We start from the raw sequence: 57,671 nt of genomic DNA, 5'->3' as shown, positions 1-57,671 counted from the left end.
CCGTTCATCGGCGATCGCATCTTTGGTCCCCTTGGCCATCTGTTCGACATCTTCGGGGTACTGGGCTGCGTGTTTGGCGTCGCCACGTCCCTCGGGCTCGGGGTCAGCCAGATGGGCGTCGGGCTGGAAAAGCTGTTTGGCATCAGTGATGGCCTGCCCACTCAGCTGGCCCTGATTGCGATCATCTCGACCCTGTCGATTATCTCGGTCGTCAGCGGTGTCCAGCGCGGTATCCGTATCATTTCGGTGCTCAACATCTGGGTGTCGGCGGTGGTGATCGGCATCTTCCTGTTCGGCGGGCCCACCCTATGGCTGTTCCAGACCTTCGGTGAGACGCTGGCCGACTACGCCACCGAAGTGATTCCGATGGGGCTCTGGTATGCCGACAAGGCGGGTACCAGCGAATGGCAGCAGGCCTGGACCATTTTCTACTGGGGCTGGTGGCTCGCCTGGGCTCCGTTTGTCGGTCTGTTTATTGCCCGCATCTCGAAAGGCCGCACCCTGCGGGAGTTCGTGCTCGGTGTGCTGCTGGTGCCGACCCTGCTGGCGTTTATCTGGCTGGTCATCTTCGGCGGCAATGCGATCCATCAGGAGTTGAACGCTGCCGGTGGCGCCGGCTCCGCCGGCATCATGGACATGGTGCGTGCCTGGGACCTGCCTTCGGCGCTGTTTGCCACCGCAGACGGTATCGTCGGCTCCGGCGTGTTCGGCTGGGTGCTGTCGGCGATGATGGTGTTCCTGCTGATGAGCTGGTTCATCACCTCGTCAGACTCGGGCACCCTGGTGCTGACCACCATTCTGTCCCTGGGCGATGACGATCCGCCCAAGCTGTTCCGCGTCTTCTGGGGCGTCATCATCGGCCTGGTAGCGGCGGTGCTGCTGGTTGTCGGCGGGCTTTCTGCGCTGCAGACAGCACTGATCGCTGCGGCGCTGCCGGTCAGCGTCGTCATTCTGGTGATGACCCTTGCGGTGCTGCTGTCGCTGTTCCGCGAGCCGGGTGATCCCTATCGACCACGTTCTCGTCTGTCCCGTCGCTGATGTGACAAGCCCGAATCCCTGCGGATTCGGGCTTTTCAGTTCTGGCTGCCCGACATGCGGCTATGCAAGCCCTGACGCTGCAGGCAGGCTGCGCTGGATGCTCACCGAGTGGATACCCCCCGGGTCGGACGCGTACAATGCGCGATCCACTTTGGTCGAAGCCTCCTGTCGTGCCGGCCCAAGTCTCACATTCATGCTGCTTCCGCGAGATTCCCTGCCGTGCTCTCTACCGCCAACATCACCATGCAGTTTGGCCCCAAGCCGCTGTTTGAAAACGTCTCTGTCAAGTTTGGACAGGGGCACCGCTACGGCCTGATCGGGGCCAATGGCTGTGGCAAGTCCACCCTGATGAAGATCCTTGGCGGTGACCTGGAGCCGACCAGCGGTCAAGTCATGAAGGACGCCACCACCCGGCTGGGCAAACTGCGCCAGGACCAGTTTGCCTTCGAGGACGAACGCGTCATCGATACCGTGATCATGGGTAATGAAGAACTGTGGAAGGTGGCCGCGGAGCGCGAGCGCATCTATGCCCAGGCGGAGATGAGCGAAGAAGATGGCATGGCGGTGGCCGACCTGGAGGTCCGCTATGCCGAGCTCGATGGCTACACCGCCGAGGCGCGTGCCGGAGAGCTGCTGCTGGGCCTGGGCATTCCGCTCGAACAGCATGATCAACCGATGAGCGTGGTAGCACCGGGCTGGAAGCTTCGCGTGCTGCTGGCTCAGGCACTGTTCAGCGACCCCGACGTGCTGCTGTTGGATGAGCCGACCAACCACCTGGACATCAATACCATTCGCTGGCTGGAAGATGTGCTCAGGGCGCGTTCATCGACGATGATCATCATTTCCCACGACCGCCATTTCCTGAACAGCGTCTGCACCCATATGGCGGATCTGGACTACGGCGAACTGCAGCTGTTTCCCGGCAACTATGACGAGTACATGACGGCCGCCACCCAGGCCCGTGAGCGTCTGCAGGCAGAGAATGCCAAGAAGAAGGCGGAGATCGCCGAGCTCAAGCAGTTTGTCAGCCGGTTCTCGGCCAATGCTTCCAAGGCCAAGCAGGCCACCTCACGCCAGCGCAAGATCGACAAGATCAAGCTGGATGAGATCAAGCCCTCATCTCGGGTGAGCCCGTTCATTCGCTTCGAGCAGAACAAGAAGATCCATCGCCATGCCCTGGCGGTCGAGGAGCTGACCAAGGCCTGGGATGACAACGTGCTGTTCGAGCGCTTTGGTCTGCGCATCGAAGCCGGTGAACGCGTTGCCATCATCGGCCCCAACGGGATCGGCAAGACCACGCTGCTGAACTGCCTGGTCGGCTCGATGGAGCCCGATGCGGGCGAGGTCAAATGGACCGACGCTGCCGAGGTGGGCTACTTCGCCCAGGACCACGCAGCCGACTTCGAGGGTGGCGAGACGCTGTTTGAGTGGATGCAACAATGGACCACGTCTGGCGAGCAGATCGTACGAGGGGCGCTGGGCAGAATGCTGTTCTCCAACGACGATATCGGCAAGTCGGTCAAGGTGATCTCCGGTGGAGAACAGGGCCGCATGCTGTTCGGCAAGCTGTCACTGCAAAATCCCAACGTGCTGGTCATGGACGAGCCCACCAACCACCTGGACATGGAGTCCATTGAGGCCTTGAACCTGGCCCTGGAGCACTACGCTGGCACCCTGATCTTTGTCAGCCATGACAGAGAATTCGTCGGCTCGCTGGCCACTCGCGTCATCGAAATGAAGGACGGTGGCATCGTCGACTTCAGCGGTAGCTACGACGACTATCTGCGCAGCCAGGGTATCCTCGGCGGATAGCGCACGGCATATCCACGGGCAGCGCTAGCTGCCCGTGGCTGCTCGGTGGCCTCGCTCGCTTAGCGGCTCTCCCCAGTCATCTCGCCCTTCTTTCCTCTTTCCCGCTCTTTCTCCCTCTCTCTCGCACTGTCTCGCTCTCCCTCTCTCTCGCACTATCTCGCTCTCCCTCTCTCGCACTATCTCGCTCTCCCCTCTCTCTCGCACTATCTCGCTCTCCACTCTCTCCCCGATCCTGCTGATCTGCTGTCTCTTTTTATCGGCTTCCTCCTTTCGCTTTACGGTCAGCCGATCATGTCGCAGCGCTCACGGGTCTCCTGCCGTCAGTTCTTGGCTGCTCCTTGGCGCCAACGTGCAACATCATTAGCGAGAAAGTGTTTTGCACTCATACCGATTGTCCGAGCGTGCACGAGCCCCCACTGTACCCCGTGACCATTTTTAGACGAATCGGACAGTCCATGAACATTCTGATGCTTAACGGCGGCAAGGCATTCGCTCACTCCGGCGGCCGCTACAACGACACTCTGCATGACGCGGGCCGAGGCGTCCTCGCTGAGCTGGGTCACCAGATTCAGGAGACCCGCATCGACGAGGGTTACGACCTTCAGGCCGAAATCGACAAGTGGCTGTGGGCGGACACCATCATCGTGCAGATGCCTGGTTGGTGGATGGGACCGCCGTGGATCGTGAAACGCTACCTGGACGAAGTACTGACCGAAGGCCATGGCAGCCTCTACGCCAGCGACGGCCGCTCGCGCAAGGATCCGTCTCTCCAGTACGGCAGTGGCGGGCTCCTGCAGGGGCGCCGCTATATGCTGTCATTGACCTGGAATGCACCCAGAGAAGCCTTCGATGAGGAAGGCAACTTCTTCGAGGGCAAGGGCGTCGACGGCGTCTACTTCCCGGTCCACAAGGCGATGGAATTCCTCGGCATGCAAGGCTTGCCCACCTACCTCGCCAACGACGTGATCAAGGCGCCCGCGATCGATACCCATGTCGCCGAATATCGCGAACATTTGCTCGCGCTGTTCTCGACCACCGAGGCCTGAGCACACGCTGCCGGCATTAGCCGTGCGGAACGACGCGTCAGGCGCCCGAAGCCCAGCATCCGAAGCCTCTGTGCGATCAGGTAGGGCCTTCGAGCAGCGGACGACGCAGCGACTCATCCGTGCAGGCATTGATGCCATATTTCCTTGAGCGCTTTACGGCCCCCGACAATCCGGCCCGGGCCCGTCCAACAGATCAAGACCAGAGGAGTATCACCATGCTGTGGGTCATTGCGACGATCTCCACAACCCCGGGCAACGCCCAGAACGTGCTGGATGCATTGCGTGAGGTAGCCCCAACGGTTCAACAGGAAGAGGGCTGCCTGCGCTATCAGCCGGCCATCGACGCCCCAAGAGGCCTGACCCATGACGACACCGCGCGCAGCGATACGGTCACCGTCATCGAAACCTGGTCCTCCCGTGCGGCACTGGAAGCCCACATGGATACCCCGCACATGGCACGCTTTCGCGACGCCACGGCAGACTGGGTCACCCATGCCGACATTCGCTTGATCGACCCAGTCGACGCCTGATAGAGGCGCAACGATCAAGAACATACCCGCCCCCGCCCCTTCACCAAGGGGGCGGGGACGGGTGAAATGGCGACTCCATCACGCCGCCGCCTCGACAACACGAGAGCGGTTCACCTTGCCCTGAAGCCACAGGATGCCCAGCGCCAGCACCGCCAGACCGCTTCCGGCCAGTGGCGTGAGTGCCAGCGCCTCCTGTGCGACCAGCGCACTCCCCACGGCGGAGCCGGCCGAGATACCGATATTGAACGACGAGATATTGAGCGCCGAGGCAAACGCCACCGCCCGCGGCCGATGCTGTTCGGCAGACGCCAGCATGCCTGACTGAAACGCGGGCGACAGACCAAAAGCCAAGGCACCCCACACCGCCAGCCATATCGGCATCAACGCGCTTATCTGTCCCCAGGCATGGATGGTTGCCAGGATCGCCGCCAGCCCCAGCAATAGCCAGGCGGCGGTGCGCCGCCATCCCATGGCGCCGACCATTCGACCGCCCATCAGGTTGCCAACCAGGGTCGCGCCACCGAAGACGATCAGCAGTCCACTGGCGATATGCGTGGAGAAACCCGACTGCTCGGTCAGCCAGAGACTGATGTAGGTGAACAGCGGAAAGGTCGCCCCGAAGCCCACCGCCGTCAGCGCCATGGTCAATACGATGACCGGATGGCCGAGCGCCGACAGCTGCTCTCGCCAACTGCCTGTCGGCTGAGCGTCCAGATGCGCCGGCACCCAGCGCCACAGGGCGACTAGCGCCATGCTCGCCAGTACCACAATCACCACGAAGGGAACCCGCCACCCCACGCCGTTACCCAGCAGGCTTCCGACAGGTACACCAATCACCATGGCCAGCGTCAGCCCCGAGAACATCAGCGCAATGGCACTACCTGCCTGCCCTTGTGGCGCCAGCCGACTGGCCACCGTCGCCCCTAGCGCAAACAGGGCGCCATGCGCCACGGCCGTGATCACTCGGCCGAGCATCAGGCTGGTAAAGTCCTGGGCGATGACCGCCAACAGATTGCCGACCAGGAAGAGCGCCATCAGCCCCGTCAGCACCCGACGCGGCGGGAAGCGGGACAAGGTCAGCATGAGCATCGGCGTACCGACCGCCAAGGCCAGCGCATAGCCACTCACCAGAGCACCGGCGCGATCCTGGGTGACGCCCAGATCACTGGCGATGGTGGGCAGCACCCCGACCACGATGAACTCCGCCATGCCGATGGCAAAGGCAGCCACCGCCAGTGCCAGCACGGCAGGATGCTGGCCGCGCATCATGCCGCCTCCCGTGCCATCAGACGCGGCCCCAGCTGGGCAAGGGTCTCGTCCAGTTCGACGGTTGCGCCGGCCACACCGACGGCCCCAACCACCTGCTGTTGTGCATCGCGCAGTACCACGCCGCCGCCAAAACTGATCAGGCCACCATTGGTGTTTTCCAGGGTATAGACGGCCTCGCCGGGAGCGGCGATCTGACCGAGCTGTGCACTGTCGGTTTGAAACAGCGAGGCCGTGCGCGCCTTCTTGATCGCGACATCGATACTGCCGGGAACCGCGCCATCCATGCGTTCGAAGGCGACCTGGAGCCCGCTGGCGTCCACGATGGCCAGCGAGACGGCAAACCCTTCAGCGGCAGCAGCCTCGCGAATCCCTGCAATCACGTGATGGGCATCATCAAGGTGCATGTCATTCTCCTCATGAATACAGACAAGATCAGCGTCGTCGTCGACGCGGTGAGGAGCATGCCTGCGTCCCGCTCGCTGGCACAGAGGAGGGGCACGGATGCCAAGCAAGATTCGACAATGTCGAACGTTGGGAAGGATATGTGGGTTAGCGCGCTTGAAGCCGCTGAGCCAACCGGATCAGCTGCGCCTGCGTCCAGCGCGATGAGGGACCCGCCATGCCCAATGCGGCCACGCAATCGCCGCGCTGGCGCAGCGGAATCGCCAGGCAACAAAGACCTGCCTCCACGGCTTCAAGGTCCAGTGCAAAGCCCTGGAGGCTGACCTCACGCAGTTGAGCCTCCAAGGCATCATTCAGGGGCCCAGTACGCCTGACCTGACGTAGCAGGTCATCATCGTTGGCCAGGAAGACATGCCCGATCGCCGAATGCCGCAGCGACTCCCGGCGTCCTCGCGGACTCTGGACACGCCGCGGCTGTCGTCCCTCCACGGCCTCGAGATACAGGTACTGCTGGCTGCCGCAGGGCGCGGCCAGATAGACCGTCTCATCACTCAGCGCCGCGGCTTCTTCCAGTAGTCCGCGGTAATGATGACGCAGTTGCTCACGCTCCTGCGCCAATGGCTCAGCCAGCTCGTCAAGACGCAACCCAAGCCAGTAGCCCTCGGCCAGGCGCCGGACGTAGCCCAATGCCACCAGGGTATTCAGCAACCCGTGAACGGTGGTCTTGCCCAAGCCCACCTCAGCGCTGAGATGGGCCAATGTCTGCGGCTTGTCGGCGCGTCGCAACGCCTCGAGCAGCAGAAAGCTGCGCGACACCGACTGGATCATTCTGGTCACTGACGTGCCTCGCCCTGAGTCCCGGAGCGTGCGGTGGGAACGCCCGACACCCCGCGAGAGCGACCCGGAGACACCCTCATCATTGGTCCACGACCCCTTCCGGCAATGACTCGCTCCATTCGCGCAGTTCATCGAGCACCTTGATGGCCGTCTCGCCAAGTGGCGTGATCGCGTATTCGACCACGACCGGCGACGTCTCGCGCACGTGCCGGGAGATCAGCCCCTTTGTCTCGAGAAAACGCAGGCGCTCGGTGATCATCTTCTTGCTGGCGCCCCCCACCATGCGAGCAAGGTCATTGAACCTCACCGGCCCTTCGTTGATGTGCCACAGCAAGGATCCTGTCCACTTGCCGCCAAGCACACGCATGCCCTTCTCGATGGCACAGGGTTCCACGCAGGGCGTGGCGACCCTGCGCCGCCCTTTTTCATCTACCGTCACAGACGCTTCCACTTTCCTATCTCCTGTGTACCTACCCAGCCCCCGCTCGAATCGTGGCGTTGACGGCGCCTTGTCCGCTCTCCTCTACCAGGGCGTCCTCTACCAGGGCGCCTTCCACCAGCGCGTCGCCTCCAAGACGTCTCTTACAAGGCGTCTCTTACAAGGCGTCTCTTACAAGGCGTCAACACGTCCGCCGGGATGTCACGCTGCTGTCCAGCGACCAGGTTACCAAAAGTATACTAGTTGCTTTTATATACCGCTCGCTTCATCTTAACTCCTGAAGAGCCTGCAGATCCATGATTCATTGCCACTCAAGACGGAGATTTTTATGCGTAACGTACTGATCATAAACGGTCACCATCCCTATCCATTTGCCAAGGGCACACTCAACGACAGCCTGGCTGAGCGCGCGCGCTCCCGGCTGGCCGACCAAGGACACGAGGTGCGCGTCAGCCGCATCGCCGAAGGGTATGACGTCGAGGAGGCGATCGCCGATCACCAGTGGGCCGACGTCGTGATCATGCAGTTCCCGATCAACTGGATGATGGTGCCCTGGTCCTTCAAGAAGTATATGGATGAGGTCTACACCGCCGGCATGGACGGCCGTTTCTGCAACGGCGACGGTCGCACCGCCGAGAAGCCGAAAGAAAACTACGGTCTTGGCGGTACTCTCACCGGCACACAGTACATGCTCAGCGTCACGCTTAACGCCCCGGCCAAAGCCTTTGATGACCCCGAGGAACATTTCTTCGCCGGCAAGTCGCTGGATGACCTGGTCGCCCCCGTGCATCTGAACGCACGCTTCTTCGACATGAGCCCACTGCCGACCTTCGGCGCCTTCGACGTGATGAAGAACCCCGACATCGACAGCGACCTCGCGCGCTTCGATGCTCACCTCGAGCGCGTCTTCGGCTGATGCCTCCGTCACCTTCAGGAGAACACCCCATGACAACACCTCAATGGCCTGACGCTGGGCACCCGGTTCCGCTGGCCGACCAGGCCTCTCCGGAGTTCTACCGCGAGCTCATCAACACCGGTGAGACACGCCTGGTACACATGACCATGGCCCCCGGCGCCGCTGATGCGCCACACCGCCACCCCGAAGAGATCGTCTACTTCCTTTCTGCCGGCCGCCTGCGCATCGCGCTGGAAAGTGGCGATGTCGTAGAGCGTGACGTGGTAGCAGGGGACGTCATGCATAACGAGGCCTGGGCCCACCAGGTGACCAACGTTGGCGCGACTTCCGTCGAGGCCATCATTTTCGAACGCCTGGATCGCGACGACCTGGCGTAACCCCACTTATCGTCACTCCACTGAGGAAGCCTCCATGCCACAGCCGGATATTCACCTGTACACCGCTGCCACCATGAACGGCTACAAGCCGGTCATCTTTCTCGAAGAGGCCGAGGTGCCCTACGAATTGACCTTCATCGACTTTGGCAAAAAGGAGCAAAAGGCGCCCGACTATCTCAAGCTCAACCCCAACGGGCGCATTCCCACCATTGTCGACCGAGGCAATGACAACTTCGCCGTGTTCGAGAGTGGCGCCATCCTGTGGTACCTGGCCGAGAAGTACGACCAGTTCCTGCCCAGAGAGGCCAAGGCCCGCAGCGAAACGCTACAGTGGCTGATGTTCCAGATGGGGGGCATCGGTCCGATGATGGGCCAGGCCATGTACTTCCAGCGCATCGCCGCCCCCAACGGCCAGCAGGAACCCTTCTCCATCAAGCGTTACGTGGATGAGTCCCGTCGCCTGCTGGAGGTCCTGAACACCCGTCTGGAAGGCCGCGAGTGGCTGGCAGGGGATCAGTACACCATCGCCGACATGGCGACCTACCCCTGGGCCCGCGCCTACGTCTGGGCCAAGGTGTCGATCGACGGTCTCGACCACCTGAAGGCCTGGTTCGAGCGGCTCGATGCGCGCCCCCAGATTCAGAAGGCCTTGACCATCCCGGAGGCACAGCCCGCCTTCTGGGGTGACGCCGACGAAAGCGAGTTCCTCAGAGAAAATGCGGCACGCTTTTCCTCCGATGTGCGCACTTGAACTCGACCCGACGTGGCTCATCGCTGAAGGTATGTAGCGACGCCATAGTGACAGCCCTTGGCCAGTGTGTATCGTAGGCGCTGTTCAGAATTATCCTCACAATGAGATCACCGCCATGACCACCGCCGACGATATTAACCGCATGCTGGCAACACACTGGCCAAGCTGTCCGTTTACCTGTCTCGAACTTGCCGAGCGCCACGCCATTGCCACGGTCGAGGTCCGAGAAGAGGACCTGCGGCCCGGTGGCTATGTGTGTGGCCCTGCCCTGTTTGCCGCTGCAGACGCGGCACTGTGGTTTCTGGCCTCTGCTGGCCGTGAAACGCCACAGGCCATGGCGTTGACCTCTGACCTGGCGATTCGCTATCTGTCGCCGGCTGTCGGCCAGCGGATCATCGCCCGGGCCGACCTCAACAAGAGCGGAGGCAGAACCATGATCGGCAGCGTATCGGTGTGGATGGATGACAGCGAAAGCGAGCCCTGCGCCATCGCACAGGGCGCTTATATTCTTCCCGCCTGATCGTTGTTGCCGGCTCCCGCCCGTCTATCACCTGGGAGCATTCAACTCTTTGAGCGGCCGGGCGCCGATGGCCTCAGGCCTGCTCGGCGTTGGCTTACCGCGGTGCAGCGTCGTGCTGCTTGCTGACATCCTTCAACGAGTTCTGACCCGGTTTTACAACGCACTAGAGCTTATCGATCCACCTCAGAGCAAGGAGGAGGTGAAATCGCGCTGGCGCGCCATTTAGCGACAGTGACCTTGCCTTTCAAGGTGTCAGTAACCACAGCTTTTTGAGTATCCCTGTTCGTCGTTCACAGTTCAGCGTTCGACGGGAGGTTCGTTGCTCATTTCACCCTCCCGATGGCTGCGCTACTGCCTGTGCAGCTTGGGAGGGGGGCACTTCAGGAACTCAGAAAGGTCAAATCTGAATGCTTTTCACCAATTCTGCAGGATTGTAATCTTTATACATAAAGACCAAAGCTCGACTCAAACAAGCCCGAGCATTCACTTAATCACCGTCAAAAACTCCTTATCAACCTAATACAGCTTTACGGTATTCTGAAAGCTCGGCAAAAAACTCTACCATATCACCAGACCCAACTTCCTCATAAGAAATATCTTCGGTCCTAACCATAATTTTTTCCAAAGAAACAGGGAAAACTTCTATTTGACTAGACAAGTACCTTTTGCCAAGTTCAACTTGATATGGAGTACTCAGAAAGAACAAAAAATCTTCTACACTAGGCTTACTTGATGACCACTGCGTGTAGACTTCAACATCACCAGCCGGATAATTAACATCCACACTCCTTCCGTTGAAGAACCTAATAATGGCTGGCATATCTATAACATAAGTATTACCAAGCGGTTCATCGAGAGCAAAAGGCATGCCATTTACAACACAAGGAATAATCTCTTGCTCATAGCTCCCACTACCAAAATGCTTCTCAAGAATATCAGGGTATTTTTTCAAAGCACCACACAGTCTAGCAACCTGCTCTTGATGCTCAACAAAGTCATCTCGCATATTTCTAGATAAAATCGGGTCATTTGCTACAGACCTGTTCTTGCACTCAAAAACAAATACCTTATCACCCCACTTCACAACTACATCATACTCATAAGTCTCTCCTTTCCTCCTCTCTTTGATTTTTTTAGGACCAAGACCCATTTTATAAAAAATAGAAAACAATTTTTCCTCAAGGGCATCTCCTTTCCGTGAAAGCCTCTCCTTGTTCCTTGTTACATTTGATAAAACCAATTCATGCAAAATCGCGTCTTTCAGAGAGGGAACGTAAACCAAATAATTATCTCCAAACTTTATGACAGGAGTGTCATAGAGATCGATTGCCCCCTTCCCAAAAAGCACGTTATTTAAAAATGTTTCAGCAACCCCTTTCAACATCCCTTTTTTTGAAAAAACGTCTAAAAGCTCGCTTTTTTTCAACATAGGGAAAAGTGACTTAGAATCCCCGTCCACAAAAGAATCTTTGGCAAAATCCTGCAATGCAGCATAGCCATCTAGCCACTGCCGAAGTGTCAAGCCTAGACATTTATTCCTTTCATCATCTACCGTTAGAGACAAAACCCTCTCAATGACCAACTTGGTAGAGAGCACGCCTATCTCATACTCACTGAGGCTTACATTATTATTGCGGAAAAACTCAAACGCGCCATAATATATTTCTTTTGTTAGTTGCCTAAGCCTATTTCTAGCTATTACCTCATATTTCCTCCAGTTGTACGGCGCGCATACATCTAAATGCTCATCAATCTTATCCTTATGTTCATCAGGAACATTTCTGTTATCCGGACTATAAACCCATTCCCGCTCACAGTGTCTGATGTCTTTTTGTATATCATCAAAACGCTTCCAAGCCATTGCATTTAAATTCAACGCACCTATCTTAAAAAGAGCATCTTCCCCAGGGTAAACAAAATCACCAAAATCAAAGCACTCTCCGACCAATTTTTTTTCTAGATGGCCGGTACTTTTTAAAACCAGAAAAACTGATTCAAGCACGGTCCATATAGCCGCATCCGGATCAACTCTATTCCCAACAGAATCCTCAATCAAATACGACCGCTGAGTATCTAAAAAACCATCCTCTGTTCTTCCTTTGAGAACCTCCTCTCTTGCTCTACGAGTGATTTCGAGATAATCCTCACCACCTCTAACTAAAGAAGAAGATACAATCTCTTCGACGCTCATCTCCTTCGCAGCCTCAGTCTGGTACCTCCATTCCTTTAATTTAAGAAAGTACCTGTTCGCCAACCTCAACATTTCAGCTCGGCTTATGAAAACTCCCGAGCAGAACTCCCCAGCCTCTTCACAAAGAAAACCATCTAACTCATTAAGGAAGTTTTCAACCCAAGACAACTTATCGGAGTCACCATCCTTTACAACCAGTGACTCATTGCGCAAAACTCCGTCCAGTAAGGCGTCGAAACCTTTCGCACGATAATGTTTTTTGGCCGCATCCAAAGAAGCATTAAAACTACAAGAGGGAGATATTTTCTCAAATTTTAAAGACTTTGACTTTCCCACAAAAAACTCCAAAACTTAGCAAGAAAAAAATCAATCCGGCATCTCGCCAGGCTCCAGCAACCAGAGAAAGTCTGACTCATCGAGCACTGCCACACCCAGGCCCTGCGCCTTACTTAATTTTGTCGGCCCCGCATTGGGGCCAGCGCAGGTAAAGCTGAGAGCTTAAGTCACGGTTTTACGCAGCTGCATGCCTGCATTAGCCGCAGTAGCCTCCAGATCGGCGCGACGAACCTTGGGAAAACTCGTAAAGAGAATCTCGAGGGTATCGTGCGGCGACTTGGCTGCAGGAAGTGCTGTACTGGCCGTGACATTGGCCGGCATCTCGAAGGGTTTCAGCAGAAAGGCGCCTTCATCCACAGCCAGAAAGCGGTCGCGCCGAAAGTTTCGAGGCCCTCGGTCCTGACTGTACACGCCCTTGAGCAACCAGCCGTCGTCGGTCCACTGGGTGACCTCGCGAGTCGTGGAGTTGCCTCGAGCGTCTTGATAGTCGAAACGAATAATCGCCATGCCCCCTCCTCCCTGAAAGGCTGACTTGTTGTGTTGTTGCAATAACTCCCGCTACGAGATCCGCCCGATCCGAATCTCGCACCGCCCCAGGATCTCCACATCCTTCATGTCCTGCAGCTTGATCAATTCCTTCTCATAGCGCGGGTTGTCGCTGATCAGCAGCCAGGCGCCGCCGGTGACGCGCTGCACGCGCTTGATGCGCACCTCGCCATTGACGAGCAGCAGCCCCCTTCCGGGTGCGGATCGCGGCCACTGCGGACCACCAGCACCCAGTCGCCGTCGGCCAGAGTGCCGTCCATCGAGTCGCTGCGGACCTTGACGCCGACCACCCGGGCCGGATCGAGGCCCTGGGCGGCGAGCTGTTTGGTGGGGACTACAGCGTGGACTTGACCTCTTCCCGCTTGAGCTAACGGCCACCACCGACAGCGACCTCAATGTCGTACATGGCTACAGCTAATAGCTTTGAACTTTTCGGGCGCGAACTCATCTTGAGATAGTATCAAACGCAGCCTCTCTTCCTTGAGACGCTCATGGATCGTCACACGGACTCCTCCAGTCCCTCTGACACATGTATATAAATGCATTGGCGTTCAATCCGAAGCAAGCGCATGTTCATCAAAGAAGGAAGCCGCTGTCGAATTCATGGCTTAGCTACCCGCGCCTCGCGCGCTATCGCTGTCGATATCTCTGACACTAACCCCAGCCCGGACAGTATTGCCAGCGATGCAGTGGACAGTATCAACGCCCAGTTGGAAGCTGGCAGTCCAACGCCCTAAGGTCGGCCAACCCCATTGCTCGACAAGCCAACTGCTGTCGAAGCCACTACCCACAGAGGGTCTTCATCCACACCACCCCTCATGGCACTTCGCTACATTAGCGAAGCCTACCTTAATAGTCATCCTGAAGCCATCACTAGCCCATCAGGCACCTGGTAAGAAGGGCTGCTCATGTCGGTCAAGGAGTGTGTTTTCCGCCATTAGGCGGCCGACAGGACATAATTCGACGTACGGCCAGGGACCAGCCTTTCAAAAACCCGTGTTTGCGTAGTGCAAGGATGGCGTAAGTCGAGCAAGTCGGTTCATACAAGCAAGCATCACGCAGGCGGCGAGGCGCTATACGCTGATATAGTTTCACTAGCCCAACAGAAACCTTTACGAGAAACACAGAGTGTCACTCGGCAGGCTTACGGAAGGTAATTACGTAATATGTTGTTTCATCAGCCTTCTGTCCAAACAGCGACGCCAGGCATCCCGGACGCACATGTACACCGATGGGATCAACACGATGAAACTCCCAACCATTGCGAGCCTGCTCGTTGACTACAGCCTCTAGATAAGCCGCTGCTTCGTTGCCTTTCTGCCCTTTCGACTCAATCGAAATGTTCGGCGGAACTTGCTGCATCTTATATGTGTACATCGACTCCACTCCTTAGCTTAAAGAATTTTAGAATGACGCCCGACTCCCATCGTCCGACGTGAGAGCATCAAGTCGAAACCTGCAACCTATTCCCATGTTTCACAGCAGTTCTCTGCATATTTTCGAGGCCTGCCAACCTAGGCCAGCTCGGACAGACTGAAACGGGACGCGTCCGTATGCCTGATCCGGAAAACTAATGGCGAGCGCCACATTACGCGATTGCCAGTATCATCCTCAGGGGTCACTCTCACCATAAGCCTTTTTAACTAATTAGGCCAACCCTGACTGAGTAAATATCTGGTTTAATCAGCCTCTTCCCGAAGCACGGCTGACTGCTCGGTTCGTTTGCAGTGAGCTGAAGCGAACGACCAGGAAAGATACGTAAAATGACAATCGGCTGCGTAGAAACACTCTTGCCGCCACCCGAAGTTTGGCTTGCCATAGATGTGTTCAATGATTGCGTGCCACGCAGCATGCCGGGTGGGCTCTGCAAGGGCTCCCACGGAAGCACTGGGCCCGTACTCTCGCATTCCAGCATCTATGAAAAGGGCCCCGGCTACCCTGGAGTGAGGAAAGCTGCCTAGCGTCTAACACACTGCGACGGATCAAACTACAAGTACGGCTCAGCGCCTAGACATTGAAAACATGGTCGCGGCCCTCTAAAAAATGGGGCGAGCACAGGAGCCCCCTCCCGGAACCCCAGCGCCGATCTAGAGCGCTAGCGAGCCTGTCTTGATGAAGGCAACAGACGAAGCAGCAGGCCAATGGCCACAAGGCTTATCCAAGAAAGGTACGCGGGAAACCAGCGCGCCCACCACTCACTGGAGTGCCACGGCAAGCCATTGAGAGACTGCACGTTCAACGCCATGTACAAGTTAAGCGACAGCACCACCGCCAGTCCGGCCATGCCAATTCCCAAAAGTAATCCCGACAGCCGACGCCTATGCATTCGTGCGTTCTCCATGCGAGTGGTACCGCCAGTGTCGTCCAGACAGCCCTCCACGTCTACTCGAGCTGCACGCAACACTGTCCGAAATCGCTGGAATAAGCCGCAGTGATCACCTATTGGGTCGACGTCAATAAGACGACTCGGTTCACGCGCTTATCTTGTCCAAATTCGATCAGAGCAAACCATTCCCGGTAAGCATCCTCAGAATGGGTATCGGGAATGTCGGAGCAGGCCGGGATAACGAAATTTTGCGATCTGGCAGTATATCCTGAGGGCACGCGTCCAAGAATGCGGATCACTTCCCCACGGGTCAAACCAACCCTGATCCCTGAGGGCGTCTGCCAGTTCGGCGAGATGGTGGACATATTGACAACGACGTCCCGGAAAAAATCGATATTCGCGCCATTCAGGGCTAGCCGGTCAATTGGCTCATCACTGAACGAGGTTGCGTCGGTGGCTTTCGGTGTTCCGAACTTGCTGAGTGCGCCCACTGGCGCGCCCATCTTTATCCCATTGAGGCGAAGCTCCGATGGGGGAAGGCAATCAAATTCGTCGCTGTATCGATGGTTTTTTAGCAGGAGCGGTATGGAGGCCGATGAAACAGCATCCGATATCCAGGTCTGGGAGTCCCAATCCCACGTCTGGCCGGCGGCCACTTTGACATCATGGAGCCCGCCGCCAAAGCCATAGCTTACTGTCTCAGGGATGCACTCAAGGCGGGCGATCCGCTCGCCGCTCTCGGTCACTTCAACCCACCCAAAGCGCCTTATCGGACGCTGCATCTCCTCCTCGGAAAACGGACGGTCAAAGCCGCCCACAACGTTGTAACCGTAATCTTGATTGAAGAAGGTGACTGACTCGCTGATCGCCTTGCCAAGCCCCGACCATGGCTCAAAATCAACGCGTTCAATGGGTTCTGACAGAGTGAGGTCCGCTGGCCCGCCAATTGGGCCGTAGCTGTAGGTGGCAGTCTGGCTATCGAAACACACGAAGACTTCGGTACCGAGGCCTTCCATCTGGCAGGAGGTGAAGGCTTCCTGCCCTTGTGGGCAGCCTGCCTCCGCTCCCGTCGCCAGCAGACCCATCACGAGCAACAGGCCGCCCATTAGTCCGTATTTCAGTCGCCCAAGCCTTTTGAGATGCATGTCTCTATCCCGGCACTGATGAGGAGGTTTCACACCAAACACTATAGCGCTGCAGGTGCCACGCTTGAGAAAAATTCCTAACGCGCGGTCGAACAGGAACACATGCTCGATCTGACCAGAGCTTGGTGCCTGGTGCGAAACTTGGGGATCCCTTCGCTCTCGTGGGGCGCTGACGATACGCTCCAGGCAGCATCAGCTAAATAGCCGCCGTTCACTGCTCGTGTTCAGGATCTCTGGGGCGGGACGATGCAGGCTTAGCCCTTGGCACAAGTCCCCGGGACCACCTCGCGTGACAGGTCAACAGATGACGGTTTCCAAGAGCAAGTAAACAAGGCCAGGTAAACAAGGTCTGGCAAACACCACCCATATAGAAAAGCCCGCTGATTTCTCAGCGGGCTTTTCAACAATTCGTGGCGGAGGGGGAGGGATTCGAACCCTCGAAGCCTTTCGACTTACACACTTTCCAGGCGTGCTCCTTCGACCACTCGGACACCCCTCCGCATTGTCATCTTGAAGAACATGATGCCCGCGTTGCGCGGTGCTTATCCCTCAAGACGGCGCATACTTTATCGCCTTAAGTTCTCGATTGCAAGCCGTTTTTTGCTACTTTGCCCATACTGGAGATCGGTTTGGTGCCTAGACGGCAATTGGCGGCTCGCTGGACAGCACGGCGTAGTCACCACGCGCCTCAAGGCACAGCGTTTCACCACACCACAGCTCCTGGACCAGGGCGATTCGCCCCTTCCCTCGCTCGGCCAGGCGACGCTCCAGCGCATCTTCGGGCGATGTCTCCCCGGCGATAGCACTGTCGAGCATTGCTCGGTCGTCGCCCGGCTCTTCCGGCCGGCAGATCAAGCGATAGTCCCCGGTCACCGGCGCCACAAAGCGCTGGCTAGCCTGCGCTACCACCACATCCTGGTTGATCCCGCGACGCCTAAGCCACAGCGTCGTCCAGCACCAGCCCAGCAGGGTGGTCTGAGCGGTCAACGAACCGCCAAAACCGGTGCCCTTGTCATTGAGGTTGGGACGCAGATCGAGCTCCCACACGAGAGCGTTACCCTCTTCCCGCATGCGCTGGATGCCAAGCGATCCCACCAGGGGGATGGCCTCCCCCAGCCAGTCAAGAAAACCGTTCAGGTCTTCAGGCACACCTGTGGGCGGCAGCGCTGGCCGCGGATGCGCGTGGCCAACCTGTCTTGTCATGTCATCCATGAACGTGCGTCCCGTATCGCTGACCCAAGCGCAACGGCGCTTAGTCCCATACCTCGACGTAATCCTCTACCCGGTGCTCGGCGATGGGCTTGTGACGACCACCCAGCTGGCCCAGGTAGATGAAGGCGACCAGCTCATCGTGCTCTCCCAGCCTGAGCCCCTTGCGCACGGTGTCGTCGAAGGCGTACTTGCCACTGCGCCACATGGCGCCCAGACCCTGGGCGTGAGCGGCCAGCAAGATACCGTGGGCGGCGCACCCTGCGGAAATCACCTGCTCGATCTTCGGTACCTTGGGCACGTCCGGGTCCACCTTGGCGACGACGCCGATGATCATCGGTGCGCGCTTGGGTTTCATCCGTGCGCTGTTGAGGCACTCGTCGGTCGCCTTGGGGTCTTCGCGAAACTCGGCCTCGGCGAACAGCTCGCCTAGTCGATCGAGGCCTTCACCGGAGAACTCGATAAAGCGCCAAGGCCTGAGTTCCTTGTGATCCGGCGCGCGCAGCGCGGCTCGGTACATGGCATCGAGCTGCTCACGGGACGGAGCAGGCCCCGTCAGCTTGCCCATGGAGCTGCGTTCATGCAGCAATGTCATGGCATCCATCGTGTCACTCCAGAGGGCGAATGCCCTGTCACAATTCAATGGTTGAGACGCTTTCGCATTACCCTACCAGACCACTCAGGTATTGTCCCTGCGGCACCATCTATCGCCGCGATCTATCCCCGCGATCTAGGGCGCCGCATCCACTGCGTGCGGCTGGTCACTGCCGCGCCAGGCGCAGCGGCGTGGGAGGCGTTTCGCCGGGGGTGCCGCGCCAGGGGCTGATATCCAGACCACCGCGCCGCAGGTAGCGCGCCAACACCAGCAGGCGTTCAGGGCGGGCCCTCTCCATCAGGTCCACGAACATGTGCTCGACACAGTGTTCGTGAAAGTCCTGATGCTGGCGGTAACCGACGATGTAGCGCAGCAGGCCATCTCTATCGAGCCTGGGCCCACGGTAGCGAATCATGACGCTGCCCCAATCGGGCTGTCCGGTGACCGGGCAGTTGGACTTGAGCAGGTGGGAGGTCAGCGTCTCCTCGACAATCTCATCGCTCACCGTCAGGTGATCGGGAGTGGGGGTATAACGAGCAATTTCGATATCCCGGTCGTCGATGCACTCACCCGGCAGGCGGCGCGGTGACAGCTGCTCATCCTCGACGTCGAGAATCTCAACGCTCACCGCTGCCCCTGCCGCCTCGCCAAGGTCCCGCTCCAGGGTCGCGATGAGCTCACTGCGCGAACTCAAGCGCGTCTGGTTCAGGCTGTTGAGGTACAGCTTCCACGACTTGGACTCGATCAGGCGTGGTGAGCTCGCTGGCAGACGAAAGCGCGCCACGGCAACGCATGGCTTGCCCTTGGGCGTCAGCCAGGACAGCTCGAAGGCGTGCCATTCGTCTTCTCCCACGAATGGCAGTGCATCCTCCGCGATGCCCAGGGGCGCTCGGTTGGCCGCCCGCTCGATGGGGAAGAGAAGCCCCGGATCGTACTGGTCGGGGTAGGCCGACTCTCGTCCCAGCGGGGCGTCGGCCAAGGTCGCGGGGCGATGGTGAGGATGATCGGACGAGTGACTCATGCACGCTACCTGAACACAAAAGAACCAAGAAAAAGGGTCACGGCAAACGCCGCTATGACGCGGCGCTAGCTACGAATGCCCTTGCCATTTTCCAGCATCCACAGGGCAATGGCGAATAGACCAATGATAAAGCCAAAGATCGCGGTCAGGGCCCAGCCCACCGGGATATCCGACACCCCAAGAAAGCCGTAGCGGAAGACGTTGACCATGTACAGGATCGGGTTGAGCATCGACGCCCCCTGCCAAAAGTCCGGCAGCAGGGAAATCGAGTAGAACACCCCGCCGAGGTAGGTCAGTGGCGTCAGCACAAAGGTCGGCACGATGGAGATGTCATCGAACTTCTTGCCCAGCAGCGCATTGATGAAACCGCCCGTGGCGAACAGTGCCGCGGTCAGAATGACCACGCCGATGGTCAACAGAGGATGCGCGACCTCGATCCGGGTAAAGAACAGCGACACCCCGGTGACGATGATGCCAACCCCGAGCCCACGTGCCATGCCGCCCAGAATGAAGCCCGCCAACATCACCCAGTTGGGCATCGGCGACACCATCATTTCCTCGACACTGCGCTGAAACTTGTTGGAGAAAAACGACGACGCCACGTTGGAATAGCTGTTGGTGATCACAGACATCATGATCAGCCCTGGCACGATGAAGTCCATGTAGCTGTAGCCGTCCATCTCACCAATGCGCGAGCCAATCAGGTTGCCGAAGATGATGAAGTACATCGTCATCGTGATCGACGGCGGCAACAGCGTCTGAGGCCAAATGCGAGTAAAGCGACGAATTTCCTTGATCACCAGCGTCCATAGGGCGATCGCTATCTGGCTCGGATTCATCCACGCATCTCCTTGTCTGCGTTACCGCTTTCCACCATGGAGACAAACATCTCCTCCAGCCGGTTGGCACGATTGCGCATCGACAGCACCTTGATGCCGTCCTGCTTCAGCGCGTCGAACACGTCATTGAGGCACTGCCCACGATGGACCACGACCGACAGCTGGGCATCGTCGACCTTGCCCACCTCGAAGCCCTCGATGACCGGTGCCTCGGACACCGGCTCTGCCAGGTCGAGCAGGAAGGTTTCGGTGTCCAGCTCCGCCAACAGCTCTCTCACGCTGGTGTTACGCACGATTTCCCCGTGATTGATGATGCCCACGTTGCGACAGAGGCTCTCGGCCTCTTCCAGGTAGTGGGTGGTGAGGATGATGGTGGTGCCCTCCTCCCGGTTGATGCGACGCATGTACTCCCACATGCTGCGGCGCAGCTCGATATCCACGCCGGCGGTCGGCTCGTCGAGAATCAACAGCTTGGGTCGATGCATCAGCGCCCGCGCAATCATCAGCCGCCGCTTCATCCCGCCAGACAGCATGCGCGCACTGCCGTTGCGCTTGTCCCACAGGCTCAAATCCTTGAGCAGGCTCTCTGCCCGGGGCAGCGCTTCGCGCCGGGACATCCCGTAGTAGCCCGCCTGCGCCAGCACGATATCGATGACTCGCTCGAACTGGTTGAAGTTGAATTCCTGGGGCACCACCCCGAGGTGATACTTGGCACGGGCAAAGTCCTTGTCGATATCGATGCCGAAGATCGATACCTGGCCCGCGGTCTTTTGCACCAGCGAACAGACCACGCCCAGTGTGGTGGACTTGCCGGCGCCGTTGGGACCCAGCAGCGCGTAGAAGTCGCCCTCCTGAACATCGAGGTCGATGCCCTTGAGAGCCTTGAAACCATTGCCGTAGACCTTGGTCAGGCCTCGAATGGACAGAGCCGGTTCGGCCATGAGGGATCCTTGGTGTGGGTGTCAGGAGAAATAGATAGAAGGCTCACCATATGGGGTCACTCAGCCACATCTTCAACCGGCAGCCCACGGGGCATGACGGCCAACCGTCTCGAGACAAGGTTACGCCCCGGACTGGATAACAAGTGGCACAAGCGGAGCACAAGCAAAGGAGCCGCTGACTCGAGTCGCCGCGGAGGAAAGCACAAACGCAAAAAAATCGCCGATCAACGCGAAGTCTCGCGTCGCTCAGGCGACCTATAGTAACGCTAGCGTTGTGACAACAAAGACCGATCGATACTGGAGCGGGAAACGAGATTCGAACTCGCGACCCCAACCTTGGCAAGGTTGTGCTCTACCACTGAGCTATTCCCGCTCTATCGATGCAGAGACCGCGACAGCTGTCGACGTCCCTCTGCTGCGTTGCGAAGTGGCGTCCCATAGGGGGTTCGAACCCCTGTTCCCGCCGTGAAAGGGCGGTGTCCTAGACCACTAGACGAATGGGACGCATGGAGCGGGAAACGAGATTCGAACTCGCGACCCCAACCTTGGCAAGGTTGTGCTCTACCACTGAGCTATTCCCGCAAACGCATCGCAAATTGTACCGGAAAGTGGCGTCCCATAGGGGGTTCGAACCCCTGTTCCCGCCGTGAAAGGGCGGTGTCCTAGACCACTAGACGAATGGGACGCATTGGAGCGGGAAACGAGATTCGAACTCGCGACCCCAACCTTGGCAAGGTTGTGCTCTACCACTGAGCTATTCCCGCATTCCGGCCCTTCAAGAGGCGAAGTGGCGTCCCATAGGGGGTTCGAACCCCTGTTCCCGCCGTGAAAGGGCGGTGTCCTAGACCACTAGACGAATGGGACGCATCGGCCTCGTCTCTCTCGAGGTGGCGCGTATGTTACTGAGCACCCTGAAAAGTGTCAACCCCGAGTCACGATTTTCCTGTTCGATTCAACGCCCTTCTCTATTACCCGTCCTATTACCCGTCCTGCTTGCCCCATTCACAGGCACACGTACATGGGCACATGTACATAGGCACACGTACATAGACACACGGGCCTCGTATGACGCCGACACCCAGCGCGGTATTCACGAGCACGTCCCACGTACACCATGGAACGGTGAGCGTGAAACCGTCGGGTTGGTCAAACGGCCATAAACGTCTTAGCTTGAAGTGAGCGCCTGCGTCGAACCTCACGGGAGAACATCCATGCGCAAGAAGATCGAGAAAACCGATGCCGAATGGCGGACACAGCTTTCCCCGGAGCAATATCACGTCACTCGCGAAAAAGGCACGGAGCGCCCCTTCAGCGGCGACTACCACGTCACCGATACCCACGGCATCTATCACTGCGCCTGCTGCAACGCGCCCCTGTTCGAGAACGAGCACAAGTTTGATGCCGGCTGTGGCTGGCCAAGCTTCGACCGGCCGCTGTCCGAGAACTGCATCCAGCTCGGTGACGACCATCGACACGGCATGCACCGTACCGAAGTCAGCTGCCAGCGCTGCGACGCCCACCTCGGCCACGTCTTTGCCGACGGCCCTACACACACCGGCCAGCGCTACTGCATCAACTCACTGGCACTGAACTTTCACGAAGGTGAATAGCGCCTGGCGCACCTAGCACGCCCTTCCCGCCCCTTGGCGACCACGGCCACGCCGGCGGCTCGTGGTCGCCCACTCACTGCATCGACTCGCGCTTCAGCAGCCTGCCCGCATCTCTGCTGACGACATTTGACTCGGGTTTCCCTAAGATGGAGCGTCATTTGCGCTTATAGAGTAGGCAGGAGAAAGAGATGCTGGGCTGGTTTCCGGGACACATGAACAAGGCGCGCCGTCAGATACTGGAGGCGCTGCCGGAAATCGACGTGGTGATCGAGGTGCTCGACGCCCGCCTGCCCTACTCCAGCGCGAACCCGATGCTGGCCAGTCTGACCCGCCACAAGCCGGTGCTGAAGATTCTGTCCCGCGCCGATCTCGCTGACCCGGAGGGCACCCGCGCCTGGACCGCCTTCTTCGACGCACAGCCAGACACCCGCGCGCTGGCGGTGACCACGACCAACACCCGCGAGCTGAAGCGCATCCCCAAGCTATGTCACGAACTGGCCGGTCAGGTTCGCGCAGACCGGGATGTGCGGGTCATGGTCATGGGCATCCCCAACGTCGGCAAGTCGACGCTGATCAACGGACTGGCTGGCCGCACCATTGCCAAGACCGGTAACGAGCCCGCCGTCACCAAACGTCAGCAAAAGGTGCGCATTCAGGGTCGCGTTGCCCTGACCGACACTCCCGGCGTGCTGTGGCCCAAGATCGAGGACCAGGCCAGTGCCTACCGCCTGGCCGCCAGCGGCGCCATCCGAGACACCGCTATCGACTATGTCGATGTGGCCTTGATTACCGCTGCCGAACTGGCGAAGCGCTATCCAGAAGCCCTCAGGTCACGCTATAAATTGACGTCACTGCCTGCCTACGACGCTCATCCTGACGCAGACAAGGTCGACGCGGATGGTGACGAGCGTCCTGACCTCATGGCCCAGGCTGGCTTCGACGGCCACGCTATCCTGGCGGATATCGCCGCCAAGCGTGGGGGACTGCGTGCCGGCGGGGAAATTGACCTGCATCGTGGCGCCGAAGTGCTGCTGCACGAGCTGCGTGATGGCAAGCTCGGCCGACTGACGCTGGAAACCCCGGATGACATCCCGGTGGATGCCCCTGCCGACGACGACATCAGCGCCGAGGCCTCCCCGGCTGAAGCAGACGACAGCTCGGCATCGGGTGGTGCGACCTCGGAAGACTGACTACCCGGCAGACGGCCATCACGACCTGCCACACACGGCTACACGACCGGCCCGCCCTCAGCGGGCACGTTACAACGGATTCTGCGAGACCCGCGCCATGGACACGCCTACCCTTTCAAAGTCACACAAGCTGGATAACGTCTGCTACGACATTCGCGGCCCGGTGCTGGAGCACGCCAGGCGCCTCGAGGACGAAGGCCAGCGCATTCTGAAGCTGAATATCGGCAATCCAGCCCCGTTCGGCTTTGAAGCGCCGGAAGAGATTCTTCAGGACGTGATGCGCAACCTGCCCACGGCCCAGGGCTATTGCGACTCCAAGGGACTGTACTCGGCACGCAAGGCCATCATGCAGGAATGCCAGCGCAAGGAGATCCCCGGCGTTGGCATCGAGGATATCTACATCGGCAACGGCGTGTCAGAGCTGATCGTCATGGCCATGCAGGCCTTGCTGAACGACGGTGACGAAGTGCTGATTCCGGCCCCGGATTACCCCTTGTGGACCGCCGCCGTCAATCTGTCCGGTGGCCGTGGCGTCCACTACCTGTGTGACGAGCAGGCGGACTGGGCGCCCGCCATGGATGATATCCGGGCCAAGGTCACCAGCCACACCCGTGCCATTGTCATCATCAATCCCAACAACCCGACCGGCGCCGTCTATCCCCCCGAGGTACTGCGCGAGCTGCTCGACATCGCCCGCGAGCACAACCTGGTGGTGTTCTCCGACGAGATCTACGACAAGATTCTCTACGATGACACCGTGCACGTGGCCACCGGGGCGCTGGCCAGTGAAGATCAGCTGGTCGTGACCATGAATGGACTGTCCAAGAGCTATCGCTGCGCCGGCTTTCGCAGCGGCTGGATGACGCTATCCGGCACGCTCGCCCGGCAGCGAGCCAATGACTTCATTCAGGGGCTGACCATGCTGGCATCGATGCGCCTGTGCGCGAATGTGCCTGCGCAACATGCCATTCAGACAGCACTTGGCGGCTATCAGTCGATCAATGATCTGGTCCTGCCCGGTGGGCGGCTGCTGGCACAGCGGGACATTACCGTAGAAAAGCTGAATGCCATCCCGGGGGTCAGCTGCACCACGCCGAAGGGCGCCTTGTATGCCTTCCCGCGCCTGGACCCCAAGGTCTACAACATTCAGGATGACCAGCAGCTGGTACTCGACCTGCTGCTGCAGGAAAAGATCCTGCTGGTACAGGGCACCGCCTTCAATTGGCCGGATCCGGACCATGTCCGCATCGTTACCCTGCCCTGGGCGGACCAGTTGGGTGATGCGCTGGATCGTTTTGCCCGTTTTCTGTCGCGCTATCGCCAGTAAATCGGCAAGCACAGGCACGCACTGGCAGGCGCAATCCGACAGGTACTTGCGCTTCGCTCGACAAGCGATGGAGCGATCAACGCCCGGGCGCTTGAAACTTGGCGCCCCAGGGCTTATCTAAGCATCTGATTCCCCCGTCGAGCCACTGGGCTCTTCAGGTTTCCTTCCTTACGGAGAATGTCGGCAATGATGAGAATCCTGCTCTTTCTGGGCACCAACCTGGCGGTGATCCTGGTCGCCAGTATCACCCTGCGATTGCTGGGCGTGGAGCCGTACCTCAACGCCCAGGGCATCAATTTCAACAGCCTGCTCATCTTCTGCTTTGTGTTCGGCATGGCAGGGTCCATGGTATCGCTGTTCATCTCCAAGTGGATGGCCAAGCGTTCCACCGGCACCGTGATCATCGAGAACCCGTCCAACGCCACCGAAAAGTGGCTGCTCGACACCGTGGCCGAACTCGCCCGCGAGGCCAACATCAAGACGCCTGAGGTCGGTATCTTCCCGGCCCAGCAGTCCAACGCCTTTGCCACCGGCTGGAACAAGAACGACGCCCTGGTCGCCGTGTCTGCGGGACTTCTCAACCGCATGCAGCCGGAAGAAGTGAAGGCCGTGCTGGCCCACGAGATCGGTCACGTGGCCAACGGTGACATGGTCACCCTGGCGCTGATTCAGGGCGTGCTGAACACCTTCGTGATGTTCTTCGCTCGGGTGGTGGCACAGCTGGTCGACAGCTTCCTGCGCCGCGACGACAACGAAGGTCTCGGCTTCTTCGGCTACTTCGCCGTGGTCATGGTCGCCGAGATCGTGTTCGGCATTCTCGCCTCGATGATTGCTGCCTGGTTCTCCCGCTTCCGTGAGTACCGTGCCGACGCTGCAGGAGCCAAGCTCGCGGGCTCCGGCGCCATGATCAACGCCCTGGCACGCCTCAAGGCCGAGACCCAGATGCCTGATCAGATGCCGGATACCCTGACCGCCTTCGCCATTACCACCGGCCAGACCCGCAAGCTGATGGAGAAACTGTTCGCCAGCCACCCGCCGCTGGACGATCGTATTCGCGCCCTCAAGGAAGCCGCTTACCGTCAGTGACGAAAGCGCCGTCCTGCCAACACCCCCGCCGGTCCTGCCGGCGGGGGTGTTTCTTTTTCAGCATCATTTTTTGCTGTGGTCTAGCGCGCCTCTTGTCGTGCCTGCCACGGCCCCGGCTCCTCGCCACTGCGCTTGTACCGGTCGCCCTCAGCTCCCTTCGACACCCGCACACCTCTCTTGTTGGCGCCCAACCTTATTTGCGCTGTGGTCCATGGGCGTCAATAGTAAAACGGCGTGTCATGCCTGATGGCCGCAGCACCACTCGACAGTGCCACCATTCCATCACACAACGATCCGACAACCTGAGGGGTACGCCATGTCGATCTCCCGCCGTTTACGCACCACCATCACTGGTTCAGCCATCGGCCTATCACTGAGCCTGAGCGCGAGCCCAGCGCTCAGTGACAGCCAGGCCATTCTCGAAGGCGAACGGTTCCATCCGGAAGTGAGCACCAGGGGAATGGTCGCGACCAGCCATTTCCTGGCCTCAGAGGTGGCCCGCGACGTGCTGGCCAACGGTGGCAACGCGGTGGATGCCGCCGTCACGGCAGGCTTTGCCCTGGCTGTCACCCAGCCACGTTCGGGCAATATCGGCGGCGGCGGCTTCATGCTGATCTCCGATGAGACAAGCGGTGATGTGATCGCCATCGACTATCGCGAGAAGGCCCCCAAGGCGGCCTACGAGACGATGTTTCAGGATGACAGCGGCGACGCCGTAGCCGAGCTGTCACGCTATACCCACAACGCCGCCGGCGTGCCCGGAACGGTTGCCGGACTCGCCCTGGCGCTGGAGCAGTACGGCACCATGACGCTCGCCGAGACGCTGGCGCCGGCCATCAAGCTCGCCGAGGAGGGTTTCGCTGTGCCGCAACGGTTCGTCGATGGCATCGAGAGCGCCAGTGAACGTTTCGAGCCCTGGGAAGCCAGTCGCGCCAAGTTCTTCAAGGAGGATGGTTCCCGTTACCAGGTAGGCGACATCTACCGCCAGCCAGACCTGGCAGCCACCCTGAAGCGAATTGCCGAACAGGGACCCAGGGAATTCTACGAGGGCGAGACCGCCCAGCTGATCGCGGCCGAAATGGAACGCCACGATGGCATGATGACCCTGGAAGACCTGGCCAGCTACCAGGCCACGGTGCGTGAGCCGGTGCACGGCAATTACCGGGGCTATGATGTCTACGCCATGAGCCCACCCTCCTCCGGCGGCGCCCATATCGTGCAGATACTCAACATGCTCGAGGGCGACGACATCGGAGCGCTGGGCTTCAACTCCGCCAGCACCATCCACCTGATGTCCGAAGCCATGAAGCGCGCCTATGCCGATCGCTCGCAGTACCTGGGAGATACCGACTTCGTCGACGTCCCCCTGGCCGGCCTGACCTCGGAAGACTATGCCGCTGAACTGCGCAGCGAGATCGCCACCGACCAGGCTACGCCGAGTGCCGATATCGCCCCCGGCAACCCGCTGCCCTACGAGTCCAACGAGACCACCCACTTCTCGATCGCCGACGGCAACGGCCTCGCGGTCTCCAATACCTACACCATCAACTTCAGCTATGGCTCGGGTATCGTGGTGGATGGCGCAGGCTTCCTGCTCAACAACGAGATGGACGATTTCTCCGCCAAACCGGGGGTACCCAATGCCTACGGGTTGATCGGCGGCGAAGCGAACAAGATCGAGCCTGAAAAGCGCATGCTGTCATCGATGACGCCCACCATCGTCAAGAAGGATGGCGAGAACTTCCTGATCACCGGCAGTCCGGGCGGATCGCGGATCATCACCACCACGCTGCAGGTGCTGATGAATGTCATAGATCATGGCATGAACATCCAGGCTGCGGTAAGCATGCCGCGCATCCACCATCAGTGGCTGCCTGACGAGATCCGCATCGAGCAGGGAATCAGCCCGGACACCATCCAGCTGCTCGAGAACATGGGCCACAGCGTCAGCCTGCAGGAAGCCATGGGCGCCGCTCAGTCCATCATGATCGAGGACGGCACCTTCTACGGCGGAGCCGACCCACGACGCTCCACCTCCTCTGCCATGGGGCTATAAAGGACGAAGGCAGGCCGAACCGGCCAAGACAGGCCAAGACAGGCCAAGACAGGCCAAGACAGGCTCTGACAGTCCCAGCACCACGCACCGGATGCGTCCCGCCCCCCTCAAGGCGGGACGCGTGCAAGCGGGGACGTCTCCAAGGAGGCGTGCCCAAGGCTCCCGGCCACGGTTGCTCAAAGGCCATGGCCTCCCGGCTTGCCTTGCCTCCTCAACCTCAGCCTCAGCCTCAGCCTCACACTACGCGAAAGCCTGCGCCTGACAGCACCTTGGCCATACCCTGTGCTTCGCCCGTCAACTCGACGCTCAGGGTCGAGAACTCGCGGCGCAGCGGATAGCTGGCGCGGCACTGATCGAACCCCTGAGCCGGCGAGCTGGTGGCGAGGGCCTGGGCCAGCCGGTCGTGGTCGCATCTGGGCTCATACACCGCGCGCATGCAGGCGCGCAGCACCTCCTCGACCGGCAGCGCTCGCTGCCAGGTCATGCGCGCCAACGCGGGAGGAGGCAACAGTTCCTGGAGCGTGACGGCCTCATCCACACCAAGGTGTTCGACCAAGGCCTGATAGATCTGGTGAGTGCCACGCAGCTTGCCCTCCAGGCTGTGCCCTGCAATATGAGGAGTGCCCAGCATTACCTGGTGAGCCAGCGTCAGATCGATGGCCGGCTCACGCTCCCATACATCCAGCAGGGCCGTCATATCGTTGTCGCGCTCGAGCCTCGCGCTCAGCGCCTGCCCATCGACGCAGTCACCGCGCCCGGCGTTGAGCAGCAGGCTGCCTGGTTTCAAGGCCTCGATGCGCCCTGCGTCCAGCAGGTGTCGGGTGGCGTGGGGCCCCTCCTTGACCAGCGGGGTATGCAGGCAAAGCACATCACAGCGCTCGATCAGCGTATCCAGGTCGACAAACCCTTGCTGACCTTCTCGGTCTGCCCGGGGAGGATCGCACAGCTCGTGGGCCACTCCCATGGCGGCCAGACGCGCCGCCAGACGCCCCCCCACATTACCGACACCCAGGATGCCCACCCGTTTATCGAGCAGCGACTCGCCCCGCCGCTCGCAGGCCAGGGCCAGAGCGGACAGCACATAATCCACCACTGGCTCGGCATTGCAGCCAGGCGCGCTGGCAAAGGCTATTCCACTCGACGCCAGGGCTTCGAGACTGACGTGATCGGTGCCGATGGTGCAGCTGCCAACGAAGGACAAGGGCGATCCCAGCGACCGCGCCTGGTTGATCAGCGCCTCATCCACTTGGGTAATGGAACGAATCACCAGCGCGCTGGCATCAGCCAGGTGATGGGCATTGATCTCGCGTCCCGGTACGCGCACCACCTCTCCCAGCGGGCCAAAACAAGCATCGGCAGCGGGCACGTTGGCGTCGACGACAATCTTCATGAACGGTTCCTGGCGGCAGGGCAATCGACAGCCCGACCCAAGATCGGGCTATTTGTGGATGAGCCTCAAGGGCTTACAATGGCCATCTTAACCGAAAAAAGACGGTGCTTGAGGCCATCAGGTGCCGACCACTGCTGATAGACGGGAGTCGCCGTGATCGTCCGCTGGGAAACCGACCATGACTATGTCCTTGTGCATGTGCATCAGGACATGTTCGGCGACTGGATCTTCAGCCGTGCCTGGGGGCAGATCGGCACCCAGTTCGGCGGGCTCAAGCATCAGTTGGCCGATGACTATGCCCAGGCCATGATGTGGCTGGAAGACGAAAAGACCATCCTGACCTCGCGCGGTTTCAGCAAGGTCCTGGAAGCCGATGACCACAGCCCTGAAGGGCGTGAGGCCGTCGGTCAACTGTCGCTGCTGGACGCCAACTGACATGCCGCCAGCTGACGCCTCCGCCACCAGCAACGCACTGGCAGCACGTTTGCGAGCCCTGCTGGAGGCCACTGAGACCCACCAGCTACCGCTGACCTACCAGCAGGCTGCCGAGGCACTGGGGCTGATGCCACCCCGGACCATTCGCCGGGTTGCCGAGGCGCTGGAAGTCACCATCCATGAAGACGTGGCAGCGGGCCGCCCCTTGCTGGCCACTCTGGTGGTCAGCCGCCAGCCCCCTCACCTGCCTGGGCCCGGCTTCTTCAGCCTGGCCGTTGCCCTGGGGCGCTTTCCCGAGCATCAGGACGATCACCCGCAGGCCTACCGCCAGGAGCTAGCCGCCGTCCTGGCCAGTCGGCGCTGACCTTGGTCAGCGACCGCCGAATACCCGCCTACCCCGTACCAGCCTTGCGCCCATGACATGGTCTGCCTCACCCGCTTCAGTCTGCTGGACCAGCGCCCGCCACGCGCTGTGATCAAGCAGACCGCGAGCATCCAGCCAACGAGCCACGCTGTCGGCATCGACACGCCCCTCCAGCACATCATCGGGGCGCGTCTCGTCGATCAATACAGGGATGCGCTCGGCAAAGCGCTCCAGCAGCGCCTCATCGTCGCTGATCTCGACGCTGTCGATGGCAATGTCCTCCACCGACAGCGTCTTGACCAGCGCCGCCATCTGCTCGCACAGGTGGCAACCCAGCGTGGTGATCATCACCCAGCGCCCCATCACGATGCCCGATGGCGAATCAGGAAGCAGTGGTGAAGGTCGGGGCGCCGGCTGAAGTCCGGATCAAACGTCTGGCGTGAGATGTCCTTGATCTCGAAACGCTGCTCCAACGCCTCATCCATCTTGAACCGGCGCTGGTTGTTGGAGAACACCAGAGTGCCGTCTGGGGCCAGTCGCGCCATCGCCAGCTCGACCAAGCGGGGATGGTCACGCTGGATATCCAGCGTGTCGTCCATCTTCTTGGAGTTCGAGAAGGTCGGCGGATCCATGAAGATCAGATCAAATTCGCCCTTGGCCGTCTCCAGCCAGCGCAGGCAGTCGTCACGCACGACCCGGTGGCGTGACGGGTCGAGACGGTTGAGCGCGAAGTTGTCCCGGGCCCACTCCAGGTAGGTGTTGGACATGTCAACACTGACACTGTCGCTGGCACCGACTTGCCCCTCCTTGCCACTGCCGAGTGCCGCCTGCACCGTCGCCGTCGCGGTATAGCAAAACAAGTTGAGGAAGCGCTTGCCCGCGGCCATTTCCCCGAGCATCCGACGTACCGGACGATGATCCAGGAACAGACCGGTATCCAGGTAGTCACGCAGGTTGACCCAGAAACTCGCCTGCCCCTCGCTCACCTGAAAACGCTGCCCGCTGCGACCTTGCTTCTCGTACTGTGACTTGCCCTGCTGGCGCTGGCGCTGCTTGACCACGACCTTGCCGGGCTCCACGCCAAGCACATCGGGTATCACGCCGAGGGCATCATAGAGCCGACGCTGAGCCTGGGAGGCATCGATCGACTTGGGCGGCGCATACTCCTGTACATGCACATGGTCACCGTAGACATCGATGGCCAGGGCGTACTCGGGCATGTCGGCATCGTACAAGCGATAGCAACGCTCACCGCTTCGCTTGAGCCACTTGCGCAGCTTCTTCTGGTTCTTCTCCAGACGGTTGGCGAACATCTGCGCGCCTGAACTACGAGCCGGCTGTGCCTGGCTGTCGGCCTCGCCTGCCTCTCGACGGGAGTCACGCTCTGCACTGGGGTGTTCTGGCCCCTGCCCTGGCTGCGGCTGCGGCTGCGAGCCTTTAGGCTCGGCGCTGGCACTGCCCTGGGGGCTGTGCGCAGCATCGTCAAAGGATGACGCAGGCCTCGCCTCCGTCGCCTTGTCTGTCAGCCCTTCCGCTGATGCAGATGCATCGCCCTCACGACGCTGGCCAATGTCGATCAGCAGCAGCTTGGCGTCCAACGGCCCATTGCGCAGCGCATACTGCTTGTGGGCACGCATTCCCAAGCGGTGTCCCAGATCAGGGTTGCCGGTGAACAGCGCCAGGCGCCAGCCGGAAAATTCCGCCTTGAGGCGCACACCAAGATCCGAGTACAGCCTGACCAGCTCCGGCAGCTCGCCGATTCGCTCACCATAAGGGGGGTTGCTGATCACCAGTCCAGGCAGCTCAGGGTCGAGTACCCGCGGACGTGACAGGCGCTGCACGCTGGCACCATCCAGGTGAATCAGTGCCGGAATGCCGGCTCGCATGGCGTTGGTCTTGGCGGCCGTCAGAGCGGGCGGGCTCTGGTCAAAGCCGAAGATCGACGACTGCGCGCGCTTGCGCCCAAAGCTCGCTCTCGCCTGGGCCTCCCGCAGCACCTCCTGCCACAGAGCTCGGTCGTGCCCGGCCCAGCGATGGAAACCGAAACGCTCACGAGACAGGTTGGGAGCCATGTCCGCCGCCATCAGCGCCGCTTCGATCAGCAGCGTCCCCGAACCGCACATGGGGTCGATCAGGGGCGCGCCCTGCTTGGCCAACTCAGGCCAGCCGGCACGCACCAGCAGAGCCGCCGCCAGGTTCTCCTTGAGCGGAGCATGGCCCGTGTCACGACGATAGCCGCGACGATGCAGACTATCGCCGGACAGGTCGATCCCCAGCACCAAGCGCCCCCGGTGAAGGTGCGCGTATAGACGCACGTCGGGTTGGCGAGTATCCACATCGGGGCGCGCCTGGCCCGAGGCGGTCAAGCGATCCACCACCCCATCCTTGACAGTCTGCGCACCGAAACGGGTATGACGGATCTCCTCGCTGCGACCGTGGAAGTCCACCGCGATGGTCGCTCCGGGACGGACATGGCGCTGCCAGTCAATGGCCGCTGCCGCGTCGCGCAGGGAATCGGGAGTTTCCACCCCCTCGACGCGAGCCACGCAGAGGATGACCCGATTGGCCAGACGCGACCACAGACACGCTCGATAGGCACCCTCGAGGTCACCCTCGGCGTTGACTCCCGCCACGGTGGACTTACCAGGGGCGAGACCGAATGTCGCAAGCTCAGTGGCCAGCAACTGCTCGATGCCGCGTGGACAGGTCGCCAGAAGGTCTAACTTCTCAGGCACTTGCTTCTCCTACTGTGATGATGATCCTGCGAGTCATTTTTTGGCTAATCGTTCAATGACCGCTGGATGAACAGGTTGTTACAAAACAAACGTCGACAACGGCTCGTGGCTTACGCTATCAATGAAATGGTAGCTACGAGATACGACACATGTGATCCTGTCAACAAGCCTTCATTTCGTGCTTCTCACGCTAGAACGCACATCGCAAGGCTTGGGCATCACGGGCCCGTTCCACGCTCTTCCCCAATGTACGGCGGGAGCGGGTCGGATTGGTACCTTTGTCACGAGGTAGACCCATGAAACGACAGAAACGTGATCGCTTCCAGCGCGCCTATGTACACGGCTATAAGGCAGGCCTCTCGGGTAGATCCCGAGACGATTGCCCCAGCCAGGACATCAATCTACGGGAGTACTGGATGAGCGGTTGGCGTGAAGGTCGTGGGGACCAGTGGTCGGGCATGACAGGAGTGTCCGGCATTCACAAGAACCCCATGGTGCTCTGATAACGCTGTACTGTTGAGGTAAGGGAAAGACCCCGTAAGCCCATGGCCGTCAGTGCCATGGGCTTTTTGCTGCCACATTCTGCAGCCCTTCTTTCAGCAACATCGCCACGCTCTTGCCCGCGGCCCCGCCAGACAACCTGCCTGGCGATGCTCCGCTAGCGGCTGGACGCCAGCGCCCTCGCCGTTTCACGAACCAGCGCCGGGCCACGATAGATAAAGCCGGAATAGAGCTGCACCAGATCCGCGCCAGCCTGCCGCTTGGACACCGCCGCCTGGCCGCTGTCCACACCACCGACACCGATGATGGGAAGCTGCGGCAACGCCTCGCGTAGCTGAGCGATGACGCGGTTGGACGCATCCAGCACCGGACATCCTGACAGGCCACCTTGCTCGTCGGCATGTTCAAGCCCCGCCACCGCCTCACGCGATACCGTGGTGTTGGTCGCAATGACCGCATCGATACCGTTGCTGGCCAGCGCGCCGGCCACTAGACGCACCTCATCCTCATCCATGTCCGGCGCAATCTTGACGGCCAGCGGCACCCGGCGCCCGCTACGCTCGTCCAGGCGTGTTCCCGCTTCTCGCAGACTGGCCAGCAGGCGGTCCAGGTGATCACCGAACTGCAGGTTGCGCAATCCCGGCGTATTCGGGGACGAAATGTTCACTGCCACATAGTCGGCGTGATCGTGGACTCGCTCGAGACAATAGAGATAGTCGGCCTCAGCGTCTTCCACCGCCGTGGTCAGGTTCTTGCCGATATTGATGCCGATGACGCCGCGATAGCGGCTGGCCTTGACCCGCTCCACCAGATGGTCGACACCGTGGTTATTGAAGCCCATGCGATTGATGATCGCGCCGCGCTCCGGCAGCCGGAACAGCCTCGGCTTGGGGTTACCGGACTGCGCTCGCGGCGTCACGGTGCCTACTTCCACGAAACCAAAGCCCAGCGCCCCAAGCGCATCGAGGTGGTCAGCATTCTTGTCCAACCCGGCCGCCAGACCAATACGGTTGGGAAAGGTCAGCCCCATCACGGTGGTCGGGTCATCTACCGGCGCTCCCGCCATCCATCGCGTGGCCTTGACCCGCGCCGCCCAGTCCAGTGACGTAAGCGAGAGGTCATGAGCCCGTTCAGGGTCGAGGCGAAACAGCAGAGAGCGGGCGAGATCGTACATGACATCTCCGGAACGAGAAAAAGACGAGGGCGTGCGGCCGGGCGCAAGTATAGCGCAGCCACGCCTTTACGACGACGCCCTGCATCAAGGGTCATGAATTTTGCCCCAGCGAGCTTTCCTCCCCGGGGCAATCAACGCTCGTTCAATGGCCGATATCGCCGTCAGTAAACAGAAACTCGCGCAGATACTTGTCCATGACGGGATCCTTGCGACGCAGCCACTCCAGGGTCATGGCAGCGTGTTCCTTCTCCTCATCGCGGTTATGTTCGAGGATCTTGCGTAGATCGTCGTCCTTGCAGGCATCTACGCGCTGGTTGTACCAGTCTACCGCCTCCAGTTCCTCCATCAGCGACACGATGGCGCGATGGTAATCACGGGTCTGAGCCGTCAGCTCTTCCACCGGCTCATGATAGCCCTCGCTCGATCCGGCCATGTGCAACTCCTTTTCTTTGCAAACAGTTGTGGTCTACTGGTGTCCTGATTCACACGTTGGTGGCAAAGGACTTCTGCCCAATCAACGTAGGACACGAACGTTGCCTTGTCAGTCAGCAACATATGCCGGGAGGGACCATGACAGAAGTGACCGAGACCTTTGAAAGCCAGCTGTCGCGCATCCACCTGGCCCTGGAAGATGAAAACTCGCAGGAAGTCTCCGATGTCCTCGAGGATCTCGAACCTGCCGAGGTAGCTCTGCTGCTTGAGTCGCTGCCGCTGAGCGAGCGCATCAAGCTGTGGGAACAGGTGCCATCAGAGGACGATGGCGAAGTACTGCTGCACGTTCACGATGAGGTCCGCAGCACCCTCATCGAGGACATGGATCCAGAAGAGATCGTGGCGGCCACCGCCTCACTGGACACCGCTGACCTGGCCGAGCTGTTCGAGGACCTGCCCAAGCAGGTGGCCGAGGACATGCTGCGTACCATGGACGAAATGCAGCGCACACGCCTGCAGGAGACGCTGTCGTTCGAGGAAGACAGCGCCGGTCGCCTGATGCGCACCGACGCCATTGGGGTGCGCTCGGACGTGACGCTGGAAACCGTACAGCGCTTCCTGCGCTGGAAGGAGTCGATTCCGGACAACACCGACAACCTGATGGTGGTGGACCGCATCGGCCACTTCGTTGGGGTCTTGCCATTGGCCCGACTGGTCTCCCACGACCAGGAAACGTCGGTGGTCGAGCTGATGGATGCCGACGTCGACGTCATCCAGGGGGATATGAAAGCCCGCGACGTCGCCACCCTGTTCCAGACCCACGACCTGACGTCGGCACCCGTGGTGGACAACGATGGGATGTTGCTAGGCCGTATCGTCATCGACGATATCGTCGACGTCATCCAGGAAAACTCCGAACAGGCGCTGATGAACATGGCCGGCCTGGATGAAGAGGAAGACCTCTTCGCCCCGGTGTTGCCCAGCGCCAAACGCCGTGCCGTGTGGCTGGGCATCAACCTGCTGACGGCGTTCCTGGCGGCGTGGGTCATCGGGCAGTTCGAAGATGCGCTGGAGAAGGTGGTCGCGCTGGCGGTGCTGATGCCCATCGTCGCCAGCATGGGCGGCATCGCCGGCAGTCAGACTCTGACACTGGCCATCCGTGGTCTGGCCCTGGGACAGATCAGCAAGACCAACAGCAACTGGCTGCTCAGAAAGGAAGTCGGCATCGCCTTGCTCAACGGCGTGGTGTGGGCGCTGGTGGTCGCCGTACTGGCGGTCCTCTGGTTCAAGAGCATGGCCATTGGCGCCATCATCGCCGCCGCCCTGGTGATCAACATGCTGGCTGCCGGCGTCTGCGGCATCGTGATTCCGCTGATTCTCAAGCGCATGAACATTGACCCGGCCCTATCGGGCTCGGTCATCCTGACCACGGTCACGGATGTCATCGGCTTCATGTCATTCCTGGGTCTGGCGACCATCTTCCTGCTCTAACCCGCATCGCCCCCACCAAGCCATGGCTGGCTTGGTGGGGCACGCGGCCCCCTCTCTGGCGGTGATGGCCGGTGATGGCCTGTGCTCTGTATCGCCCACCGCGAATTCATGCCCGGCACCGCCTCGTTACCCGCGGCAGGCATCTGTCTCCTTTAAGCGACATATAGCGTCGCAATCTCTCTACTCTTGTGCTGATTGCTGTATTCGTTAGCATGGTCACCAAGGCGCACGGATATTGCGCCGGTCTGCACTGTCCCGAACGGAAAAAGGAGAGACCGCATGATGACCAAGACCCGCTCCATGATGCTCGTGCTGGGCGCCGCTTCTCTGGTAGGCCTGGCTGGCTGTGCCAGCGATAGCGCGTCAATGGAAAAGCAGAGCACCGACTACATCGTCACCGGACTCGGCGACGATCGTCAGGAGGCGCTGGAAGAGGCCAAGGAACGCGCACTGGAGCAGTGCGAGGCCCAGGATCGTGATGAGTTCATCATTGAAGAGCAGCAAGTGCTGGGTCCCAACACCAGCGCCGAGAAGCGTGAACGCGCTGAGGCCATGGTCGAAGGCGGCACCGTCAGCGAGGACACCAACCTGGCCGCGCTGAACGACGACAGTGCCGAGTTCAAGGCGATCTGGAGCATCAGCTGCCGCTGATATCAGCATTCCAGCAACGGCCATGACACAATAAGGGCGCCCCGAGGGGCGCCCTTATTGTTGTCTACCATCAGCTGTCTACCATCAGCCGTCTACCATCAGCCGTCTACCATAACGACTGCCAACAGGCAGCGGCAGTGAGGGCATCAGTATGATGCCCTCGACGGCGCGCGGGTGATGGCGGTTACACCTCGCTGTTGCTCTCTGCCAGGTCGACCAGTTCGCGCACGGCCACGGCGAACAGCGGGAAGCCACCCTGGGCGCCACTCTCGACCTCGTTGATCAGACGACACCAGCGCTTGTGCATCGACTCATGATGCTTGAGCCACTGCTCGACACGCCCGGCGGTATCACGCGCACCGCTTTCCATGGTCAACACGCTGGCGGTCAAGGCCATCTGCTGACGCTCGATATCGTCGCGGAAGGTCTCGCGGGCCTTGGACTGCCAGCCATCCTTCACCGGCAGAGCGGTCACCTGCTGGATCATCCAGGGAAGTTCCAGGCGAGCCCCGATCTCGTAGCAGACCTCGGCCACTTTCTGCGGCTTCTCGTTGACCTGGCGCGCGGTCTGGATAATACCCAGTGCCGTGTACAGGCTATCGGTGGCGGCGACGGTCGATGCCAGGGCCTCAGGCACTCCTGCGGCGACCAGTTCATCACGACGGGCCTGCCAGGCCTCGAGGTCTTCACCGCGCAGGCGCTTGCCGATGTTCTCCTGCAGCTGAGCGATGCGCGGTGCAAAGTACTCGATGCAATCTGCGGCAGACTGGCCAGAACGGTTACGCAGGAACCAGCGTGACGCCCGACGGATCATCCGCATCAGGTCCAGCATCATGCTGTACTGGATGTCCGTGGACACCTTGTTGTCCAGCGCCTCGATCTGCTCCCACAGCTTCGGCAACTGGAAGCTGTCTCGGGCAATCACGTAGGCACGGGCAATATCGGCACGTCCCATCCCGGTGGAGTCGATCAACCGGCGTGTGAACACGATGCCCATATGGTCGACCAGATCGTTGGCCAGCTGGGTCGCGACAATCTCACGCTTGAGGCGGTGACTGAACACCTGGTCACGGTAGCGCTCCACCAGACTCTGGGGGAAGGCCCGCGCGGCATGCTGGGCAATCACTTCGTCGTCAGGCACGTCCGAGGCGATCAAATCGCCCTTGAGGGTGCTCTTGGCGTAAGAGATCAGCACCGACAGCTCCGGCAACACCATGCCTTGATCGTTGGCGGCCCGCTCCTGGAGTTCTTCGTCGGACGGCAGGAACTCCAGCTCACGGTCGATCTGACCTGCGGCTTCGAGCTCGCTGATGAAGCGACGATAGGGGCCGATACCCTGCAGCGACAGACGTTCGGAGAGATCCAGCGCCTGGGTCTGACGATAGTTGTCGGTCAGCACCAGCTCACTGACTTCCTCGGTCATGTCCGCCAGCAGCTGATTACGCTGCTTCTCGGTCATGTCGCCGTTGGCCACCACTTCATCGATCAGGATCTTGATGTTGACCTCGTGGTCGGAACAGTTGACCCCGCCCGCGTTGTCGATGAAGTCGGTGTTGACCCGCACACCCCGAGTGGCAGCTTCCATGCGCCCACGCTGGGTCAGGCCAAGGTTACCGCCCTCGCCCACTACCTTGCAGTTGAGCTCATTGCCATTGATGCGCAGCACGTCGTTGGCCTTGTCACCGACCTCGGCATCGGTTTCGGTACTGGCCTTGACGTAGGTACCAATGCCGCCGTTCCAGATCAGGTCGACGCGGGAGCGCAGCATGGCCTGAATCAAGTCATTGGGTGCCAGCTTGTCCTCGGTAATACCGAAGGCGTCTTTCATCTGCGGCGTGATGCTGATGGACTTGGCCGCACGGGAGAAGATGCCACCGCCCTCGGAGATCAGGCTCTCGTCGTAGTCCTGCCAGCTGGAGCGAGGCAGCTCGAACAGACGCTTGCGCTCTTTGAAGCTGGACGCGGCATCCGGCGTCGGATCGACGAAGATATGCAGATGGTTGAAGGCCCCGACCAGACGAATGGTCTCGGACAACAGCATGCCATTGCCGAACACGTCGCCCGCCATGTCGCCGATACCGACGACACTGAATTCGTCGGACTGGGTGTCGACCCCAAGACCGCGGAAGTGACGCTTGACCGACTCCCAGGCCCCCTTGGCGGTGATCCCCATCTTCTTGTGGTCATAGCCGTTGGCACCGCCGGAGGCGAAGGCATCGCCCAGCCAGTGGCCGTACTCCAGGGAAATCTCGTTGGCGATATCAGAGAAGGTTGCCGTGCCCTTGTCCGCCGCCACGACCAGGTAGGGGTCGGCGTCATCATGGCGCACCACGTTCTGGGGCGGAACTACCTCGCCGCCGACCAGATTGTCGGTCACGTCCAGCAAGGCGCGAATGAAGGTCTGATAGCAGGCAATGCCTTCCTTCTGCACCGTTTCACGATCGGCCCCCTCGGGCATGCGCTTGCAGACAAAGCCGCCCTTGGCACCGACCGGCACGATCACCGAGTTCTTGACCTGCTGCGCCTTGACCAGCCCCAGCACTTCGGTGCGGAAGTCCTCGTGGCGATCGGACCAGCGCAGGCCGCCGCGGGCCACCTTGCCACCGCGCAGGTGGACCCCTTCGACCCTGGGAGAACACACGAAGATCTCGAACATCGGGCGCGGCTTGGGCATGCCCGTCACCTTGGACGGCTCCAGCTTGAAGGCCAGGTAGTCCTTGAAGCCGCCCTCGTCGGTCTTCTGGTAATAGTTGGTCCGAAGCGTCGCCATGATCAGCTCTACATAGCGGCGCAGCAGACGATCGTCATTGAGGCTGGCCACATCGTCGAGCAGGGTGTTGATGCGCTCGACGCAGGCCTCGACCTCGCCTTCGTCAGGACGATCCTCTGGGTCAAAGCGCAGTTCGAACAGGGTCACCAGCTCGCGGGTGATGTGCGGATGCGCGACCAGCGTATTGGCGATGAAATTCTGAGAGATGCCGAAGCGAATCTGCTTGAGGTAGCGCGCATAGGAGCGCAGCATCGCGACCTCGCGCCAATCCAGATTGGCACCAATGATCAAGCGGTTGAAGCGATCATTGTCCGCCTCACCGGCCCAGATACGCTGGAAAGCCTCGACAAACGGCTTGCGCATCTCCTGCAGATTGACCTCGGTGGCCGTGTGATGCTCCAGATCGAAGTCATGGATCCAGTAGCTCGCATCCACGGCTTCGACCTCGTAGGGTCGCTCACCGATCACTCGCAGGCCAAGGTTTTCCATCATCGGCAGCACGTCGGACAGCGGAATCTGGCTGCCCTTGTGGAACAGCTTGAGATTGACGCCGCTGCCCTCTTCTTCGATCAGCCGATACAGCGACAGTGCCAGCGGCTTGCCGTTGTCGAGCTCGCCGATGTGCTGCAGGTCATAGACCGCAGTGCGGGCGCTGAAATCGTCCTGGTAACCCGCCTGGAAAGCGTCACGGAAGCGGGCCAGCAGATGATTGGCCTGTTCTTCGCCGTATCCGTCGATGGCCGCATTGAGCAGATCATCACGCCAGTTGCGAGCCAGTCGGGCCAGCTTCTCTTCGAGCGCCTTGATGTCGTAGTCGCTTGGCGCCTCTCCGTTAAAGCGCAGGATGAACTGGATACGTGCCAGCACCGACTCGGACAGGTACGTATTGAAGTCACCGAAGGTAGCGTCGAGTTCCTCGCACAGCACCCGCTGCAGCCGCAGTCGCAGCTCGGTGGAGAACACATCACGAGGCACAAACACCAGGCAGGAGTAGAACTGGCCGAAGCGATCCTCGCGAATGAACAGACGCACGCGGCGACGCTCGCGGATGTCGAGAATGCCCAGTGCCGTCTGCGCCAGCTCGTCGGTGTCGATCTGGAACAGGTCATCGCGCGGATAGACCTCCAGAATCTGCGTCAGCTGCTTGCCGTTATGGCCCTTGGGGTTGAAGCCGGCAATGTCCATGACCGCCTTGAGCTTACGCCGAAGGATCGGAATGTGACGCGGAGAGTCGTTGTACACCCCGGAAGTGAACAGGCCAAGGAAGCGGCGCTCGCCGATCACGTTACCCTGGTCGTCGTAGCGATCGATGGTGACGTAGTCCGGGTAGGTCGGACGGTGCACCCGCGCATGAAATGCGCTCTTGGCAAAGGACAGCAGCTGCGGAACCAGAACGTAACGATCCCCCTCGACCCCCTGGTCGGTGCGGATACGCTGGCGATACTGCGCCTCGGACAGGCGGAACAGTCCTAGTTCGCTGCCGTCCACTTGATTGAGACTCTGCCCCCCATTGGACCCATCGACGCTGAATTCGTCATAGCCCAGGAAGGTAAAGTTGTCTTCCAGCATCCACTCCAGGAAGGCCACCGCCTCGGCGTGGTCGTCCTTGTTCACCGGTCCGGGGCAGCAGGTGTTCAGCTCATCGATGGCTTCGCGGATGCGCGCACGCATTGGCTCGAAATCCGCCACGGCAGTGCGGACTTCCTGCAAGACTTCCTGCAGGCTCTGCTCGATGGCGGCCAGCTCGGCGGGATCGGAGTGGCGGTCGACCTCGATGGCGATCAGCGACTCGCGCTGCTCCGGTGCGTCCTTGTCACGCGGAGACGCCAGGCGCACCACCCGGTGCTGCTCGTCCCGGGCCACCGACAGCACCGAGTTGTGGATCGCATGCACCGTCATGCCACGGCGATTCAGCTCGATACGCACGGAATCCACCAGAAACGGCATGTCCTCATGCAACACGGCCACGAAGGTGTGGGTCGATTGCCAGCCGTGCTCCTCGAAGTCAGGGTTCATCACCTTGACCTTGGGCGAGGCAGGATCAAACTGCTGCAGAAAGTGCCATACCGAGAGAGTGGCGCCGTAGAGATCGTCCAGGCGACGCTCAGTCAGATCTTCCAGCGGAATCGTGGAGTAGAAGTGACGAGCGAAGTTACTCACCTGGCCGGCCTTGTCCTGATCGAGTCGCCCCTCGAGCCTTTCCTCGAGCTGCTTCAGCAGATCTTCGCGACTGTCATCCTGTGCGACGTGTAACATCCTCACCTCGGTTGGCGGCGGCCACTTCACTGTGGCCAGTTGAACGGTTATGACGAGCGTAGTGCATGGTCGCCAAGCTTACGGCAATCCCTTCCTCTCCCCCATCCAGATGCCCGCCTTCTCATGGAGCATGACGGTTGCGCATCGGTCTTGACAGCGGCCTCAGCTTGCGCCTTGGTGCTAGCGGCGCTCCAGCAGTACGCCACATTCACAATGATGGGTGAAAGGAAACTGGTCAAACAGAGCAAACCTCACCACATCATGGGTCTGGGTCAGCTGTTCAAGATTGTCGGCCAGGGTGTCAGGGTTGCAGGAAATATAGACGATACGCTGATACTCGCTCAGCTGTGCGCAGCTGTCGGCGTCCAGGCCGGCCCGCGGGGGATCGACCAGCACTGTCGAGAAGTCATAGCCGTCCAGGGCCATTTCGTCGACACGTCGTCCGCCCTTGTCCCCTTTCAGCGCAGCCGAGAAATCCTCGGCAGACATCCGGGCGACGACGGCGTTGGTCACCTGGTTGGCCTCCAGATTGACCTTGGCACTGGCCACTGATGTGCGCGAAATCTCGGTGGCGAGGACCCGACGGAAGTTCTCGGCCAGCGCGATGGTGAAGTTGCCATTGCCGCAATAGAGCTCTACCAGGTCACTGTGCTGGCTCCCGGCGGTGACATCGCGGGCCCAGCTCAGCATGGCGGAGCAGATCTGTGCATTGGGCTGGGTGAAGCTGTTTTCGACCTGCTGGTAGTGCAGGGTACGGCCATCCACCTCCAGACGCTCCCACACGTGATCGCGCGTCAGCACAATACGCTGCTTGCGCGATCGGCCGATGATCATCACTCCAAGCGCCTGCTCCAGCGCGCGCGCATCCGCCTCCCAGTCGTCCTCCAGCGGGCGGTGGTAGATCAGGCTGACCAAGGTTTCCCCCGCCAGCGTCGAGAGAAACTCGACCTGAAACAGCTTGCGCCGCATCACCGGGTTGTCGCGTATGGCATCCAGCAGGGCTGGCATCAGGGCGTTGATCCGCTCGCTGGCCACGGCGAACTGATCCATACGCACCAGCGCCTTGTCAGAAGGATCGTCGGGATTGACCTCGAACATCACATAGTAGAGATCATCCCCTTCGTGCCACACCCTGAACTCGCAGCGTTGGCGATAGTGGCTCGGCGGTGACGGATAGACCTCGAGGGCCGGCGGCGAGAAGCGGGCAAACTGAGCTTCCAGGCGCTCGCGCTTGGCGTCTAGCTGTTCGGTATAGCGTTCAGGGTCAACAACAGGTATGGCCACAATGACTCCGCAACAAACATTGGATAGTAGAGAAACCAGAGAAAAAAAGGGTAGACAGACAGCGTCGGCAGCAAGAACCGTCAAAACGAGCTGTCATAAAGCGCTCTCATCAAGAACTGCCAGAACGAGCAGCGACCAAGGCGACATCAAGACGGCATCAGGGCGACATCAAGACGACATTGGATGTCCGGCTCTGCTTTATCCGACCCAGCGCAACCCGGCCCAGCGCTGCCCGACCCCGCCGGACAGCCTCAAGGCTGGCACGCACAGGTCCACGTCAGGCAGACGCTTTAGACCGTCGGCAGCTGGCGAACCGCGTCGAAACCAAAGCGCGACAGCCCAGGCTCCAGCGCCGGCGACGATGCCGTCAGCCAGGCGCACTGCGCTCCCTGGCGCGCATCGGGTTGCTGCATCACTTGAACCGTGCGCCGGGCAATGGCGTCCCCCGAGTCGATCCAGGTGATGGCTCGCGGCATGACCTCGTCCAGCCAAGGCAACAGCAGGGGAAAATGGGTACAGCCGAGCACAACCGTATCCACCAGCGGATCGTCGATCAGCGGCGCCAGGGCGTGACGCACCACCTCAAGATCCACCGCTCGCCCTGCCAGCTGGTGCTCAGCCTGGGTCACCAGCGCATCTGCGGCGACCTTCTTTACCCGACAATGAGGGGCGTAGCTATCGATCAGTCGCTGCGTGTACGGCCTTGATACCGTCGCACTGGTGGCCAACAACGCCAGACAGCCGCTGCGTGATGCCAACGCAGCAGGCTTGATGGCGGGTACGGTACCCACCACGGGCAGCGCAAGACGTTCACGAAGCTCGTTGAGCGCCAGCGTGCTGGCGGTATTGCAGGCGACCACCAGGGTATCTGCAGAGGTCGCGTCGACGGCGGCAGCACACACCGCAACGATACGCTGGACCAGCCAGTCATCAGGGCGGATGCCATAGGGCATCATGGCGTTGTCACAGCAATACGCCATTGCTGTCTCGGGCAGGTGCTGGCGCAGCGACCGAACCACCGACAGCCCGCCAACCCCTGAGTCGAAAACCAGTACAGGACCTGCCATCAGTCCCCCACGCCATCAACGATCACACGAAGGCCCATCCTCGGCGACGATGGGCCCTTGGTACGGCGACGAAGAAGATATTGAACGGGAGCAGACACAGGATATGGCGCCATGATCATCATGGCGCCATTCTACCCGAGAGGATGCAGCGGAGTCAGCAGCAGCGCGAGTCAAGCGCCACCGCCGTTACCGCCATTTACCCTGGAGTGACGTGTCAGATGGAAGGTTGCGTGCGCACCGACCGTCAGGCCGGCATGGGTTCTTCCCTGAGCTCTGCGTAGAGTTCCGGGTAGGCCCCCTGCAGCCTCTCGAGCTCAGAGGTGGCGTGTTCCGGCAAGGCATGCGCCAGCCGTTCGAGGTCCTCGTCAGAGAAGTGCTCGCTGATCAGCGGAAACAGCTCTTCCCGTTCCTGGCGCAGGTAGGTCCGGTGGCTGTCGAGGTAGTCGCGCAGGTCGCTGGAGAACTGGTCCATGGGAACAGCGACGTCCATCAGAATCATGTCGATGTCGCGAGACAGGCGGGAGAGCCTTGCCTTGAGCTTGCGGTAGTCTCCGGAGAGGCGCTCGGCGATGTCTTCGCTGGCAGGCGCCACCTCCCTGAGGCGATCGGTGCAGATCTGTTCCAGCGGCAGCGTGAAGCCTGCCATGTAGTCGAGAATGTAATCGACCACCTCCCTGACAAGCTGGAAATTGGGCCGCTCTCCCTGAGCGAGGGTCTTTTGCTTGAGTTGCAGGACGTGCAGTATGCGCGCCATGTTGGCGTGATCCCGTCGCAGTTGCTTTAGCATGGGCATGACGGAAACCTCCTGTGGTCAGCGTGAGCTGAAGGCACCCTAGCTTAGACTGGCCTTCTCGGATCAGGTTCCGGATCGATCACACACCGGAATGTATCACCCTAGACGCATAATCACGTTTCTGCCCGACGAATTCCACCACATAAGTAATGAACGATTTCTTACAATCCGCCTAAGCATTAACCTCTGGCGCATTTTTCCATTTGAGCAGGAGTCGGCGATGGACATGTTTCAACAGGCCCACCAGGAAGACGCAGCGCCGCTGGCCTGGCGCATGCGCCCGAGAACCCTCGACGACTACCTGGGACAGCCATCGCTGGTGGGCCCGGGCAAGCCTCTGCGACGCATGGTGGAAGCCGGACAAATTCGCTCGATGATCCTGTGGGGCCCCCCGGGAGTCGGCAAGACCACCCTGGCAGACATCCTGGCCCACGCCTCCCAGTCACGCCTGGAACACCTGTCTGCGGTGATGGCTGGGGTCAAGGACATTCGCGAGGTCGTCGAGCGGGCCCGGGCGGCCCAGGGACAAGGCCAGACCACGGTGCTGTTTCTGGATGAGATTCACCGCCTCAACAAGAGCCAGCAGGATGCCTTGCTGCCCCACGTGGAATCAGGCCTGCTGACGCTGATTGGCGCCACCACGGAGAATCCGTCCTTCGAGGTCAATTCGGCGCTGCTGTCCAGGGCGCGGGTCCATGTGCTCAAGGCCCTGGATGACGACGCCCTGATCCAGGTGATGCGCCGAGCACTGAGCGATACACAGCGAGGCCTTGGCCAGCGCAATATCCAGGTCGACGATGAGGTACTGGCCACCCTGGCCAGGGCCGCCGCGGGCGACGCACGCCGCGCCCTGGGCCTGCTCGAGACCGCCTGCGATTTCACCGTTCCCTTCAGCGCGCCCCAGGGCCAGGGAGAACGGCTTGAGGCCGGGGTGCTCGACGACGTTATCGGCCACACGGCGAGCGCCTTCGACAAGCAGGGAGATGCCTACTATGACCTGTTGTCGGCCATCCACAAGTCCGTGCGATCTTCCCGTCCAGATGCTGCCCTGCTGTACATGGCGAGGTTCATTCAGGGCGGTGGTGACCCTCTTGATGTGGTGCGCCGACTGGCCGCGATTGCCTCGGAGGACGTCGGCAATGCCGATCCGCGCTGCCTGCCCCTGGTGATGTCGGCGTGGGACGCCTATCTGCGCCTAGGGGACTACGAGGGACAGCGCGCTATCGCCCATGCCGCGATCCACCTGGCGGTGGCGCCCAAGAGCAACGCCATCGACCAGGCCTGGAAAAAGGCGCAGGCATTCGTCGCGTCACAACCACGCCTGGAGGTGCCCACCTACCTGCGTAACGCACCGACCAAACTGATGGCATCCCTCGGTCATGGCGACGGCTACCGCTATGCCCACAATGAACCCAACGGATACCCAGCGGGCAGCCAGCACGACTGCTGGCCGGAGGAGCTACCCGTTCAGGCGTTCTATCAGCCGTCTGACTACGGCCAGGAAGAGCGCTTCAAACGCATCATGGATTGGCGTGCACAGCTGGACAGGACAGCCGACGGGAACAGCGACTGATCACCCATCACCCGCCGCAGGGGCGCTGTGGCGGGCCGTGCCCCCCTGTTAGCGTTGCGGCACAGGGCGCAACGTCAAGGATAGGTCCCTCGCGACGACTACCTCCCATGCCAGGGCCCACGATGGGCCTTGTCCCCGGAGGAACGCTCATGACTACCACCCCAGTTCAGCAAGCTCGCAAGATTTTGGTGCGCAACGCCCGCCACCCCAACCACCACGACCTGCTGCTCGCCTATGCGCGCCAGCAGGCCACGCCGGCAGTGCGGCGCGCCCTGTTCAAGCTGCTGTTCGAGCAATGACCACCCCCGCGCCGTCTCTCCCCCCGGCGCGTTTCACCCCCGCCGTCTTTCACCCCCGCGGTCTTTCACATAGCTGAGTGGGAAACGAAGGGGGCGGATGACACCCACGCAGGCGCAGGCGCCGAGCGTCAGGTGCCACTAGCCTTACCGCAGGCAGAATCTGACGCCGTTGGATGGCCAGTGGACGGATCGCTGGACGTTGCTTCCGGCCCCGCCGTGTCCTTGACCGCTTCGGACTCGTGCTCATCGACAGCCTCGGTGGCCTCGTGATGATGCAGCACCCCATCGTGGAAGCCGGCGTCGTCAAAGTAGGCCACGTACTGTCCCTCTTCGACCGGGGGCCCGACGATAGGCTCGGCCACATCCACGTCAGGCACCACATCTGACAAGTCTTCCATGTGCTCGTGCTCCTTGGCGCCTTGCACCCACTCGTCGGTGACCACCAGCTCCGCGCCCACCGAGGACAGCGGGGTGGCCGCAGAGAACGGCACCACAGGCACCGGAGCAGGACGCACCAGACGACGCCAGGCGAAGAACAGCACCAGGGCAGCTCCCAAGGCACCAAAGGACATGAACAGCGCCGTGTCGCCAAGCGCGGCCATGACCGGACTGATCAGAGGCGGACTCACCGACGAGCCCAGCGCGCTGATCAGCAGCAGTCCCTGGCTCATCGGCACCAGGGCACCGGCCGGGGCGCGGTCAGCGGAGTGACCGACGGACACCGGATACAGCGAGAACACCCCACCCCCGAGCAGGAACAGCAGCGCCGCAAGCCCCCAGGAAGGCAACGGCACCAACAGCACCGTCAGCGAGATCGCCAGACAGAAGATCCCGATAAGGATCAGCACAGTCTGCCGGTCATGACGATCAGACCAGCGTCCGACCGGGTACTGAAGCAACATCGCGCCCAGCACCGTGGCCGCCATCAGCTGGCCAACATCCGCCACGCCAAAACCGTTGCGCTGAAGGTATAGCGGCAGCAGCGAATAGACGGCAGCGGCCAGCATGCCAGAGCCAAACGCCCCCACGACCCCTGTCGGCGTCAACACCATCAGCCGGAACGGCGATAGGGGTTCGATCTTGTCCAGAAGCGGGGTCACGCGGGGAATCATCGCCATCGGCAGCACCGACAGCGAGGCCAGCGCCCCCACCACCATGAACGGTGCGGTGTCCCCCAGGTTCTGGGTCACGCCAAGCAATAGCTGCCCGAGCACGCCAGAGCCGTAAAGCGCGATCATGTAGAGCGCCAGCAGGCGACCGCGAACCTGGGAGTCACCGGACGCCAGCAACCAGCTTTCAATGACCAGGAAGACACCCACCGTGGCCCAGCCACCGATCAGACGTAAGCCGAACCAAGCCACCGGGTCCAGCATCAAGCCTTGCAGCAGCACGGTCACGGCAACCAACGAGGCAAAGCTGCCGTAGGCGCGGATATGGCCAATGGCCAGCAGCAGGCGATCGTTGAACAGCGCCCCCAGCCCAAGGCCAATGTAATAGGCGGCAGACACCCAGCCGACCACGACCGGGGATTCCCCGGCAGCATCGAGCCGCAGGGTAATCAGCGACGACAGAAAACCATTGCCGATACCAAGGATGAACAGCCCCAGAACAGGGGGCAGAGCCATGGCCAGAAGCTGAGGAGACATGACAGGTCTGGGCTCCAGCGATGCGGACGACGCGGACGACGACGGCGGGTGAGTGATGGCATATCGAGTCCGTCCGTCGCGGTGCGTTATTGACGACTCTTGGGCGGCGAATATACCCCCGTTTGTCCGTCTGTCAACGGCTTTCGAGCCGCTTTTGCAGAGCTCCTGCAACGCCTTGTTGACAAAGCACAAATTACAGCCATGTCAGCGCGCTGGCCGCTGCAGCAACGCGACATCCGAGCCCACCAGTTCCAGCGTGACGCCCAGTCGCTTGGCCAACCAGCGAAAGCTCGCGTCACTGAAGAACACCACATGGGTAGGGTCGCGGATATAGTGCCAGCCGGAAAAGTCATCCGGTGTGCGCTTGGTCATCAACCCCAGCCAGCCACCGGGACGCAGGCGTTGCACCAGACTGGCCAGTACCTCACCGGGGGCGTACAGATGTTCAGCCACCTCGGTGGCCGTGATGAAGTCGTACTCCGCCTCTGCCCACTGCGGGAAGGGGTGGTAGTAGGGATCGTGAATCCGCATCGAAAAGCCGGCCTCTTCGAACATCAGTGACAGCGTGGGGCCAGGGCCAGCGCCAAAATCCAGCCCACTTGCCCCGTCAGGCAAGCGTTCGCTCAAGGGCTCGAACAGCCGTCCCAGGAAACGCCGATAGCCGGGATCGTCGGGCCGGTTGTCGTGCTGGTCGTAGATCGCTTTCTCCGCGGCTGGCGCCAGACGCTGAGCCGGCGGCACGGCAATCAGGTCACAGCGCGGACAGCGGAAGTAGTCGCGCTGTCCGTCCCAATGAAAATGCTGGGTCGTCGGGTTTGTGCATAGCGGACAGCTCGGCATCGTCGTATTCTCTGAGGCTTGATTCACTTGTGGAGAAAGGCATGCTGTCAGGTCTTGATCACCTGGTCATCACCGTGACCGATATTTCCCGCGCCGTTGACTTCTACACGCGCGTGCTTGGACTCGATGTCCGCTACCGAGACCGTGAACGTGTCGACCTGATGCTGGGCGAGCTGGCCTTGCGTCTGCACTGGACCGCGACCGACGTCCATCCGCGCGCCGCCACACCGACGCCCGGCAGCCTCGATATCTGTTTCAAGAGCCAGCTACCCCTTGCTGACGTCCAGCAACACCTGGAGGCACTGTCGGTCGACATCGAGCTCGGTCCGGTGACTCGTCAGGGCGCCACCGGCAAGATCGAGTCGCTCTACCTGAGAGACCCCGACGGCAACCTGCTGGAGATCTGCCGCCCACTGCGAGAACCCCAGGAGCACGGTGAGGTCTAGAGCGGGATGAGGCCGAGGAACGAGTGAGATCCAGCGACGAATCTCCCCCGTTCATCATGGCATTGCGGCACAGGCTGGGTATCATAGCGAAGCCGTTTTACATGCACAGAAAGGAACACGGATGAGCCAGCGCGACCTCGAGCCCCAGCCTCCCCACGTCACGCCCCCCGAGCCGGAGGGCTCCGGAGCCGACACCACCATCGCCATGGTCGGCTACGCCTTGCTGCTGGCCAATCTGGTCACCGGCTTTACCGCCGTGATCGGCGTGGTCATCGCCTATGTCTACAAGGGCAAGGGTCCCGCCTGGCTGGACCAGCATTATCGCTACCAGATCCGCACCTTCTGGATCGGACTGGTCTATGCGGTCGTCGCCTCCCTGCTGACCTTCGTCCTGATCGGGCTACCGCTGCTGCTGGCGCTGGCCGTATGGTTGATCGTCCGCTGTGTGAAGGGTTTCAAGGCCCTGCAGGAAAAGCGTGCCCCGGACAATCTGGAAAGCTGGCTGATCTGATCATGCAACTCCCCTGGCAACAACGTCTGCAGGCCTTTGCCGTCGCTCGCCTGTGGACCCTCCTGTCGCACTGCTCGCCCGCCTCACTGTGGCGGCTGAGCCGCGTTCTCGTCAGCCTGGCGTACCCCTTGCTCAAGCGCGAACGCGCGGTCACTCGGCTGAATCTGGAGGTCGTCTACCCCGACGCCAGCCCGCAGCAGCGGGAATCGCTGGCTCGCGACAGCCTCACGCACTCGACCGCCACCATGCTCGAGCTCGGTTTCTCCTGGCAAGGCGACCCGCAGCGCGTGGCTGACAGCATCGTCGAGGTGCATGGCAGAGCCTTGCTGGATGACGCCCGCGCCGAAGGCAAGGGGGTCATCATCCTGGCACCTCACTTTGGCAACTGGGAAGTGCTCAACTTCTGGCTGTCCAGCCACTTTCCCTTCACCGCCATGTACGAGCCGCCCAAGCTGGCCCCCTTGGATCCCATCATCCGTGCGGGACGTGAGCGCTGCGGCGCCAGCCTTGTGCCGACCAATCCAAGAGGGGTCGCCGCCCTGCTCAAGGCGCTGAAGCGCTGCGAGGCCGTCGGCATCCTGCCGGACCAGGAGCCCAGCTGGGGCAGCGGTGTCTTTGCTCCCTTCTTCGGACGCCCGGCCTATACCGCCACCCTGCTGCCCAAGCTGGTGGGACGCACCGAAGCACGGGTGGTGACAGGCGTCGCCCTGCGCCTACCCGGGCGAGGGTTTGCCCTGCACTTCCTGGCCGCCGACGAGCGAGTCTACGATGCCGACGAGACGACCTCCTGTACCGGTGTCAATGCCAGCATCGAAGAGGTCATCGCGCTCGAACCCGCCCAGTACCAATGGGAGTACAAGCGTTTCACCAAGACCCTGGAAGAGCAGCGCGGCGATCCCGACTTCCGCCGCCACCGGCTGTACAGTTCGAGGAATATGAAGTGACCCGTCCTCAGGACTCGATCTCACGCGACACCCATGTAGGGCACGCCTTGTACGTGATGTACCTGGCGGGCCTGGTCACCGGGTTCCTGACCCTGCTGATCGCGCTGATCGTGGCCTACGTCTATCGCAAGGATGCCCCGCCGTGGCTTCGGGCCCACTATCACTACCTGATTCGAACCTTCTGGATCGGCCTGGTGTATGGGGCCGCCGCGGCGGTGCTGACGGTGCTGGTCATCGGCCTGGCCTTGCCACCACTGCTGGTCAGTGCCTGGTTCGTGATTCGCTGCATCATCGGCTGGCGCGCGCTACACCGGCGGCTGCCGCCGCCTCGGGTAGACAGCTGGCTGTGGTAGCCATCTGCCGCAGCCGAGCCGTCACCCGCCAGATCAGTCCCTTCTCCTTCCCCCTACCCCTTCTCCCCTGCCCTTGCCCCTGCGACATGTATCCGCAGGGATACATTTCTTCGCAATTTTGTCGCCATAAGGCGACACGGAACCTCACTTTCCCCCTCCTCTCAAAGGCAGGTAGAACCCATCTATTGCATCTTTACCATCAGACAATAGGCTAGAGTGTGAAGAGCATGGATAGCCGTTTCAGCACAAATATGGGCAAAGTGATACACGCGACCTGCTGGCTGACCGCCTCTCGACCATCGCCGCAACGGCAGTCGCGGCGATGGTCGCGTATCACGGCGATCCGCGGCAGACCGTGATGGCTCCGCGATAGCCGTGACAGGTCCCGACGCCCACTGCCCAACGTCCCACTGGTTCCGCCTGACAGAGCACTGGCAGTTCGGTGCCATCAGGCCGCAAGGAGAGCGAACGTGAACACCCCAGTCATCTGCGGACGGTCGACACCGCCCACTGCCTACCCGGCCGAGTCAGCCCGCGTCAGTGGACGCGGCGGCCTCCACTGGAAGGCCGCTGCATCATGGGCACTGGCCGGCATGCTGGTCAGCGCACCCGCGCTGGCGGTGGATGCCGACAGCCTTTTCGAACAGGTGACCGATCAGGCGAGAACCCTGGCCGAAGCGCCCTACGAAGCACCAGAGAGTACACTGCCTGACGCCGTGGCCGAGATGGGCTACGACCGCTACCGGCAGATTCGCTACCGCGATGAACAGGCGCTTTGGCGCGATCACGGCAACTTTCAGGTGGAGCTGTTCCATCCCGGCTTTCTCTACGACCAGCCGGTCGATATCCATCTTCTCGAAGATGGTGAGGTGCGCACCCTGCCCTTCGAGCAGCAGCGCTTTCGCTACGACGACGATGCTGCTGAGCTGGCCGAACTGGATCTCGGCGACCAGGGCTATGCCGGCTTCCGTCTGCATTACCCGCTCAACCGAGCGGATGTCGACGACGAGTTTGCCGTCTTCCTCGGCGCTTCCTACTTCCGCCTGGTGGGCAGAAACCAGGGCTACGGGCTCTCCGCAAGAGGCTTGGCGATCGATACGGCCATGCCCCAGGGCGAAGAGTTCCCCTCCTTCCGCGAGTTCTGGCTGGTCCAGCCTGAGGCTGACGCCAACCGTATGACGGTTCTGGCGCTGCTGGACAGCCCGTCGCTGGCCGGGGCCTACCGCTTCGAGATTGCGCCTGGCAAGAACACTGTCGTCGACACCGAAGCGCGACTGTTCGCCCGCAGCGATGTCGAAAAGCTCGGGGTCGCGCCGCTGACCAGCATGTTCCTGCATGGCGAAATGGATCGGCAGGAAGAAGATGACTATCGCATCCGCGTGCATGACTCCAGCGGGCTGCTGATGGCCACCAGTTCTGGCGAGTGGACCTGGCGCGTGCTCGATAATCCCGCAGACCTGCAGATCTCTGGCTTGCAGGATACCTCTCCGAAGGGCTTCGGCCTGGTCCAGCGTCCGCGCCACTTCGATGCCTATCTGGACATGGAAGCCCGCTACGAACGCCGCCCAAGTCAGTGGGTACAGCCCGCTGGCGACTGGGGAGAAGGCCACGTGGAATTGATCGAAATTCCGACCGACAGCGAGGCCCACGACAATATCACGGCCTACTGGGTTCCCTCCTCGCCCCTCAAGGCGGGAGAGTCACGCACCTATCGGTATCAGACCTGGACCTTCGCTGATACCCCCATGGAAGAACCCCTGGCGCGGGTCGTCAGGTCACGCCAGGGCTGGGGTGGCATTCCCGGTCAGAGCAATCCCCCCGACGAACAGCTCAGGCAGTTCATCATCGACTTTCGCGGCGGCGAGCTCGAGGGTCTCGATGCGAGCCAGCCGGTCAGCGTGCACCTGACCACGTCCAGTGGCGAAACGACGGAAGCCAAGGTGACAGCACTGCCCGATGGAGACACCTGGCGGGCCAGCTTCAAGCTGCTGCCTGATGGCGATACGCCGGCAGACCTGCGCCTGACCTTGATGCTGCGCGACCAGCGCCTGAGCGAAACCTGGAACAGCATCTGGAGTCCCCGATGAACGAGCATACCCCGGAAGTCCCCTGGCCCCGGTGGCGCAGAACGCTGGTAGGCATGGCCATTGCCGCCACCACCGCGCTGGGTGTCTGGACCATGTTCAAGATCCTGTATGTCGAGGGCATCACTCCCCTGGAAATGGCCATCCTGGGGCTGTTTGCGATCACCTTCGGCTGGATCACCATGGCCTTCTGGAGCGCCGTGATCGGGTTTGTGCTTCACCTCACTGGGCGTGACCCCTTGAGCCTCAAGCGGCGTGGCGCCGGACCGATGAGGCCCGCCGGCTCTCGCTCTCGCACCGCCTTGGTCATGCCGATCCACAACGAGGACGTGGCCCGGGTCGCGGCTGGGCTCGAGACAACCTGCATGGACCTTGGCGAGCTGCCGGAGGGCATCGACGTCGAGGCCTTCGTGCTCAGCGATAGCACCGACGACGCCGTCGTGGCGGAAGAAAAGGCCGCCATGGCAGCGCTGCAGCAGCGACTCGAGGGCCACTGCCGGCTGCACTATCGCCACCGGGACAGCAACGCAGGGCGCAAGGCAGGCAACTTGGGCGACTTCTGCACCCGCTGGGGCAGCCACTACGACTATATGCTGGTGGTCGACGCCGACAGTCTGATGAGCGGGACCACGGTGGTCGAGCTCATCGACGAGATGATGGCCAATCCTCGGCTGGGGCTCCTTCAGACGGTGCCCATTCCCGTGCGCCAGCAAAGTCTGTTCGGGCGCTGCAATCAATTCGCTGCCGCGCTCTACTCGCCCATGCTGGCGGCAGGGCTGAGCTTCTGGCACGCCACCGCAGCCAACTATTTTGGCCACAATGCCATCATTCGGGTGGACGCGTTCACCGACGCCTGTGGCCTTCCCGAGCTCCCTGGCAAGCCGCCCCTGGGTGGCGATATCCTCAGTCATGACTTTGTCGAGGCAGCGCTGTTGCGCCGGGCCGGCTGGCAGGTGCGCATGCGCACCGACCTGGGCGGCAGCTATGAGGAAATGCCCAGCCACATTCTCGACTATGCCAAGCGTGATCGACGTTGGGTACAGGGCAACCTGCAGCATCTGCGCCTGCTGAATGGCCATGGCCTGCATGTGCTGAGCCGTCTGCACTTCTTCTTCGGCGCGCTGGCCTACCTGTCGTCGCTGGTGTGGCTGGCGATCCTGGTCATCAGTACCATCGATGCGCTGATCAGGGCGCTCGTTCCCACGAACTTCTTCACCGCCAGCTCGCAGTTGTTCCCTGACTGGCCCATCGCTCCGCCCAACCTGATCATTCCCTTGTTGATCGGCACCTTGGGCATGCTGCTGATGCCCAAGGTGCTGGGACTGATACTCGGTCTCATGCGGGATCCAGAGGGCTACGGGGGACGCCCAAAACTGGTCTTGAGCATGCTGGTGGAGACCCTGTTCGCCATGCTGATCGCACCGCTGATGATGGTCTTCCACAGCCGTTTCGTGATCCAGGTGCTGACCGGTCGTACCGTTGCCTGGGACCCGCAATCCCGAGAGGGGCGGGCACTGCCCTGGCGGGAAGCCTTCCGCCATACCTGGCTGTGGTCGCTGATTGGTGCGGTGTGGGCTCTCGTCACCTGGGCCTACACTCCGAGCTTCTTTCTCTGGCTGACGCCCGTCTGGCTCGGCCTGGTGCTGGCGGCTCCGCTGGTGCGCTGGAGCTCCAGCCTGACCATCGGCCGCCGCCTGGCCCGCGCCGGGCTTCTGCTGGTACCCAGTGAGACACGCCCCCCCAGGGTCGTCGCCGATCTACACATCGAGAGTCAGCTACCCTCATCGGGCGCGCCGGCCGCTCCCCCCAGCGAGCGTCCCCGAGACATGCCTGTGCAGTCCTTCCGACGCCCCCATCAATCGGCTGAGGTGCACAGCGACCCTGGCCACCCGATCGACACCCCCACGCCAGATCGTCGCTGATCCATCATAAGCCATCATCAGCGTCGGTGCAGGACGCCGCGGCCGTGACCCTCATGGCCGCGGCGTCATCATTAGGTAGTCTCTCTCGACAACCTCCCTTGACGCCCCCTTCCGATGCTATCCGAAAGTGGTGTCTGGCAAAGCCGCAAGGGCGTGCTAGACTGCGGTCGACTCGCTTGACGGGGTGCCGGTCAATCCGGCTGAGATGGTGCAGGGCCAGCGTGGTGTAGCGGCCCGACAGCACCGATCCCGTGGAACCTGATCCGGGTGCGGTGTGGACTCACACCTTGAACCGGCGTAGGGAATCAGGCGGTGGCACGCCTTCCCTGCGGGGGCCTGCCCTTCCTCCCCGCCGTCCTTCTCTGCCCCGCCCACCGGATCCACTATGCCGGAGCTATCATGGGCTATTGCTTCAACGATCTGATCGCTGCCTGCCGCGACGACTGGCGGCGCTATACCGAGCACGACTTCGTTCGTGCACTTGGGCGCGGCGACCTGAATGACGCCAGCTTTCGCCACTATCTGAAGCAGGACTACCTGTTTCTCCTGCAGTTTTCACGCGCCTACGCCCTTGCTGCCTACAAGAGCCAGGACCTGGAGAGCTTGCAGGGGGCCTTCAAGGGGATGCAGACGATCCTCGAGGTCGAACTGGGCCTGCATCTTGCCTACTGCCGAGAATGGGGCATTGACGACAGCGAGCTCAGCCGTCTACCGGAGGCACGTGCCACCCTGGCCTATACCCGCTACGTCCTCGACACCGGCAGTCGTGGTGATCTGCTGGACCTGCACGTCGCCCTGGCGCCCTGCATGGTCGGCTACGCCGACATCGGCCGCTGGCTGGCGGATCATCCCGAGACGCTGCGTGGTGGCGACAATCCCTACGATGCCTGGATCACCATGTACGCAAGCCCTGACTTTCAGGCCTCGGCCGTGCGCGAAAGGCACTGGCTCGACGACCAGCTCAGCCAGGTATCGAGCGCTCGTTTCGACCGGCTGGCGCGCATCTTTAGCGACGCGACCCGTCTCGAGACTGACTTCTGGCAGATGGGACTGGACCTGAGCGACTGACCTTGGCGACGCCTTTAGGCGATCGAACTGGGCGATCGACCTGGGTGATCGCGCTCGACAACACAGACAAGCTGACAATAGCAACGCTTGACGGGGTGCCGCAGCCAGCGGCTGAGATCATGCAGCGCATGAGACCCGTTGAACCTGATCTGGGGATACCCCCGATGTTACGGCATCGAGGCGAGGACCAGCGTAGGGATCAAGCGCTCACGGCCACGGCCTCGACGCCCCCCCCTTCTCCCTCGCGACGTGCCATTACCACCATCAGGGCGACGCCACTTGCCCTG

At 61.0% G+C, this 57,671-nt stretch carries 53 protein-coding genes, 7 tRNA genes and 2 riboswitches (1 of these 62 running past the window's edge); of the genes, 27 read left to right on the top strand and 33 right to left on the bottom strand.

The genetic code is table 11. The features are described from left to right. The 4 genes from KUV72_RS03320 to KUV72_RS03305 all read left to right on the top strand — a co-directional run. Positions 1-1,038, top strand: partial view of a BCCT family transporter gene (locus KUV72_RS03320; RefSeq protein WP_261317301.1) — the 3' portion only. The gene continues 774 nt to the left of window position 1, outside the view; only the last 1,038 of its 1,812 coding nucleotides appear in the window; its start codon lies beyond the left edge, outside the window; the stop codon is at positions 1,036-1,038. Positions 1,039-1,257: 219 nt separating this feature from the next. Further along, the gene (locus KUV72_RS03315) at positions 1,258-2,850 is read left to right on the top strand and encodes an ABC-F family ATPase (protein WP_222237414.1); all 1,593 of its coding nucleotides are present in this window, start codon (positions 1,258-1,260) and stop codon (positions 2,848-2,850) included. A gap of 455 nt (positions 2,851-3,305) precedes the next feature. Continuing rightward, positions 3,306-3,896, top strand: coding sequence for an NAD(P)H-dependent oxidoreductase (locus KUV72_RS03310; protein ID WP_222162038.1), 591 nt, complete (start codon positions 3,306-3,308; stop codon positions 3,894-3,896). Positions 3,897-4,111: 215 nt separating this feature from the next. Further along, a complete protein-coding gene (locus tag KUV72_RS03305) occupies positions 4,112-4,426 on the top strand; it encodes a putative quinol monooxygenase (RefSeq protein ID WP_222237413.1) in 315 nt (104 codons plus the stop codon). 78 nt (positions 4,427-4,504) lie between these two features. On the opposite strand, the gene KUV72_RS03300 is transcribed toward KUV72_RS03305, so the two are convergent. From KUV72_RS03300 to KUV72_RS03285, 4 genes are all read right to left on the bottom strand, one after another. After that, a complete protein-coding gene (locus KUV72_RS03300) occupies positions 4,505-5,695 on the bottom strand; it encodes an MFS transporter (RefSeq protein ID WP_222237412.1) in 1,191 nt (396 codons plus the stop codon). After that, positions 5,692-6,099, bottom strand: a complete 408-nt coding sequence (locus KUV72_RS03295; protein ID WP_222237411.1) for a GlcG/HbpS family heme-binding protein — start codon at positions 6,097-6,099, stop codon at positions 5,692-5,694. The genes KUV72_RS03300 and KUV72_RS03295 overlap by 4 nt, the downstream gene beginning before the upstream one ends. A 145-nt stretch (positions 6,100-6,244) precedes the next feature. Further along, the gene (locus KUV72_RS03290; protein ID WP_261317340.1) at positions 6,245-6,925 is read right to left on the bottom strand and encodes an IclR family transcriptional regulator; all 681 of its coding nucleotides are present in this window, start codon (positions 6,923-6,925) and stop codon (positions 6,245-6,247) included. Positions 6,926-7,013: 88 nt separating this feature from the next. Beyond that, on the bottom strand, positions 7,014-7,385 hold the full coding sequence (locus KUV72_RS03285) for a winged helix-turn-helix transcriptional regulator (protein ID WP_222237409.1): 372 nt from the start codon (positions 7,383-7,385) through the stop codon (positions 7,014-7,016). Positions 7,386-7,701: 316 nt separating this feature from the next. Here KUV72_RS03285 and KUV72_RS03280 point away from each other — a divergent pair, with 316 nt between their 5' ends. The 4 genes from KUV72_RS03280 to KUV72_RS03265 all read left to right on the top strand — a co-directional run bounded on the left by KUV72_RS03280 (position 7,702) and on the right by KUV72_RS03265 (position 9,937). Beyond that, positions 7,702-8,289: an NAD(P)H-dependent oxidoreductase gene (locus KUV72_RS03280; RefSeq protein WP_222237408.1), complete on the top strand. Its 588-nt coding sequence runs from the start codon at positions 7,702-7,704 to the stop codon at positions 8,287-8,289. Positions 8,290-8,318: 29 nt separating this feature from the next. Further along, entirely contained in the window at positions 8,319-8,666 is a 348-nt protein-coding gene (locus KUV72_RS03275; protein WP_172977712.1) for a cupin domain-containing protein, read from the top strand. Positions 8,667-8,700: 34 nt separating this feature from the next. Then, positions 8,701-9,417: a glutathione S-transferase family protein gene (locus KUV72_RS03270; protein ID WP_222237407.1), complete on the top strand. Its 717-nt coding sequence runs from the start codon at positions 8,701-8,703 to the stop codon at positions 9,415-9,417. Between the two features lie 115 nt (positions 9,418-9,532). Beyond that, positions 9,533-9,937 (top strand): PaaI family thioesterase, encoded by a 405-nt coding sequence (locus KUV72_RS03265; protein ID WP_206942712.1) that lies wholly within the window; start codon positions 9,533-9,535, stop codon positions 9,935-9,937. A gap of 511 nt (positions 9,938-10,448) precedes the next feature. Here KUV72_RS03265 and KUV72_RS03260 read toward each other — a convergent pair. From KUV72_RS03260 to KUV72_RS03175, 18 genes are all read right to left on the bottom strand, one after another. Continuing rightward, positions 10,449-12,464, bottom strand: a complete 2,016-nt coding sequence (locus KUV72_RS03260; RefSeq protein ID WP_222237406.1) for a hypothetical protein — start codon at positions 12,462-12,464, stop codon at positions 10,449-10,451. 162 nt (positions 12,465-12,626) lie between these two features. Next, complete coding sequence (locus KUV72_RS03255) at positions 12,627-12,971, bottom strand: hypothetical protein (protein ID WP_222237405.1); 345 nt, start codon at positions 12,969-12,971, stop codon at positions 12,627-12,629. A 51-nt stretch (positions 12,972-13,022) separates the two neighbouring features. Further along, entirely contained in the window at positions 13,023-13,388 is a 366-nt protein-coding gene (locus KUV72_RS19795; RefSeq protein WP_315857840.1) for a S24 family peptidase, read from the bottom strand. Positions 13,389-13,925: 537 nt separating this feature from the next. Then, positions 13,926-14,135: a membrane protein insertion efficiency factor YidD gene (gene yidD, locus KUV72_RS03245; RefSeq protein WP_222237403.1), complete on the bottom strand. Its 210-nt coding sequence runs from the start codon at positions 14,133-14,135 to the stop codon at positions 13,926-13,928. Positions 14,136-14,141: 6 nt separating this feature from the next. Then, positions 14,142-14,387 (bottom strand): DUF4177 domain-containing protein, encoded by a 246-nt coding sequence (locus KUV72_RS03240; protein ID WP_206942715.1) that lies wholly within the window; start codon positions 14,385-14,387, stop codon positions 14,142-14,144. Positions 14,388-15,449: 1,062 nt separating this feature from the next. Further along, complete coding sequence (locus tag KUV72_RS03235; RefSeq protein WP_222237402.1) at positions 15,450-16,481, bottom strand: hypothetical protein; 1,032 nt, start codon at positions 16,479-16,481, stop codon at positions 15,450-15,452. A 411-nt stretch (positions 16,482-16,892) separates the two neighbouring features. Next, a tRNA-Ser gene (locus KUV72_RS03230) sits at positions 16,893-16,980 on the bottom strand. Between the two features lie 137 nt (positions 16,981-17,117). Continuing rightward, the gene (locus tag KUV72_RS03225; RefSeq protein ID WP_409996353.1) at positions 17,118-17,693 is read right to left on the bottom strand and encodes a YiiD C-terminal domain-containing protein; all 576 of its coding nucleotides are present in this window, start codon (positions 17,691-17,693) and stop codon (positions 17,118-17,120) included. Between the two features lie 40 nt (positions 17,694-17,733). Then, the gene (locus KUV72_RS03220; protein ID WP_206942717.1) at positions 17,734-18,294 is read right to left on the bottom strand and encodes a nitroreductase family protein; all 561 of its coding nucleotides are present in this window, start codon (positions 18,292-18,294) and stop codon (positions 17,734-17,736) included. 157 nt (positions 18,295-18,451) lie between these two features. Next, the gene (queF, locus tag KUV72_RS03215; RefSeq protein ID WP_222237401.1) at positions 18,452-19,306 is read right to left on the bottom strand and encodes an NADPH-dependent 7-cyano-7-deazaguanine reductase QueF; all 855 of its coding nucleotides are present in this window, start codon (positions 19,304-19,306) and stop codon (positions 18,452-18,454) included. Between the two features lie 65 nt (positions 19,307-19,371). Next, positions 19,372-20,145, bottom strand: coding sequence for an ABC transporter permease (locus KUV72_RS03210; RefSeq protein WP_206942720.1), 774 nt, complete (start codon positions 20,143-20,145; stop codon positions 19,372-19,374). After that, positions 20,142-21,086, bottom strand: coding sequence for an ABC transporter ATP-binding protein (locus tag KUV72_RS03205; RefSeq protein WP_222237400.1), 945 nt, complete (start codon positions 21,084-21,086; stop codon positions 20,142-20,144). Before KUV72_RS03205 ends, KUV72_RS03210 begins: the two co-directional genes overlap by 4 nt. A 298-nt stretch (positions 21,087-21,384) precedes the next feature. Further along, positions 21,385-21,459 (bottom strand) — tRNA-Gly (locus KUV72_RS03200). 55 nt (positions 21,460-21,514) lie between these two features. Further along, positions 21,515-21,590: transfer RNA gene (locus tag KUV72_RS03195), tRNA-Glu, on the bottom strand. Between the two features lie 3 nt (positions 21,591-21,593). After that, positions 21,594-21,668: transfer RNA gene (locus tag KUV72_RS03190), tRNA-Gly, on the bottom strand. 27 nt (positions 21,669-21,695) lie between these two features. Further along, positions 21,696-21,771: transfer RNA gene (locus KUV72_RS03185), tRNA-Glu, on the bottom strand. 4 nt (positions 21,772-21,775) lie between these two features. Then, positions 21,776-21,850: transfer RNA gene (locus tag KUV72_RS03180), tRNA-Gly, on the bottom strand. Positions 21,851-21,874: 24 nt separating this feature from the next. After that, a tRNA-Glu gene (locus tag KUV72_RS03175) sits at positions 21,875-21,950 on the bottom strand. A 347-nt stretch (positions 21,951-22,297) separates the two neighbouring features. On the opposite strand from KUV72_RS03175, the gene msrB reads away from it, so the two are divergent. From msrB to ggt, 5 genes are all read left to right on the top strand, one after another. After that, a complete protein-coding gene (gene msrB / locus KUV72_RS03170; RefSeq protein ID WP_222237399.1) occupies positions 22,298-22,696 on the top strand; it encodes a peptide-methionine (R)-S-oxide reductase MsrB in 399 nt (132 codons plus the stop codon). Positions 22,697-22,884: 188 nt separating this feature from the next. Continuing rightward, complete coding sequence (gene ylqF, locus KUV72_RS03165) at positions 22,885-23,886, top strand: ribosome biogenesis GTPase YlqF (RefSeq protein WP_222162015.1); 1,002 nt, start codon at positions 22,885-22,887, stop codon at positions 23,884-23,886. A gap of 97 nt (positions 23,887-23,983) precedes the next feature. Beyond that, positions 23,984-25,213: a pyridoxal phosphate-dependent aminotransferase gene (locus KUV72_RS03160; RefSeq protein ID WP_206942724.1), complete on the top strand. Its 1,230-nt coding sequence runs from the start codon at positions 23,984-23,986 to the stop codon at positions 25,211-25,213. A gap of 186 nt (positions 25,214-25,399) precedes the next feature. Then, positions 25,400-26,299, top strand: a complete 900-nt coding sequence (htpX, locus tag KUV72_RS03155; RefSeq protein WP_206942725.1) for a protease HtpX — start codon at positions 25,400-25,402, stop codon at positions 26,297-26,299. Between the two features lie 316 nt (positions 26,300-26,615). Then, the gene (gene ggt, locus KUV72_RS03150) at positions 26,616-28,355 is read left to right on the top strand and encodes a gamma-glutamyltransferase (RefSeq protein WP_222237398.1); all 1,740 of its coding nucleotides are present in this window, start codon (positions 26,616-26,618) and stop codon (positions 28,353-28,355) included. Positions 28,356-28,590: 235 nt separating this feature from the next. Here the strand turns inward: ggt and pdxB are convergent, their stop codons facing one another. Continuing rightward, a complete protein-coding gene (gene pdxB / locus KUV72_RS03145; protein ID WP_222237397.1) occupies positions 28,591-29,745 on the bottom strand; it encodes a 4-phosphoerythronate dehydrogenase PdxB in 1,155 nt (384 codons plus the stop codon). A 153-nt stretch (positions 29,746-29,898) separates the two neighbouring features. On the opposite strand from pdxB, the gene KUV72_RS03140 reads away from it, so the two are divergent. Together KUV72_RS03140 and KUV72_RS03135 are read left to right on the top strand one after the other, a co-directional pair. Next, positions 29,899-30,180 (top strand): hypothetical protein, encoded by a 282-nt coding sequence (locus KUV72_RS03140; protein ID WP_206942730.1) that lies wholly within the window; start codon positions 29,899-29,901, stop codon positions 30,178-30,180. A gap of 1 nt (position 30,181) precedes the next feature. Continuing rightward, positions 30,182-30,544, top strand: coding sequence for a hypothetical protein (locus KUV72_RS03135; RefSeq protein ID WP_222237396.1), 363 nt, complete (start codon positions 30,182-30,184; stop codon positions 30,542-30,544). Positions 30,545-30,550: 6 nt separating this feature from the next. Here KUV72_RS03135 and KUV72_RS03130 read toward each other — a convergent pair whose 3' ends face one another. Together KUV72_RS03130 and rlmKL are read right to left on the bottom strand one after the other, a co-directional pair. Beyond that, a complete protein-coding gene (locus tag KUV72_RS03130; RefSeq protein ID WP_222237395.1) occupies positions 30,551-30,892 on the bottom strand; it encodes a glutaredoxin family protein in 342 nt (113 codons plus the stop codon). Between the two features lie 14 nt (positions 30,893-30,906). Next, positions 30,907-33,279, bottom strand: a complete 2,373-nt coding sequence (gene rlmKL, locus KUV72_RS03125) for a bifunctional 23S rRNA (guanine(2069)-N(7))-methyltransferase RlmK/23S rRNA (guanine(2445)-N(2))-methyltransferase RlmL (protein WP_222237394.1) — start codon at positions 33,277-33,279, stop codon at positions 30,907-30,909. Positions 33,280-33,575: 296 nt separating this feature from the next. On the opposite strand from rlmKL, the gene rmf reads away from it, so the two are divergent. Continuing rightward, positions 33,576-33,782, top strand: a complete 207-nt coding sequence (rmf, locus tag KUV72_RS03120; protein WP_045994893.1) for a ribosome modulation factor — start codon at positions 33,576-33,578, stop codon at positions 33,780-33,782. Between the two features lie 155 nt (positions 33,783-33,937). On the opposite strand, the gene KUV72_RS03115 is transcribed toward rmf, so the two are convergent. Continuing rightward, positions 33,938-34,954: a quinone-dependent dihydroorotate dehydrogenase gene (locus KUV72_RS03115; protein ID WP_206942738.1), complete on the bottom strand. Its 1,017-nt coding sequence runs from the start codon at positions 34,952-34,954 to the stop codon at positions 33,938-33,940. Positions 34,955-35,096: 142 nt separating this feature from the next. Then, positions 35,097-35,387 carry an encapsulin-associated ferritin-like protein gene (locus KUV72_RS03110; protein ID WP_206942740.1) on the bottom strand — a complete coding sequence of 97 codons (291 nt, stop codon included), beginning with the start codon at positions 35,385-35,387 and terminating at the stop codon, positions 35,097-35,099. 137 nt (positions 35,388-35,524) lie between these two features. On the opposite strand from KUV72_RS03110, the gene mgtE reads away from it, so the two are divergent. Continuing rightward, positions 35,525-36,877, top strand: coding sequence for a magnesium transporter (mgtE, locus tag KUV72_RS03105; protein WP_206942742.1), 1,353 nt, complete (start codon positions 35,525-35,527; stop codon positions 36,875-36,877). Positions 36,878-37,156: 279 nt separating this feature from the next. Next, the gene (locus tag KUV72_RS03100; protein ID WP_206942744.1) at positions 37,157-37,528 is read left to right on the top strand and encodes a hypothetical protein; all 372 of its coding nucleotides are present in this window, start codon (positions 37,157-37,159) and stop codon (positions 37,526-37,528) included. Positions 37,529-37,712: 184 nt separating this feature from the next. Here the strand turns inward: KUV72_RS03100 and KUV72_RS03095 are convergent, their stop codons facing one another. From KUV72_RS03095 to KUV72_RS03080, 4 genes are all read right to left on the bottom strand, one after another. Then, complete coding sequence (locus tag KUV72_RS03095) at positions 37,713-42,554, bottom strand: NAD-glutamate dehydrogenase (protein WP_222237393.1); 4,842 nt, start codon at positions 42,552-42,554, stop codon at positions 37,713-37,715. A gap of 180 nt (positions 42,555-42,734) precedes the next feature. Continuing rightward, on the bottom strand, positions 42,735-43,838 hold the full coding sequence (trmA, locus tag KUV72_RS03090; protein ID WP_206942748.1) for a tRNA (uridine(54)-C5)-methyltransferase TrmA: 1,104 nt from the start codon (positions 43,836-43,838) through the stop codon (positions 42,735-42,737). A 290-nt stretch (positions 43,839-44,128) separates the two neighbouring features. After that, complete coding sequence (gene murI / locus KUV72_RS03085; protein WP_206942750.1) at positions 44,129-44,905, bottom strand: glutamate racemase; 777 nt, start codon at positions 44,903-44,905, stop codon at positions 44,129-44,131. Positions 44,906-45,149: 244 nt separating this feature from the next. Continuing rightward, positions 45,150-45,692, bottom strand: a complete 543-nt coding sequence (locus KUV72_RS03080) for a hemerythrin domain-containing protein (protein ID WP_206943167.1) — start codon at positions 45,690-45,692, stop codon at positions 45,150-45,152. Between the two features lie 226 nt (positions 45,693-45,918). Between KUV72_RS03080 and KUV72_RS03075 the strand changes: the two genes are divergently transcribed. Together KUV72_RS03075 and KUV72_RS03070 are read left to right on the top strand one after the other, a co-directional pair. Then, positions 45,919-47,271 (top strand): replication-associated recombination protein A, encoded by a 1,353-nt coding sequence (locus KUV72_RS03075; RefSeq protein ID WP_222237392.1) that lies wholly within the window; start codon positions 45,919-45,921, stop codon positions 47,269-47,271. Between the two features lie 149 nt (positions 47,272-47,420). Then, a complete protein-coding gene (locus tag KUV72_RS03070; protein ID WP_206942753.1) occupies positions 47,421-47,570 on the top strand; it encodes a hypothetical protein in 150 nt (49 codons plus the stop codon). A 128-nt stretch (positions 47,571-47,698) separates the two neighbouring features. On the opposite strand, the gene KUV72_RS03065 is transcribed toward KUV72_RS03070, so the two are convergent. Together KUV72_RS03065 and KUV72_RS03060 are read right to left on the bottom strand one after the other, a co-directional pair. Then, on the bottom strand, positions 47,699-49,216 hold the full coding sequence (locus tag KUV72_RS03065; RefSeq protein ID WP_222237391.1) for an MFS transporter: 1,518 nt from the start codon (positions 49,214-49,216) through the stop codon (positions 47,699-47,701). A 204-nt stretch (positions 49,217-49,420) separates the two neighbouring features. Beyond that, complete coding sequence (locus KUV72_RS03060) at positions 49,421-50,056, bottom strand: class I SAM-dependent methyltransferase (RefSeq protein ID WP_222237390.1); 636 nt, start codon at positions 50,054-50,056, stop codon at positions 49,421-49,423. Positions 50,057-50,097: 41 nt separating this feature from the next. Between KUV72_RS03060 and KUV72_RS03055 the strand changes: the two genes are divergently transcribed. The 7 genes from KUV72_RS03055 to tenA all read left to right on the top strand — a co-directional run bounded on the left by KUV72_RS03055 (position 50,098) and on the right by tenA (position 57,384). Further along, positions 50,098-50,502 (top strand): VOC family protein, encoded by a 405-nt coding sequence (locus KUV72_RS03055; protein WP_206942759.1) that lies wholly within the window; start codon positions 50,098-50,100, stop codon positions 50,500-50,502. Between the two features lie 121 nt (positions 50,503-50,623). Beyond that, a complete protein-coding gene (locus KUV72_RS03050) occupies positions 50,624-51,013 on the top strand; it encodes a DUF4870 family protein (protein WP_222162004.1) in 390 nt (129 codons plus the stop codon). Positions 51,014-51,015: 2 nt separating this feature from the next. Next, positions 51,016-51,957 (top strand): lysophospholipid acyltransferase family protein, encoded by a 942-nt coding sequence (locus tag KUV72_RS03045; RefSeq protein WP_206942763.1) that lies wholly within the window; start codon positions 51,016-51,018, stop codon positions 51,955-51,957. Beyond that, on the top strand, positions 51,954-52,310 hold the full coding sequence (locus KUV72_RS03040) for a DUF4870 family protein (protein WP_224851791.1): 357 nt from the start codon (positions 51,954-51,956) through the stop codon (positions 52,308-52,310). The genes KUV72_RS03045 and KUV72_RS03040 overlap by 4 nt, the downstream gene beginning before the upstream one ends. Positions 52,311-52,780: 470 nt before the next feature. Further along, positions 52,781-54,397, top strand: coding sequence for a glucan biosynthesis protein (locus KUV72_RS03035; protein ID WP_315857838.1), 1,617 nt, complete (start codon positions 52,781-52,783; stop codon positions 54,395-54,397). Beyond that, complete coding sequence (gene mdoH, locus KUV72_RS03030) at positions 54,394-56,316, top strand: glucans biosynthesis glucosyltransferase MdoH (RefSeq protein ID WP_222162003.1); 1,923 nt, start codon at positions 54,394-54,396, stop codon at positions 56,314-56,316. The genes KUV72_RS03035 and mdoH overlap by 4 nt, the downstream gene beginning before the upstream one ends. Positions 56,317-56,486: 170 nt before the next feature. Then, positions 56,487-56,638: riboswitch (TPP riboswitch) on the top strand. A 77-nt stretch (positions 56,639-56,715) separates the two neighbouring features. Further along, positions 56,716-57,384, top strand: a complete 669-nt coding sequence (gene tenA, locus KUV72_RS03025; RefSeq protein ID WP_222237389.1) for a thiaminase II — start codon at positions 56,716-56,718, stop codon at positions 57,382-57,384. 81 nt (positions 57,385-57,465) lie between these two features. Further along, positions 57,466-57,600, top strand: a riboswitch (TPP riboswitch). Positions 57,601-57,671: the final 71 nt, after the last annotated feature.

This window comes from Halomonas sp. DP4Y7-1, assembly GCF_019800705.1.
GTDB lineage: Bacteria > Pseudomonadota > Gammaproteobacteria > Pseudomonadales > Halomonadaceae > Halomonas > Halomonas litopenaei_A.
The sequence above is the reverse complement of the archived record's forward strand: the minus strand, read 5'-3'. Positions and strand labels throughout refer to the sequence as shown.

Bases quoted from the DNA above. Each gene is read 5' to 3' on its own strand.
- KUV72_RS03310 (WP_222162038.1), top strand. From the start codon at position 3,306: ATGAACATTCTGATGCTTAACGGCGGCAAGGCATTCGCTCACTCCGGC.
- KUV72_RS03305 (WP_222237413.1), top strand. From the start codon at position 4,112: ATGCTGTGGGTCATTGCGACGATCTCCACAACCCCGGGCAACGCCCAG.
- KUV72_RS03300 (WP_222237412.1), bottom strand. From the start codon at position 5,695: ATGATGCGCGGCCAGCATCCTGCCGTGCTGGCACTGGCGGTGGCTGCC.
- KUV72_RS03295 (WP_222237411.1), bottom strand. From the start codon at position 6,099: ATGCACCTTGATGATGCCCATCACGTGATTGCAGGGATTCGCGAGGCT.
- KUV72_RS03290 (WP_261317340.1), bottom strand. From the start codon at position 6,925: ATGATCCAGTCGGTGTCGCGCAGCTTTCTGCTGCTCGAGGCGTTGCGA.
- KUV72_RS03280 (WP_222237408.1), top strand. From the start codon at position 7,702: ATGCGTAACGTACTGATCATAAACGGTCACCATCCCTATCCATTTGCC.
- KUV72_RS03275 (WP_172977712.1), top strand. From the start codon at position 8,319: ATGACAACACCTCAATGGCCTGACGCTGGGCACCCGGTTCCGCTGGCC.
- KUV72_RS03270 (WP_222237407.1), top strand. From the start codon at position 8,701: ATGCCACAGCCGGATATTCACCTGTACACCGCTGCCACCATGAACGGC.
- KUV72_RS03265 (WP_206942712.1), top strand. From the start codon at position 9,533: ATGACCACCGCCGACGATATTAACCGCATGCTGGCAACACACTGGCCA.
- KUV72_RS03255 (WP_222237405.1), bottom strand. From the start codon at position 12,971: ATGGCGATTATTCGTTTCGACTATCAAGACGCTCGAGGCAACTCCACG.
- KUV72_RS03240 (WP_206942715.1), bottom strand. From the start codon at position 14,387: ATGTACACATATAAGATGCAGCAAGTTCCGCCGAACATTTCGATTGAG.
- KUV72_RS03235 (WP_222237402.1), bottom strand. From the start codon at position 16,481: ATGCATCTCAAAAGGCTTGGGCGACTGAAATACGGACTAATGGGCGGC.
- KUV72_RS03225 (WP_409996353.1), bottom strand. From the start codon at position 17,693: ATGGATGACATGACAAGACAGGTTGGCCACGCGCATCCGCGGCCAGCG.
- KUV72_RS03220 (WP_206942717.1), bottom strand. From the start codon at position 18,294: ATGGATGCCATGACATTGCTGCATGAACGCAGCTCCATGGGCAAGCTG.
- queF (WP_222237401.1), bottom strand. From the start codon at position 19,306: ATGAGTCACTCGTCCGATCATCCTCACCATCGCCCCGCGACCTTGGCC.
- KUV72_RS03210 (WP_206942720.1), bottom strand. From the start codon at position 20,145: ATGAATCCGAGCCAGATAGCGATCGCCCTATGGACGCTGGTGATCAAG.
- KUV72_RS03205 (WP_222237400.1), bottom strand. From the start codon at position 21,086: ATGGCCGAACCGGCTCTGTCCATTCGAGGCCTGACCAAGGTCTACGGC.
- msrB (WP_222237399.1), top strand. From the start codon at position 22,298: ATGCGCAAGAAGATCGAGAAAACCGATGCCGAATGGCGGACACAGCTT.
- ylqF (WP_222162015.1), top strand. From the start codon at position 22,885: ATGCTGGGCTGGTTTCCGGGACACATGAACAAGGCGCGCCGTCAGATA.
- KUV72_RS03160 (WP_206942724.1), top strand. From the start codon at position 23,984: ATGGACACGCCTACCCTTTCAAAGTCACACAAGCTGGATAACGTCTGC.
- htpX (WP_206942725.1), top strand. From the start codon at position 25,400: ATGATGAGAATCCTGCTCTTTCTGGGCACCAACCTGGCGGTGATCCTG.
- ggt (WP_222237398.1), top strand. From the start codon at position 26,616: ATGTCGATCTCCCGCCGTTTACGCACCACCATCACTGGTTCAGCCATC.
- pdxB (WP_222237397.1), bottom strand. From the start codon at position 29,745: ATGAAGATTGTCGTCGACGCCAACGTGCCCGCTGCCGATGCTTGTTTT.
- KUV72_RS03135 (WP_222237396.1), top strand. From the start codon at position 30,182: ATGCCGCCAGCTGACGCCTCCGCCACCAGCAACGCACTGGCAGCACGT.
- KUV72_RS03130 (WP_222237395.1), bottom strand. From the start codon at position 30,892: ATGATCACCACGCTGGGTTGCCACCTGTGCGAGCAGATGGCGGCGCTG.
- rmf (WP_045994893.1), top strand. From the start codon at position 33,576: ATGAAACGACAGAAACGTGATCGCTTCCAGCGCGCCTATGTACACGGC.
- KUV72_RS03115 (WP_206942738.1), bottom strand. From the start codon at position 34,954: ATGTACGATCTCGCCCGCTCTCTGCTGTTTCGCCTCGACCCTGAACGG.
- KUV72_RS03110 (WP_206942740.1), bottom strand. From the start codon at position 35,387: ATGGCCGGATCGAGCGAGGGCTATCATGAGCCGGTGGAAGAGCTGACG.
- mgtE (WP_206942742.1), top strand. From the start codon at position 35,525: ATGACAGAAGTGACCGAGACCTTTGAAAGCCAGCTGTCGCGCATCCAC.
- KUV72_RS03100 (WP_206942744.1), top strand. From the start codon at position 37,157: ATGATGACCAAGACCCGCTCCATGATGCTCGTGCTGGGCGCCGCTTCT.
- KUV72_RS03095 (WP_222237393.1), bottom strand. From the start codon at position 42,554: ATGTTACACGTCGCACAGGATGACAGTCGCGAAGATCTGCTGAAGCAG.
- murI (WP_206942750.1), bottom strand. From the start codon at position 44,905: ATGGCAGGTCCTGTACTGGTTTTCGACTCAGGGGTTGGCGGGCTGTCG.
- KUV72_RS03080 (WP_206943167.1), bottom strand. From the start codon at position 45,692: ATGCTAAAGCAACTGCGACGGGATCACGCCAACATGGCGCGCATACTG.
- KUV72_RS03075 (WP_222237392.1), top strand. From the start codon at position 45,919: ATGGACATGTTTCAACAGGCCCACCAGGAAGACGCAGCGCCGCTGGCC.
- KUV72_RS03070 (WP_206942753.1), top strand. From the start codon at position 47,421: ATGACTACCACCCCAGTTCAGCAAGCTCGCAAGATTTTGGTGCGCAAC.
- KUV72_RS03065 (WP_222237391.1), bottom strand. From the start codon at position 49,216: ATGTCTCCTCAGCTTCTGGCCATGGCTCTGCCCCCTGTTCTGGGGCTG.
- KUV72_RS03060 (WP_222237390.1), bottom strand. From the start codon at position 50,056: ATGCCGAGCTGTCCGCTATGCACAAACCCGACGACCCAGCATTTTCAT.
- KUV72_RS03055 (WP_206942759.1), top strand. From the start codon at position 50,098: ATGCTGTCAGGTCTTGATCACCTGGTCATCACCGTGACCGATATTTCC.
- KUV72_RS03050 (WP_222162004.1), top strand. From the start codon at position 50,624: ATGAGCCAGCGCGACCTCGAGCCCCAGCCTCCCCACGTCACGCCCCCC.
- KUV72_RS03045 (WP_206942763.1), top strand. From the start codon at position 51,016: ATGCAACTCCCCTGGCAACAACGTCTGCAGGCCTTTGCCGTCGCTCGC.
- mdoH (WP_222162003.1), top strand. From the start codon at position 54,394: ATGAACGAGCATACCCCGGAAGTCCCCTGGCCCCGGTGGCGCAGAACG.
- tenA (WP_222237389.1), top strand. From the start codon at position 56,716: ATGGGCTATTGCTTCAACGATCTGATCGCTGCCTGCCGCGACGACTGG.